General features: G+C 65.5%; 49 protein-coding genes and 2 riboswitches. Of the genes, 28 read left to right on the plus strand and 21 right to left on the minus strand.

Annotated elements, in window-relative coordinates:
• Positions 1-88: 88 nt before the first annotated feature.
• From ACYPYD_RS02995 to ACYPYD_RS03025, 7 genes are all read right to left on the minus strand, one after another.
• Positions 89-736 carry a retropepsin-like aspartic protease family protein gene (locus ACYPYD_RS02995; RefSeq protein ID WP_155986207.1) on the minus strand — a complete coding sequence of 216 codons (648 nt, stop codon included), beginning with the start codon at positions 734-736 and terminating at the stop codon, positions 89-91.
• Positions 737-858: 122 nt separating this feature from the next.
• A complete protein-coding gene (locus ACYPYD_RS03000) occupies positions 859-1503 on the minus strand; it encodes a retropepsin-like aspartic protease family protein (protein ID WP_211150013.1) in 645 nt (214 codons plus the stop codon).
• Positions 1500-2675: a CCA tRNA nucleotidyltransferase gene (locus ACYPYD_RS03005; protein ID WP_459662020.1), complete on the minus strand. Its 1176-nt coding sequence runs from the start codon at positions 2673-2675 to the stop codon at positions 1500-1502. The genes ACYPYD_RS03000 and ACYPYD_RS03005 overlap by 4 nt, the downstream gene beginning before the upstream one ends.
• On the minus strand, positions 2668-3288 hold the full coding sequence (locus ACYPYD_RS03010) for a CoA pyrophosphatase (protein WP_459662023.1): 621 nt from the start codon (positions 3286-3288) through the stop codon (positions 2668-2670). The genes ACYPYD_RS03005 and ACYPYD_RS03010 overlap by 8 nt, the downstream gene beginning before the upstream one ends.
• Positions 3285-3830 carry a DUF1285 domain-containing protein gene (locus ACYPYD_RS03015; protein WP_459662024.1) on the minus strand — a complete coding sequence of 182 codons (546 nt, stop codon included), beginning with the start codon at positions 3828-3830 and terminating at the stop codon, positions 3285-3287. The genes ACYPYD_RS03010 and ACYPYD_RS03015 overlap by 4 nt, the downstream gene beginning before the upstream one ends.
• 84 nt (positions 3831-3914) lie before the next feature.
• The gene (locus tag ACYPYD_RS03020) at positions 3915-4445 is read right to left on the minus strand and encodes a GNAT family N-acetyltransferase (protein ID WP_008829449.1); all 531 of its coding nucleotides are present in this window, start codon (positions 4443-4445) and stop codon (positions 3915-3917) included.
• Positions 4446-4497: 52 nt separating this feature from the next.
• Complete coding sequence (locus ACYPYD_RS03025) at positions 4498-5664, minus strand: PQQ-dependent sugar dehydrogenase (protein ID WP_459662025.1); 1167 nt, start codon at positions 5662-5664, stop codon at positions 4498-4500.
• A gap of 10 nt (positions 5665-5674) precedes the next feature.
• On the opposite strand from ACYPYD_RS03025, the gene ACYPYD_RS03030 reads away from it, so the two are divergent.
• On the plus strand, positions 5675-6307 hold the full coding sequence (locus tag ACYPYD_RS03030; RefSeq protein ID WP_051586761.1) for a ribonuclease HII: 633 nt from the start codon (positions 5675-5677) through the stop codon (positions 6305-6307).
• On the opposite strand, the gene ACYPYD_RS03035 is transcribed toward ACYPYD_RS03030, so the two are convergent.
• Entirely contained in the window at positions 6304-6462 is a 159-nt protein-coding gene (locus ACYPYD_RS03035; RefSeq protein WP_459662026.1) for a hypothetical protein, read from the minus strand. The genes ACYPYD_RS03030 and ACYPYD_RS03035 overlap by 4 nt on opposite strands.
• Positions 6463-6806: 344 nt before the next feature.
• Between ACYPYD_RS03035 and ACYPYD_RS03040 the strand changes: the two genes are divergently transcribed.
• From ACYPYD_RS03040 to ACYPYD_RS03055, 4 genes are all read left to right on the plus strand, one after another.
• Positions 6807-7940, plus strand: a complete 1134-nt coding sequence (locus ACYPYD_RS03040) for a DNA methyltransferase (protein ID WP_459662028.1) — start codon at positions 6807-6809, stop codon at positions 7938-7940.
• A 36-nt stretch (positions 7941-7976) separates the two neighbouring features.
• Positions 7977-8219, plus strand: coding sequence for a hypothetical protein (locus tag ACYPYD_RS03045; RefSeq protein WP_459662029.1), 243 nt, complete (start codon positions 7977-7979; stop codon positions 8217-8219).
• Positions 8220-8259: 40 nt separating this feature from the next.
• The gene (gene folP / locus ACYPYD_RS03050) at positions 8260-9372 is read left to right on the plus strand and encodes a dihydropteroate synthase (RefSeq protein ID WP_459662030.1); all 1113 of its coding nucleotides are present in this window, start codon (positions 8260-8262) and stop codon (positions 9370-9372) included.
• Positions 9373-9596: 224 nt separating this feature from the next.
• A complete protein-coding gene (locus ACYPYD_RS03055) occupies positions 9597-9953 on the plus strand; it encodes a hypothetical protein (protein WP_008829444.1) in 357 nt (118 codons plus the stop codon).
• Positions 9954-10035: 82 nt separating this feature from the next.
• Here ACYPYD_RS03055 and ACYPYD_RS03060 read toward each other — a convergent pair whose 3' ends face one another.
• Positions 10036-10491 carry a nuclear transport factor 2 family protein gene (locus ACYPYD_RS03060; RefSeq protein ID WP_459662053.1) on the minus strand — a complete coding sequence of 152 codons (456 nt, stop codon included), beginning with the start codon at positions 10489-10491 and terminating at the stop codon, positions 10036-10038.
• A 50-nt stretch (positions 10492-10541) separates the two neighbouring features.
• Positions 10542-11960 (minus strand): sigma-54-dependent transcriptional regulator, encoded by a 1419-nt coding sequence (locus ACYPYD_RS03065; protein ID WP_459662031.1) that lies wholly within the window; start codon positions 11958-11960, stop codon positions 10542-10544.
• A gap of 211 nt (positions 11961-12171) precedes the next feature.
• Between ACYPYD_RS03065 and ACYPYD_RS03070 the strand changes: the two genes are divergently transcribed.
• The 12 genes from ACYPYD_RS03070 to ACYPYD_RS03125 all read left to right on the plus strand — a co-directional run bounded on the left by ACYPYD_RS03070 (position 12172) and on the right by ACYPYD_RS03125 (position 24086).
• The gene (locus tag ACYPYD_RS03070) at positions 12172-12297 is read left to right on the plus strand and encodes an aa3-type cytochrome c oxidase subunit IV (RefSeq protein ID WP_081798950.1); all 126 of its coding nucleotides are present in this window, start codon (positions 12172-12174) and stop codon (positions 12295-12297) included.
• Positions 12298-12310: 13 nt separating this feature from the next.
• Entirely contained in the window at positions 12311-13453 is a 1143-nt protein-coding gene (locus ACYPYD_RS03075) for an NAD(P) transhydrogenase subunit alpha (protein ID WP_036524664.1), read from the plus strand.
• Between the two features lies 1 nt (position 13454).
• A complete protein-coding gene (locus tag ACYPYD_RS03080) occupies positions 13455-13739 on the plus strand; it encodes an NAD(P) transhydrogenase subunit alpha part 2 (protein WP_008829440.1) in 285 nt (94 codons plus the stop codon).
• Entirely contained in the window at positions 13739-15166 is a 1428-nt protein-coding gene (locus ACYPYD_RS03085) for an NAD(P)(+) transhydrogenase (Re/Si-specific) subunit beta (protein WP_036524666.1), read from the plus strand. Before ACYPYD_RS03080 ends, ACYPYD_RS03085 begins: the two co-directional genes overlap by 1 nt.
• A 1083-nt stretch (positions 15167-16249) precedes the next feature.
• Positions 16250-16567: a hypothetical protein gene (locus tag ACYPYD_RS03090; RefSeq protein WP_459662032.1), complete on the plus strand. Its 318-nt coding sequence runs from the start codon at positions 16250-16252 to the stop codon at positions 16565-16567.
• Positions 16568-16596: 29 nt separating this feature from the next.
• Entirely contained in the window at positions 16597-17757 is a 1161-nt protein-coding gene (locus ACYPYD_RS03095) for a deoxyguanosinetriphosphate triphosphohydrolase (protein ID WP_459662033.1), read from the plus strand.
• Between the two features lie 12 nt (positions 17758-17769).
• Positions 17770-18513 carry an NAD(P)H-binding protein gene (locus tag ACYPYD_RS03100; protein WP_459662034.1) on the plus strand — a complete coding sequence of 248 codons (744 nt, stop codon included), beginning with the start codon at positions 17770-17772 and terminating at the stop codon, positions 18511-18513.
• A gap of 106 nt (positions 18514-18619) precedes the next feature.
• Positions 18620-18720, plus strand: a riboswitch (glycine riboswitch).
• A 1-nt stretch (position 18721) separates the two neighbouring features.
• Positions 18722-18842, plus strand: a riboswitch (glycine riboswitch).
• Positions 18843-18876: 34 nt separating this feature from the next.
• A complete protein-coding gene (gcvT, locus tag ACYPYD_RS03105; protein WP_459662035.1) occupies positions 18877-20031 on the plus strand; it encodes a glycine cleavage system aminomethyltransferase GcvT in 1155 nt (384 codons plus the stop codon).
• 11 nt (positions 20032-20042) lie between these two features.
• Positions 20043-20414 carry a glycine cleavage system protein GcvH gene (gcvH, locus tag ACYPYD_RS03110; RefSeq protein WP_036524698.1) on the plus strand — a complete coding sequence of 124 codons (372 nt, stop codon included), beginning with the start codon at positions 20043-20045 and terminating at the stop codon, positions 20412-20414.
• A gap of 158 nt (positions 20415-20572) precedes the next feature.
• Complete coding sequence (gene gcvPA / locus ACYPYD_RS03115; protein ID WP_459662037.1) at positions 20573-21943, plus strand: aminomethyl-transferring glycine dehydrogenase subunit GcvPA; 1371 nt, start codon at positions 20573-20575, stop codon at positions 21941-21943.
• On the plus strand, positions 21940-23538 hold the full coding sequence (gene gcvPB / locus ACYPYD_RS03120) for an aminomethyl-transferring glycine dehydrogenase subunit GcvPB (protein ID WP_459662038.1): 1599 nt from the start codon (positions 21940-21942) through the stop codon (positions 23536-23538). The genes gcvPA and gcvPB overlap by 4 nt, the downstream gene beginning before the upstream one ends.
• A 65-nt stretch (positions 23539-23603) precedes the next feature.
• Positions 23604-24086, plus strand: coding sequence for a DUF1453 domain-containing protein (locus ACYPYD_RS03125; protein ID WP_459662039.1), 483 nt, complete (start codon positions 23604-23606; stop codon positions 24084-24086).
• 5 nt (positions 24087-24091) lie between these two features.
• Here ACYPYD_RS03125 and ACYPYD_RS03130 read toward each other — a convergent pair whose 3' ends face one another.
• The 3 genes from ACYPYD_RS03130 to ACYPYD_RS03140 form a co-directional block, all read right to left on the minus strand.
• On the minus strand, positions 24092-24223 hold the full coding sequence (locus tag ACYPYD_RS03130; protein WP_459662040.1) for an entericidin A/B family lipoprotein: 132 nt from the start codon (positions 24221-24223) through the stop codon (positions 24092-24094).
• A gap of 120 nt (positions 24224-24343) precedes the next feature.
• Positions 24344-24475 carry an entericidin A/B family lipoprotein gene (locus ACYPYD_RS03135; RefSeq protein ID WP_008833469.1) on the minus strand — a complete coding sequence of 44 codons (132 nt, stop codon included), beginning with the start codon at positions 24473-24475 and terminating at the stop codon, positions 24344-24346.
• Between the two features lie 70 nt (positions 24476-24545).
• Positions 24546-25457, minus strand: a complete 912-nt coding sequence (locus ACYPYD_RS03140) for a DMT family transporter (RefSeq protein WP_459662054.1) — start codon at positions 25455-25457, stop codon at positions 24546-24548.
• Positions 25458-25540: 83 nt separating this feature from the next.
• Between ACYPYD_RS03140 and ACYPYD_RS03145 the strand changes: the two genes are divergently transcribed.
• The 3 genes from ACYPYD_RS03145 (at position 25541) to ACYPYD_RS03155 (ending at position 27120) form a co-directional block, all read left to right on the plus strand.
• Positions 25541-25747: a hypothetical protein gene (locus ACYPYD_RS03145; protein ID WP_008833471.1), complete on the plus strand. Its 207-nt coding sequence runs from the start codon at positions 25541-25543 to the stop codon at positions 25745-25747.
• A gap of 127 nt (positions 25748-25874) precedes the next feature.
• Entirely contained in the window at positions 25875-26483 is a 609-nt protein-coding gene (locus ACYPYD_RS03150) for a YceI family protein (protein ID WP_008833472.1), read from the plus strand.
• Between the two features lie 196 nt (positions 26484-26679).
• Positions 26680-27120, plus strand: a complete 441-nt coding sequence (locus ACYPYD_RS03155; protein WP_459662041.1) for a hypothetical protein — start codon at positions 26680-26682, stop codon at positions 27118-27120.
• A 64-nt stretch (positions 27121-27184) separates the two neighbouring features.
• Here the strand turns inward: ACYPYD_RS03155 and ACYPYD_RS03160 are convergent, their stop codons facing one another.
• A complete protein-coding gene (locus ACYPYD_RS03160) occupies positions 27185-28693 on the minus strand; it encodes a CpaF family protein (protein ID WP_459662042.1) in 1509 nt (502 codons plus the stop codon).
• Positions 28694-28806: 113 nt separating this feature from the next.
• Here ACYPYD_RS03160 and ACYPYD_RS03165 point away from each other — a divergent pair, with 113 nt between their 5' ends.
• Entirely contained in the window at positions 28807-29085 is a 279-nt protein-coding gene (locus ACYPYD_RS03165) for an HNH endonuclease (RefSeq protein ID WP_036524722.1), read from the plus strand.
• A gap of 63 nt (positions 29086-29148) precedes the next feature.
• Here ACYPYD_RS03165 and ilvC read toward each other — a convergent pair whose 3' ends face one another.
• The 4 genes from ilvC to miaA all read right to left on the minus strand — a co-directional run bounded on the left by ilvC (position 29149) and on the right by miaA (position 33679).
• Positions 29149-30168, minus strand: coding sequence for a ketol-acid reductoisomerase (gene ilvC / locus ACYPYD_RS03170; protein WP_008833476.1), 1020 nt, complete (start codon positions 30166-30168; stop codon positions 29149-29151).
• An 81-nt stretch (positions 30169-30249) separates the two neighbouring features.
• On the minus strand, positions 30250-30768 hold the full coding sequence (gene ilvN, locus ACYPYD_RS03175; protein WP_036524725.1) for an acetolactate synthase small subunit: 519 nt from the start codon (positions 30766-30768) through the stop codon (positions 30250-30252).
• 16 nt (positions 30769-30784) lie between these two features.
• Positions 30785-32527 (minus strand): biosynthetic-type acetolactate synthase large subunit, encoded by a 1743-nt coding sequence (gene ilvB, locus ACYPYD_RS03180; protein ID WP_459662043.1) that lies wholly within the window; start codon positions 32525-32527, stop codon positions 30785-30787.
• Between the two features lie 171 nt (positions 32528-32698).
• Positions 32699-33679: a tRNA (adenosine(37)-N6)-dimethylallyltransferase MiaA gene (gene miaA, locus ACYPYD_RS03185; protein ID WP_459662044.1), complete on the minus strand. Its 981-nt coding sequence runs from the start codon at positions 33677-33679 to the stop codon at positions 32699-32701.
• A 61-nt stretch (positions 33680-33740) separates the two neighbouring features.
• On the opposite strand from miaA, the gene serB reads away from it, so the two are divergent.
• A complete protein-coding gene (gene serB / locus ACYPYD_RS03190; protein WP_459662045.1) occupies positions 33741-34565 on the plus strand; it encodes a phosphoserine phosphatase SerB in 825 nt (274 codons plus the stop codon).
• 115 nt (positions 34566-34680) lie between these two features.
• On the opposite strand, the gene ACYPYD_RS03195 is transcribed toward serB, so the two are convergent.
• Together ACYPYD_RS03195 and ACYPYD_RS03200 are read right to left on the minus strand one after the other, a co-directional pair.
• Entirely contained in the window at positions 34681-35142 is a 462-nt protein-coding gene (locus tag ACYPYD_RS03195; RefSeq protein WP_459662046.1) for a GreA/GreB family elongation factor, read from the minus strand.
• A complete protein-coding gene (locus ACYPYD_RS03200) occupies positions 35139-37022 on the minus strand; it encodes an ABC-F family ATP-binding cassette domain-containing protein (protein ID WP_459662047.1) in 1884 nt (627 codons plus the stop codon). Before ACYPYD_RS03200 ends, ACYPYD_RS03195 begins: the two co-directional genes overlap by 4 nt.
• A 393-nt stretch (positions 37023-37415) precedes the next feature.
• On the opposite strand from ACYPYD_RS03200, the gene ACYPYD_RS03205 reads away from it, so the two are divergent.
• The 5 genes from ACYPYD_RS03205 to ACYPYD_RS03225 all read left to right on the plus strand — a co-directional run bounded on the left by ACYPYD_RS03205 (position 37416) and on the right by ACYPYD_RS03225 (position 41668).
• A complete protein-coding gene (locus tag ACYPYD_RS03205) occupies positions 37416-37727 on the plus strand; it encodes an FtsB family cell division protein (protein WP_036524742.1) in 312 nt (103 codons plus the stop codon).
• A gap of 174 nt (positions 37728-37901) precedes the next feature.
• Positions 37902-38969 carry a pyruvate dehydrogenase (acetyl-transferring) E1 component subunit alpha gene (gene pdhA / locus ACYPYD_RS03210; protein WP_459662048.1) on the plus strand — a complete coding sequence of 356 codons (1068 nt, stop codon included), beginning with the start codon at positions 37902-37904 and terminating at the stop codon, positions 38967-38969.
• 1 nt (position 38970) lies between these two features.
• Positions 38971-40347 (plus strand): pyruvate dehydrogenase complex E1 component subunit beta, encoded by a 1377-nt coding sequence (locus ACYPYD_RS03215; RefSeq protein WP_036524747.1) that lies wholly within the window; start codon positions 38971-38973, stop codon positions 40345-40347.
• A 110-nt stretch (positions 40348-40457) separates the two neighbouring features.
• Positions 40458-41147, plus strand: a complete 690-nt coding sequence (locus ACYPYD_RS03220) for a hypothetical protein (RefSeq protein ID WP_459662049.1) — start codon at positions 40458-40460, stop codon at positions 41145-41147.
• Between the two features lie 68 nt (positions 41148-41215).
• Positions 41216-41668 (plus strand): EF-hand domain-containing protein, encoded by a 453-nt coding sequence (locus tag ACYPYD_RS03225; RefSeq protein WP_008833487.1) that lies wholly within the window; start codon positions 41216-41218, stop codon positions 41666-41668.
• A 107-nt stretch (positions 41669-41775) separates the two neighbouring features.
• Here ACYPYD_RS03225 and trmFO read toward each other — a convergent pair whose 3' ends face one another.
• A complete protein-coding gene (trmFO, locus tag ACYPYD_RS03230) occupies positions 41776-43119 on the minus strand; it encodes a methylenetetrahydrofolate--tRNA-(uracil(54)-C(5))-methyltransferase (FADH(2)-oxidizing) TrmFO (protein ID WP_459662051.1) in 1344 nt (447 codons plus the stop codon).
• An 81-nt stretch (positions 43120-43200) separates the two neighbouring features.
• On the opposite strand from trmFO, the gene ACYPYD_RS03235 reads away from it, so the two are divergent.
• A complete protein-coding gene (locus ACYPYD_RS03235) occupies positions 43201-43851 on the plus strand; it encodes a hypothetical protein (RefSeq protein ID WP_459662052.1) in 651 nt (216 codons plus the stop codon).
• Positions 43852-44529: the final 678 nt, after the last annotated feature.

Raw genomic sequence — 44529 nt, forward strand, 5'->3', positions numbered from 1 at the left:
GACAAGCTCAGCCTGAGCGGGATTCATAGCCCAATCTATCAAAGCCGCTCAGGCTGAGCTTGTCGAAGCCCCGGGAGGCGTGCGCAAATCAGTTCTGCTGCACATCCTGTGGATGATGCGGCACCAGGATCAGCGTCTTGCCCTCGACGCGCCAGCTGGCGAGCCGCGACAGCAGGTTCATGCCGATGACATTGGCGTCACCGAGCCCCGGCGCCACCACCGCGTCGATCTCGCGCGCGACGACGCTGCCCATGCGCAGTTCGTCGATTACCGCCAGCTGGGCCTCCACTGTTCCGTTAGCCGTGCGCATCAGCACCGACCGGTTGAGCGGATTGGCCTTGAGCCCCGCCTCCTGCGCCGTAGCGGGCGAGATCGCCGTCAGCGTCGCGCCGGTATCGACGAGGAAATCGCGCTTCACGCCGTTGACCGTGGCGCTGATCCAGAAGTGCCCGTCCGGCTGCATCGGCACCCGCGTCTCGCCGCCCGCGACGCTCTGACGCTCGATGCCGAACTGAGGCAGGGCGAAATCGGTGCCGGTGGTCAGGCGCGTGACTTGCGCGATCGTCAACAGCATCGCGGCGAGCAGGCCAAGGTTACCCACTCCCCGCAGCAAACCGCCGAGGAGTGGTAGCGGCCGACGCAGCATTCCGCCGATCACGCTCGCGACGATGCCCGCGAAGGCAAGCGCCAGCAACGGCTGCCCGGCAAGGAAGTTCAGGATGTCGGCAAGGTCCATGGTCGATGGGTCTATCATACTGCAGCTTTCGCGGCGCTGACTGCGTCGTCCGGGCCCAGTGCGTCTTTAGGCGAGGGCGGGCGGCAAGCAAGGCGCGCGAGGCGACGTAAGTTGGGCCCGGATCAGGTCCGGGGCGATGGGGTTTTCGGCGTCAGAATGAGGCGGTTGCCCTCAACCCGCCAGGCTGCCAGCTGCGAAAGTAAGTTCATGCCGATGACGTTGGTATCGACCTCGGTGTCGGGGCCGATGGCGACAGTCAGGGCATTCGCCTCGATCCCGCCGAAGCGCAGCGAATCCGCCGTGCCGCGCCGAGCGACGATCGAGCCGTTGGCGGTCTCCAGGATCATGCCGCGATCCTCCGGATCGGGCTGGATGCCGACCCTTTGCGCTACACGCTGCGAGACGCCCGTATACGTAGCCCCGGTGTCGATCAGGAATTCGACCGGCTCGCCGTTCAGTTGCGCCTCGACCCAGAAATGCCCGTCTGCGCGCATGGCGACGACGGTTTCCTTGCCGACGATCTCTGCCGGGCGGGTGGCGTCGAGCCAGAGCGCCGCCTCTGACCGGCCGTTGTGGCCAGCCAGTTCCGCTACCGTGAGCAGCAGCGCGGCGATCAGGCCGAGGTAGGCGCAGTTGCGCATAATCCGCCCCAGCCGGGGGTTCCCCGCGGCAATCATACCGGCAGCGACCGCGAGCAGGATCGCCGCGATCGTCAGCGACAGCAGCGGCTGCCCGATCAGGAAGCCGGTCAGCTCGTCGAGATTCACGCCAGCGGTTCCTCCGCCAGAACCTCGTCGAGCAGGACATCGACGCGCTCGCCTTGTGGGAAGCCTTCGGCGATCCAGCGGTCTTCGACCCGGCGTAGAATACGCGCCACATCAGGCCCTGCGCCTACCCCGCGTGCGACGATCTGTCCGCCCTTGAGCGGCATCGCCGGTATTTCCCAGCCTGCGAGTGTCGAGACGTCCGCGCCTGCGATCAGCAGTCGATCCAGCGCGCGGTCCCGTCCGAGACGATAGGCGAGCGCACGCGGCTCTCCGGGCGATCCCTCACGCGCGGCGGCGAGGGCGAGGCGCTTCTTCTGTGCTGCGGAAAGGCGGAATCGCGCGGCGACCTGCTCGGCCAGTGTGGGTTGCGGCGGCAGCAGCGCTGCCAGTCGGCGGATCGCCTCGGGCGCGATGCCTTGCATGCGCTCGGCCGCGACGAGCACGGCGAGGGCGTCCGGATCGGCCTCCGGCAAGATGACCTCGAGTACACCGAGTTCGCGCATCCGCTGTACCGTCGGCGCCGGATCGGGAAGGCCGAGCAGGTTCATCGTCTCCATGCCCACCCGCTCGCGCGAGAGGCCCTTGAGCGTCGCAGCCAGTTCCGAGCAGGCGGCTTCCGCTTCGGTATCCGCAGGCGAGGAGCCGAAGCGGGCCTGGAAGCGGAAGTAGCGCAGGATGCGCAAGTGATCCTCGCGGATGCGCTGGCGGGCATCGCCGATGAAGCGCACGTGGCGGGCAGAGAGGTCGGCGAGGCCGTCGAACCAGTCGTGGATTTCGCCGCCGTGCGGATCGGCGTAAAGTGCGTTGATCGTGAAGTCGCGCCGAGCCGCATCCTTGCGCCAGTCTTCGGCGAAAGCCACGGTGGCGCGGCGGCCATCGGTCGAGACATCGTGGCGCAGCGTGGTGATCTCGACCGGGCCGTGGGGGAGCACGGCGGTCACCGTGCCGTGTTCGATGCCGGTGGGGACGTTGCGGATGCCGGCGGCATCGAGGCGCTCGATCACCGCCTCTGGCAGAAGCACCGTGGCCATGTCGATGTCCTTGACCGGCAGGTCCAGCAGCGTGTCGCGCACGGCGCCCCCGACGTAGCGGGCATTGCCCTCGCCCAGCGCGGCGACGAGACCGAGGAGGTCTTCGCGGTGCATCCACGGCGCATTCAGGGTCTCAGGCATTCGAGGATCTTTCGAGCCAGTTCAGGCGACCGGCAAGGTTGTGGAGGATAGCCCCGGTGACACCCCAGATGACGTGGTCCTGGCGGGTGTCGTTCCAGACGATCTCGATGAAACTGTGGCGACGCCCCTCGAACTCTACATTGCGGGTCGCCTGGTTGGCGGGATCGAGCACGAAATCGATCGGAACCTCGAACCACTGCGCGACTTCGGCGGGGTTGGGCCTGATTTCGAGATCGGGGGGGACGATCCCGACGACCGGCGTGATCTCGTAGCCGCTGCCGGTGCGGTAGATGTCGCTGGTACCGATGACGCGGACGTCGCCGGTGCGGATGCCGAGTTCCTCGTTCGCTTCACGAAGGGCTGCCTCGACGGCATCTTCGCCGGGGTCGATGCGGCCGCCGGGAAAGGCGATCTGGCCCGGGTGCGCGCGCATGTTCGAAGGCCGATGGAGCAGCAGTATACCGGGACGCTCGCGCTCGGTTATGGCGATAAGCACGGCGGCGGGGGTGAACCGCGCAATGTCGTGGATGCGCGGATCGCTCCACAGGCGCGGCGGCGCGTCGGCGTGGCCCGCCTCGAGGCGGCGAGAAACCTTATCGTACAATGCGCTCATGCGGGGACCAGCGCGAAGCGGGCGCCGTTGCTCGTTACCGACAGATCGTCGTTTTCCAGCGCGATCTCCGCCAGTTGCGCATAAGTGCTGCGATTGAGCCTCGCACGGGTGCCATGGCGGACCGCGACGTACAGCGCGGGTGTCTCGGTATCGCCCTCCGCCGTGATCGGGTGGTCCGGCCCTGCAATAACGAGGTCGTCGGTGTTCAGGCGGAAGGCGAGGGTGCTGCCCTCGCGCTTGACGTCGATGGCGATGAACGCCGCATCCTCGACCTCGATGGAGAGCTTCTGGACCGGCGTGACCAGCCAGTGCTGCCCGTCTGCGTCACAAGTCAGCAGCGAGGCGAAGGCGCGGACCATCGCCGGGCGGCGAACCTCGCCGTCCTGATGAAACCAGCGGCCGTCGGCGGCGATGCGCATCTCGCTGTCGCCGGTCTCGGCGGGCGACCACTGATCGACCGGCGGGAGTTTGCGCGCGGCGACCAGCCTGGCCACCTCGTCCAGGCTCAGCGCGGCAAGTTCGGGGGGAGGTTCATAAGGCATCGTCTCGCGATGCCAGATAGGGCCTCGCGCGCCAAGGTCCAGTGTGGCTCGTGGTGCCGCAAGCTCAACTGCGACCCTGCGCGTTCAGCGGAGCCAAGGACCGAGCATGCCGCGCTCGGGCAGAACGGCGATGTTGGCGCAGCGCACCAGCAGACGGCGCCGTTCGAACGGTCCGGGCAGTTCCCAGCCCTCGGTGCCCTCGTTGGAAAAGCCCCAGAAGCGGCCGTAATACTCGGGATCGCCGATCATGACCTGCGGCAGCGGCGCGCGGTCGTCGATGCTGGCCATGCTGGTCGACATCAAAGCCTGACCATATCCCATGCCCTGATGGCCGGGCATCACCGCGACCGGGCCGACCATGATCATCGGGAAGGGACGCCCTTCGGGCGTGTTGAGCGCGACCGGCCAGCACTGGATCGTGCCGACCAGCATCTCGGAGGCGTCGAGCGCGGCAAAGCTGAGCGCCGGCAGCCAGTCCGTGCCTTCACGTACTTTGTAGGCCGTACGCTTGTGGCGCTCCGGCTCGAACGCGGCGTCGAGCAGCGCTTCGACGAGCGCGGGATCGACATTGTCGAGCGGAATGATCGTGGCGGCTTCGGAATGGATCTGGGTCATGGCGCGCGCGCGATAGGTGGCGCGCTGCGGTTTGTCGATTCAATTCGGGTTTTCACCCCGCCGGGGTGAGCCTCAGCAGGTGGCCGCTTTCGGGGCCTTCGCCATCCTCCAGCAGCCAGATCGCGCCGTCCGGGGCCTGCCGGATTTCGCGGATACGGTTGTCCATTGGATAGCGGGCCTCCTCGGTTGCCTTGGTGCCGTCGATCGAAACCCGCACGAGGCCGGTGGCGACCAGACCCGTGATGATCGCCTGCCCCTTCCATCCGGGGAAGAGGTCTCCGCTATAGAAGATGAAGTCGCCCGGCGCGATCACGGGATTCCAGCTGATTGCAGGCTGCGCGAGATCGGGGCGCGTCGAATTGCGCGGGATCGGGCGGCCGTCGTAATGATCGCCGTCGGAGACCAGAGGCCAGCCATAATTGGCGCCCGGTTTGACGAGGTTCAACTCGTCGCCGCCGGCGGGGCCATGCTCCAGGTCCCACAGCCGGCCCTGCGCATCGAAAGCCAAGCCGAGAATGTTGCGGTGGCCGTAGGACCAGATCTGGTTGGTCGGCGTGGGTTTGTCGGCCCAGGGATTGCCTGGAGCCGGCGTGCCGTCCGGCAGCAGGCGCAAGACCTTGCCGAGGTTGGTGCCGAGATCCTGTGCGGGCGTGAATTTCTGCCGCTCTCCGGACGCCACGAACAGGTACTTGCCGTCGGGCGAGAAGCGCAGCCGGTGCGAGTAGTGACCGCGCCCGGCAACCTTGGGCGTCTGGCGCCAGATTACCTTGAGGTTCTGCAGCGCACATTGGGTTGCCGTACTACAGACGAGGTCGGCCTTGCCTACTGCCGCGCCGCGCGTGTCGCCCGGTCCGGCTTCAGCCCAGCTAAGGTACACGATGCGGTGGTCCAGCGTGGTTCCCGTCTGGCCCGGCGCAAACACGAAGTCGCCGAGGCCGCCCTGGCCGCCGTAATCGACCTTGGGAACGCCCTTCACTTCACTGATGCGACCGTCCGGCGTGCGCAAACGGATCGTACCCTTCTTTTCGGTCACGACCAGCGTTCCGGTGCCTTCGTCGAAGGCCATGGCCCAGGGTTCGTCGAACTGCGCGAGCGTTTCCACCTTGAAGGGCGTGCCGGCTTCGGAGGCAGGCGCCTTTTCCCCGGTGGCGGCATTGCCGCAGCTTGCGAGTGTCAGCGCCAGCGGCGATAGGGCGAAAAGGAGACGTCTTGCGAACATGCCGAGCCCAATGCTTGCACCTTTCACGAGTTCCCCAAAGGAGACTTCGGCAATTAAACGTTACGTGATCGGTGTCGACGAGGCCGGTCGCGGCCCGCTTGCAGGGCCGGTTGTTGCAGGCGCGGTCATGCTCTGCAAGCCGCGTCCCTCCGGACTGGACGATTCCAAGAAGCTCTCCGCGATGCGTCGCTCCGAACTGGAGGCAACCATCAAGCGCCGGTGCCGCTGGGCGGTCGGCGTGGTCGATGTGGAGGATATCGATCGCCTCAACATCTTCGGCGCGACTATGCTGGCGATGACGCGCGCGGTGGCGGCGCTATGTGCTACGCTGGGCGAGGAGCCGCACGAGGTGCTGGTGGACGGCAACATGACGCCGCATGGTCGCCGCGAGGAATGGCGCTGGAATGCCCGCGCGATCGTCGGCGGGGATGCGATCGAGCCTTGTATCTCGGCGGCATCGATCATCGCCAAGGAGCACCGGGACCGCCTGATGCGCGATCTTGCGCTGGTGCATCCGCATTACGGGTGGGAGCGCAATGCCGGTTACGGCACGCCGCAGCATCTTGCTGCACTGCGAGAGCATGGGCCCACCCCGCATCACCGGCGCAGCTTCGCTCCAGTGGCTCAACTCACGCTGCTTTAGGCTGCGAGCGCGAGGTCTTCGGACTTCGGTGCCTCGATCCTGGCCTTCGGAACGGCGGCGTCCTGCGCGGGCTTCTCGGCCAGACCGGCGACGTAGCGCTCGGCAAGGAGCACGTCGCGGCGATACGAGAAGTAGAGTGAGATAAGCGAAAACATCTGACGACCTTTATGGATATGTGCTTGCTGCGCTGCAGCATCGAGGGTCATTTGGGCTTCACGGCCGATTGCTGCAAATGCAACGTATTGGATGGGTGTTGCATAAAACTGCACTATCAATTCCGGGGTGTGACAAAAAGTTATCCACGAGTCGCGTGAGTCACACCCACTACATCTTGAGTCATGGCGATTCGCGGCGACTCAAGATGTAGTGCCGGATTCGTTTTGTTCCGCTTGGCTGAACGCGTGAATCACAAGGATTCACCACGAGTCGCGGCTTGACGGCGAGTCCCGGATGAATCACTTAGGGGGTCATATCCACAGTTTATCTCATCGGAGCAGTCATGGGTCAGATCTTGGTCAAGGAACGCATTCGGGCACGGGCGCCTGCGCCCACCCCGAAGGAGCTGCTTCCGCTCGGCCGCATCCTGACCGGGGACTGCATCGAGGCGATGCGTACCATTCCCGACGCTTCGGTGGACATGGTCTTCGCCGATCCGCCGTACAACCTGCAGCTCGGCGGCGACCTCGCACGCCCGGACGGCAGCCACGTCGACGCGGTGACGAACGACTGGGACAAGTTCTCCAGCTTCGCGACCTACGACCAGTTCACCCGCGACTGGCTGACCGAGGCGCGCCGCGTGCTCAAGCCCGAGGGTTCGTTGTGGGTGATCGGTTCGTATCACAACATCTTCCGCCTCGGTGCGATCATGCAGGACATGGGGTTCTGGATTCTCAACGACATCGTGTGGCGCAAGGCGAACCCGATGCCCAACTTCAAGGGCACCCGCTTCACCAACGCGCACGAGACGCTGATCTGGGCGAGCATGGGCGAGAAGTCGAAGTACACCTTCAACTACCGCGCGATGAAGACGCTCAATGACGAATTGCAGATGCGTTCGGACTGGGTGCTGCCGATCTGCAACGGCGCCGAGCGTCTGAAGAAGGGCGGCCGCAAGGTCCACCCGACCCAGAAGCCGGAAGCGCTGCTTTACCGTGTGATGCTGGCGACGACCAACAAGGGCGACGTCGTGCTCGACCCGTTCTTCGGCACCGGCACCACCGGCGCCGTCGCCAAGCGCCTCGGCCGCGAGTGGATCGGCTGCGAGCGCGAGAGCGACTACCGCGAAGCCGCGCTGGAGCGCATCGAGATGGCGCTGCCGCTCGACGAGAGCGCGCTCAAGACCATGCAGTCCAAGCGCACCGCGCCCAAGGTGGCGTTCGGCACGCTGATCGAGACGGGCTGGATACAGCCGGGCACGCAGCTGTTCGACAAGAAGCGCCGCCACGTTGCATCCGTGCGTGCGGACGGCTCGCTGCTGGCGGGCGATCTCAACGGTTCGATCCACGGTGTCGGCAAGGATCTGCAGGGCGCGCCTTCGTGCAACGGCTGGACCTATTGGCACCTGGAGCACGAAGGCCAGATCAAGCCGATCGACGCGATCCGCCAACTGTACCTTCTCGCGACGGAGCCGTGAGGTGCGCAGCGCCCGGGTTGATGCCATCTACCCAGTATGACCGAGAACGTCGAAAATCTGCTACTCGAGCACTTGAAGAAAATTCAAGCCGAACAATCGGCCGCGCGTGAGCGCGACCGGGAGATCATGACACGTCTCGGTTCGCTGGAATCGATGATTGCGCGCATCGGCCGTGATAACGCTCATACTTATGAGGAGCAGATCAAGGACCGGCGCGGGCTCGACGCCTTGAAAGAGCGTGTCGAGCGTTTGGAAAGGGGCCTCGAACTCGGGAACTGAGTTGGTTCCTTATCGTCGTGACCCGAGCTAAGGCGCTGTCATGACCCGCAAACTCTATATCCGCCCGATCGCCCTCGCCGACAGCCCGCAGAGCGAGGAGGGCGAGGCCGTGCGTCTCGGCGGGGCGATGGTCTGGGCGAGCCGCTTCGCGCTGATCCTGCGGGAAGGCGGCAAAGTTATCGCGCGCGAGCGGGTGTCCGCCTCGCAGATGCCCGCTGCGTTGGCCGCGCTCCCCGCCGACCTCGGCGCCATGGCAGAGGCGCAGTGGGCGAATTTACGCAAGGTGCATGCCCCGATCCAGTGCGGCGCGCGGACGATCCGGCTGGAACAGCCGCAAGTCATGGGCATCCTCAACATGACGCCCGACAGCTTTTCCGACGGCGGCAGGTTTCTCGACAATCTCGAAGTCGCCGCCGCCCATGCCTCGGCCATGCTGGAGGCGGGCGCGGCGATCGTCGATCTTGGCGGAGAATCCACCCGTCCCGGAGCGGCGGCCGTATGGGAGGGCGACGAACTCAAGCGGGTCGTGCCGATGGTCGAGCGGCTCGCCGCGATGGGCGCGGCGATCAGCGTCGATACCCGCCGCCCCGCCGTGATGGAAGCGACGTTGACGGCGGGCGCACACATCATCAACGACGTCTCCGCGCTCCGCTACGATCCGCGCAGCCTGCAACTGGCGGCCGAGTCCGGCGCTCCGGTGGTGCTGATGCATGCGCCGGGCAAGGCCGAGGACCTGCATTCGGGTGCCGATTTCGACGACGTCGTGCTCGACGTGTTCGACTGGCTGGAGGCGCGGCGCGATGCCTGCGTGGCGGCGGGAATCCCGGCTGACAGGATCATCATCGACCCGGGGTTCGGCTTCGGGCTGACGCTGGGGCAAAACCTGACGCTGTTCAACGCGCTGCCGCTGTTCCATGCGCTCGGCCAGCCGCTGCTGGTGGGCGTCAGCCGCAAACGGATGATCGGGGCGCTCTCTAACGAGGCGCCCGCGCACCAGCGGCTCGGCGGCTCGGTGGCGCTTGCGGTGAAGGCCATGGATGCCGGTGCACACATCCTGCGGGTCCATGACGTGCCGGAAACGGTACAGGCCGCGCGCGTGTGGAGGGGGCTGCGCGATGCCGCGCTGACCGACTTCTCACAATTGCCGCAATAGCCGTTACAAATCTGGACGAGGCATGAACCGCAGGTTTCTGCCGGATGAACGGCAGGTCCGAGTTCTGTGACCCTGTCATCACAACGCGGTGCTGCACTGCAAAACGTCCCGCTGAACGCTCGTTTCGTCCTTTCGCCTGACGAAAATTGCATTCGTGACCGTTTGTCCTTCCGACAGTGAGGCAATTCCGCCTCGCACTGGAAAGCGACAAAGGGGATTCACCCATGAAGCAGACCATCATCATCCGCGCCGCTGCCGTGGCGCTCGCCATCGTTCCCGCTACCGCCATGGCCGTCGTGCCGGCAATGTACGAGGAGCGGGTCGCCCGCGTCGAGGAGAACCGCATCATCCAGACGCCGATCGGCGGCATCGAGGGCAAGCACTGGTTCAACTACCGCGCGAACGTGAACGAGAGCCAGAAGGAGCTGGCCACCGATCTGCGCAAGGCCAGCGACATCGAGGATCAGCGCGACGCCTGGGAGGAATATGGCAGCGAACTGCGGCACGAACGCGGCACTTACGCCAAGGCCATGGCGAAGCGCGGTTACCGTATCCCCTCGGTCATGATCGAGGGTCTCTGAGCCTTTTTGAACAGTCCCCCCGGACAACGAACCGGGGTCGCGCTTCTGGCGCGGCCCCGGTTTTCATAGGTGTTCCAATCCATCATGCGACTTCTACGCGCAGCCGTTCGATGCGGGTGGTGCGCAGTTTCCAGCCCTCGTCGTTTCGCACGTAGGTTTCATGGTAACGTCCCCAGCCGGTCAGCCGGGTAAAAGGGCCGCCCGGCGGCAGGAACAGCCGGTCGGTGAAAGCCCATATCCCGCTGGCGGCGGTCTCGCTTTCAACGGTGATGTCGGGGTCATGGCCCTGATGCACGGTGACCATGTGCGGGCCGCCCGTTTCACGAGCGTCGGGCCAGTTCAAGCGGCCTTCCATCACCTTGTTCATGGCGGGGAAGTGGTCGATGCCGCTGGCCGGGTCGGTGCAGCACCCGCGATAGTCGAGCACACAGTCCTCCGCGAGGATCGAGCGGACGAGCGCTGAATTGCGATCGTCCACGCCGCGAAAATACCGGGCCTTCACTTGCCTGATGGCCTCGATCGCGGCGAGGCGTTCCATCGTATCCACGTCCACCTCTCCCACGTTCCTATGCGGGAAGCCTGGACAGATCAGGCGGCGTTGTCGATGCCCAGCTCGGACAGCTTGCGGTAAAGGGTGGAGCGCCCGATGCCGAGACGCCTTGCCACTTCGGTCATGCGGCCACGGTAAAGGCCTATGGCAAGGCGGATGACGTCGGCCTCTATCTCATCGAGCGGGCGCAGGTTGCCGTCGGCGGTGTAGAGCATGACGCCGGAGCTTTCCGGCATCTGGGGGGGTGTGGATAACCCTGTGCCCAATATGTTGAGAAGTTGCGGAAAATCTTCCGAAGTCAGCGCATCGCCGTCGCAGAACACGGCTGCGCGGAACAGCACTGCCTGCAACTGGCGCACGTTGCCCGGCCAGTCGTAGGCGGCGAGCAACGAGAGCGCGCCGTCGGCGATGCCCAGTTCGCGAAGCCCCGGCTGCTCGCCGATGCGGGCGAGGAAGAAGCGGGTGAGGGCGGGAATATCGCCCGTCCGCTCGCGAAGCGGCGGCAGAAGGACCTTGGTGGGCGACAGCGCCGTCAGCAGTTCGGGCATGAAGTGGCCCTGGTCGGAAAGGTCCGCCAATGGGAGGTTGCTCGCGGCGATCAGGCGCACGTCCACCCGGAACGAGTGGCGGGCACCGATCGGGCGACAGTCGCCTTTCTTCACCGCTTCGAGCAGGCGTTCCTGTACCGATTCGGGCAGCCGGTCGATCTCGTCGAGGGCGAGGGTGGCGCCGTCGCAGTGCTGCAGCGCGCCGATCTGGCGATCGAATGCGCCGGGGAAGGCGCCCTTTTCATGGCCGAACAGGACCGACTCGATGGAGTTGGCTGGTACGCCGCCGATATTGATGATCCGCAGCGGCATGCGCGAGCGCGGCGAGGCGGCGTGCATCGCGCGGATGAGCATTTCCTTGCCCGATCCGCTCTCGCCCTCGATCAGTACCGGAGAATGGCCGCGCGCGGCCTTGGCGGCGACGGCCAGCGCCTTGCGGAAGTTGGGCGCCGCGCCGATCATCGATTCGAAATCGGGGTTGGACGGCATCTTCTCGGTCAGCGGTGCAAGCTCGTCGCGCGGTGCCTCGCGCGTCGTCGCCGAGCGCAGGGCGTGCATCAGCCGGTCGGGCGCGACCGGCTTGACGAGGTAATCGGTCGCCCCCGCGCGCATCGCCTCCACCGCAAGCAGGGGCGAGGTGCTGGCGGTCAGCATCAGGATCGGGAGGGCCGGACGGCGGGCCTTAAGCTCGGAAATCAGCGCGCAGGCGTCGTCGCCGGGCACCCACTGGTCGAGGATAATTGCCGAAAGCTGCATGCCCTGCCGGGTGCCGAGCGTGGCGATCGCCGTCTCGGCATCGCGCACGATCAGGGTGCGCCACCCCTCGCGCGAGGCGAGTGCGGAGATCAGGCGGCTCTGGGCCGGCTCATCATCGATGAGCATGAGGAGGCGCTGGTCAAGGTCCGCCATGGTGGTGTCGCTTCGTGTCGCCTCTTCGCTTTCTGGAACTTGAACCTACGGCAAACGGGTAAAGAGCGGATTAAGGCTGCGGTTGGAACGCGCGGAACCGGATGTTCATGATCGGTTAGTGACGCCGTCATGGACCTTCTTCGCCCTTGAGCGGCAAGCCCGGCCCGGTTAGTGTCCGCGAGAAAGCAAACAGTTTTGGGGAAAAGAGACAATGGCTTCGGGTAACGACATCAAGGCCGCGACCGAGACCTACAACGGCTTCATCAAGGCCGCCACCTGGAGCACCGGGGTCATCATCGTCATTGCAGCGCTGGTCGTCGGTCTGATCGCCTCCTGAGCGGGCCGCGAGTTTGACCCTTCAGCGGCGGATCGCGGTCCTCGCCGAACGCGCGACCGGCGAAACCCGGGTTGCCGCCACGCCCGAGACCGTGCGCAAGCTCTCTGCCCTCGGCGCCCTCGTGGCGGTGGAGAGCGGGGCTGGACTGTCCGCCAGCATCTCCGACGCGGATTATCGCGCTGCCGGGGCCGAAGTAGGTCCCGTCGATTCGGTCTTGGCGGGAGCGGACATCGTTTTCGCGGTGCAGGGGCCCGATCCTGCGTTGCTCGGCAGCGTCGCGGCCGGGGCGTGGGTCGTCGCGATCCTCGATCCGTTCGGGCAGCGCGCACGCGTGGATGCCTATGCGGCAGCCGGGCTCGAAGGGCTGGCGATGGAACTGATGCCGCGTATCACGCGGGCGCAGTCGATGGACGTTCTCTCCAGCCAGTCGAACCTTGCCGGATACAAGGCGGTGCTGGCGGCGGCCGATGCCTATGGCCGGGCCTTCCCGATGATGATGACGGCGGCGGGCACGGTCAGCGCTGCCAGGTGCTTCGTCATGGGTGTCGGCGTCGCAGGGCTTCAGGCCATCGCGACCGCCCGCAGGCTGGGCGCGCAGGTCTCCGCCACCGACGTGCGTTCGGCCACGAAGGAGCAGATCCAGTCGCTTGGCGCCAAGCCGATCTTCGTCGAGAGCGTCGCCGGGATCGAGGGTGAGGGCTCCGGCGGCTATGCGGGCGAGATGAGCGAGGAGTACCAGCGCGCGCAGGCGGAACTCGTCTCCGCGCACATCGCCAAGCAGGACATCGTCATCACCACCGCGCTGATCCCTGGCCGCGCGGCACCGCGCCTCGTCACCGACGCGCAGGTCGCCTCGATGAAGCCGGGTAGCGTGATCTTCGACCTTGCCGCACCGCAAGGCGGCAATGTCGAGGGGACGGTGCCGGACCAGGTGGTCGAGCGCCACGGGGTGAAGATCATCGGCTATTCCAATACGCCTGCGCATCTGCCCGCGGATACTTCGGCGCTCTATGCGCGCAACCTGTTCAACTTCGTCTCCGCGTTCTGGGACAAGGAGCAGGGCGGCCCGGTGCTCGACGCGGAGATCGGTGACGCGGTGCGCCTCACGCGCGGTGGCCAAGTGGTTCACCCGAGGCTGCAGAGGCAGGACAGCTAGCATGGACTTCGTCTCTATCCTGTCGATCTTCGTGCTGGCCTGCTTCGTGGGCTATTACGTCGTGTGGTCCGTCACCCCGGCGCTGCATACGCCGCTTATGGCGGTGACCAACGCGATCTCCTCGGTGATCGTGGTCGGCGCGCTGGTGGCGAGCGCGGCTTCGGGCTCGCCGATCGGCAAGTGGCTGGGGCTGGGTGCGGTGGTGCTGGCCAGCGTCAACATCTTCGGTGGCTTCGCCGTCACCGAGCGGATGCTGGCGATGTACAAGAAGAAGGACCGCAAGTGATGGAGGCGCACTCCGTCAGTCCCTGGGTCGCGGTCGCCTACCTGATCGCCGGTGTCTGTTTCATCCTCGCTCTGCGCGGCCTTTCATCGCCGGCGACGAGCCGGAGGGGCAACCGCTACGGCATGGTCGGCATGGGCATCGCCGTGGTGACGACGCTGGTGACGCACGAGGTCGCCAGCCTGCCGGAAATTCTGGGCGCCATCGCCATCGGCGGCGGTGTCGGCTTCGTCATCGCCCGGCGCATCAAGATGACAGACATGCCGCAACTGGTGGCCGCATTCCACTCGCTGGTCGGGCTGGCTGCGGTGCTGGTGGCGGCCGCGGCGTTCCTCAACCCTGAGGCTTTCGGCATTCTCGGCGCCGACGGCAACATCCTGCCCGTCAGCCGGGTCGAAATGGCGCTGGGCGTGGCGATCGGCGCGATCACGTTTTCCGGGTCGGTCATCGCCTTCGCCAAGCTCAACGGCAGCATGAGCGGTTCGCCGATCCTGCTCCCCGCGCGCCATGTCATCAACCTGGGCACGCTGGGCGCGATCCTCGTATTGACGGCGCTGTTCGCGCATTCCGGCGCCGCCGGGCCGGGAGAGAACCCGCTGTTCTGGGTGATCGTCGGGCTAGCCTTCGCGATCGGTTTCCTGCTCATCATCCCGATCGGCGGGGCGGACATGCCGGTCGTCGTCTCGATGCTCAACAGCTATTCGGGCTGGGCGGCGGCGGCGATGGGCTTCACGTTGCATAACACCGCGATGATCGTGACGGGGGCGCTGGTCGGTTCCTCGGGCGCGATCCTGTCGTACATCATGTGCAAGGCGATGAACCGCAGCTTCCTCTCCGTCATCGCCGGAGGCTTCGGCGCGGAAGCGGGCGCGGGCGGCGGCGAAGCCAGGGAACAACGCCCGTGGAAGCGCGGCTCGGCAGAGGACGCGGCGTTTCTGATGAAGGAGGCGGAGAACGTCATCATCATCCCCGGCTACGGCATGGCCGTGGCGCAGGCGCAGCACGTGCTGCGCGAGATGGGAGACCAGCTCAAGAAGCATGGCGTGGGCGTGAAATACGCCATTCACCCCGTCGCAGGGCGCATGCCCGGACATATGAACGTGCTGCTGGCCGAAGCCAACGTCCCCTACGACGAGGTCTTCGAACTGGAGGACATCAACGGCGAGTTCGCCCAGGCCGACGTCGCCTTCATCATCGGCGCCAATGACGTGGTGAACCCGGCGGCCAAGACCGACAAGTCCTCGCCGATCTACGGCATGCCCGTGTTCGACGTCGATAGGGCCAAGACGATCTTCTTCATCAAGCGCTCGATGGGCGGGCAGGGCTATGCCGGCGTCGATAACGACGTGTTCTACATGGACCAGACGATGATGCTCCTCGCCGACGCCAAGAAGATGGTCGAGGACATCAACAAGGCGTTGGCGGATTGAGGTAGGGTGTCGTTACTTGGATGGCGCCTAGCGCCCCTTTGCGGTCATTGAGATTATAGCTAGCCTCCGCATATGGATGATATCGGACCCAAAGGCGGCCTTAGCACCGAGGGCAAATGGGGCTGCTTAGTAGGCGATAATGCTCGGTTTCCCGATTTTCCTTTTCTTGGTTTTTATCGATGCCATCGGTGATTGCGAGCCTTACACCGATTGCAAGAAGGGCTTTCTCACGCAGGTCTTGCTTCCTTCGGTCGCGATTACCTTTGGCGTATTTTTGCTGACACGGTGGGCAATAAGGGCTGCACGGGACAGCAGCACTTAACCCACTCTGACCCGCCGTTTTGCGCCTTTCCGTTCACGCCCCATTGCAGTCATCTCAAAGGCCTGCGACTAACGCGGCATGAACCTGACGTTTTTCGTTTTCCATGCTCAGATTACAGTCGCACAACTACCGCCTACTCCACTCACGCCCGTCGAAGTGGTTGGTCTCGGATATTGAATTTATGAAATGGGTGATGCGGTTAGTTCCAATTGGCGTTCTGGCTCTGCCACTGTGCTCTGTTGCCTTGGCAATTGCGGCTTTAAACGCCGATCTATCAGAGGTGGGCGCGGGACTTATAATACTTTCATTTCTGTCTTTCGTTCTGTCATTTCCATTGATGATTTACTGCTACATCAGAGCGATATGTCGCGTCTGCGGGGAAATATTTTGTGATTCATACTATATTATCATTCCAATACAGACCCGATGCGCAAATTGCGCATCGCCTCTAAAATCAAGTTTCTTGAGCAGCGGCGGGTAACCACCCCTTGCCGTCATTCCTGCGAAGGCGGCAACCCATCTCACGCCTCGTGTTGCAAAGGCATCAGTTGGGTCCCCGCCATCGCGGGGGTGACGGAATTAAGGCTGAGTCCTTCCGAATCCGCTGTCCATCCCATTCGCGGTTCCGATTCCGCACAAAGGAGAAATGCCGCCCCGCGCGCAGCTTCGACGGAATACGGGGACAGGGGTGGTAAACCCCTGCCTGTTCCCTTCTTTACATACTGTTCCCTGCGAACCCAACCCGGTGTAATCCCCGCCGCATGATCCGCCTCATCAAGACCGTCATCCTCATCGCCGTGTTGTGCGCCGCCACCTGGTTCGGCGCCCACTGGTACGCTGAATACCGCGTGCGTGCCGCCTTCGCCGAGGCCGGGCTGAGCGACCGGGCAGCCGCGTGCATGGGCGAGCGTCTCGTGCGTAAACTGTCGCTGCGCCAGATCCAGAGGCTCACCGCGCTGCAGAGCGCTGCGCATACGCCCGAAGGCATGGTGGAAGCCGCGCATGCGATTGACGATCCGCGCGTGGTCAAGGTGACAGCGACCTCGCTGCTCTTGTGCAGCACCGGTTTCTCCCGCTAGGGCTCACGGCGACAATCCCGGAGTTCCGCTTGACACTCGCTCCCTATGCTTCCGACCCGTCCCGTTCGCGCGGGCGCGAGTTTTCGATCGAGAACGGCATCGCCCGCGGCGCGCGCAGTCCCTACCAGCGCGACCGGGACCGGATCATCCATTCGATCGCGTTCCGGCGCCTGCGCTACAAGACGCAGGTGTTCGTGGCGCCCGACGGCGATCATTATCGCGTCCGCCTGACCCACAGCCTCGAGGTGGCGCAGATTGCCCGAGTGATCGCGCGCATCCTGGGCCTCGACGAGGATCTGACAGAGGCGCTGGCGCTGGCCCACGACATAGGCCATCCGCCTTTCGGTCATGCCGGAGAGGACGCGCTCGATGCAGCGCTCCACAAGGCGGGCGGGTTCGACCACAACGCCCATACCCTGCGCACGCTGATGCGGCTGGACAGCCCTTATTGCGAGCACGACGGCCTCAACCTGACGTGGGAGACGCTGGAAGGTCTCGCCAAGCACAACGGCCCGGTGCTGGAGCCGACCTGGGCGCTGGCCGAACTCGACGCGGCGTACAACCTCGACCTCGGCACCCATGCCTCGCTGGAGGCGCAGGTCGCGGCACTGTCTGACGACATCGCCTACGATAACCACGATATCGACGACGGCCTGCGCGCGGGCTTCCTCGATCTCGACGAACTGCTGGCGCACCCTTTCGTCGTCGATCACTGGAACGAGGTGGAGCGCCGCTATCCCGGCGTGCCGCTCGACCGCCAACTGGCCGAACTGATCCGCAGCCAGATCGGCGTCATGGTCAATGATCTCGTCGCGCAGACGCAGAAGAACCTTGTCGGCGTCGGCAGCATCGAGGAAGTGCGTAATGCGGGCAGGGCGCTGGTCGCCTTCTCGCCCGAGATGGCCGAGGGCGAACGCGCCTTCAAGCGCTTCATGTACGAGAAGCTCTACTACCACCCCGAGCAGTTGGAGACTGCGAAGCGGGCACGGGCGCTGCTGGCGGAACTCTATTCCGCCTACTCGCAGGAAACGGTGCTGATGGACGAAAGCTGGATCGACACGATGCCGCGTTACGAGCCCGCACGCAGCCGTCACATCGCCGACTACATCGCCGGCATGACCGACCGCTTCGCCATCGCCCGCCACGCGGAGATCTACGGCCGCACGCCCGAGGGCCTGAGCAATGTCTAGGTTCTGACGGCGATGCAGGGGGTGACACGCATCTGCCTGGTCGGCGCGACCGGGCTGGTCGGTTCTGCCGTGATGGCCGAGGCGGTGGGACGCGAGGAAGTGCGGATCGTCGGTGTCGGGCGGCGCGAGGCCGTGCTGCCGCCGGGCGCGCGCATGGAGATGCTGGTCGGCGAGCCGATCGACTGGCCCGGGCTCATCCGTGCGGCGCAGGCCGACGTGCTGGTCTGCGCGCTGGGCACCACGATCAAGGCGGCAGGCAGCCAGGAGCAATTCCGGGCAGTCGATCACGATCTGGTGCGTTTCACCGCAGAGGCGGGAATCGCGGCAGGGATCGGGCATATGATTCTCGTCTCCTCGGTCGAGGCGGACCGGGCCAGCCGCAACTTCTACCTTTCGGTGAAGGGCGAGACGGAGGAGGCGCTGGGGCGGCTCGGGTTCGGACGGCTCGACATACTGCGGCCCAGCCTGCTGCGCGGCACGCGCGAGGAAGCGCGGCCGCTGGAAGGCGCGTGGCAGGCTTTCGCACCGCTGGCGGATCACCTCGCGCTGCATGGGAAGCTGCGCCGCTTCCGCTCGATCCGCGCGCGCGACGTGGCGCGGGCGATCCTGACGCTGGGTTGGGAGCGGCCGCAAGGGTGCTTCGTGCACGAACATGACGCGTTGAAGCGGGCGGCCTCTTCTGCCCGGATTGAATCCGGGGCCGCTGCCCGAGAACGGCCCAACTCATATAACGCGTTGCCGACGGGGTTGGCCTGAAGAAAGCCACTGGCCCCGGATCAGGTCCGGGACGACGTTTTCCGACACATTCGCCAAACCTTGCGTTGACTTAGCCCGGCCCGTCACCCAAGGCTCAAGGCACTCGCTGACACGCGCGGGAGAGACCTTGGACCGATTCGTCGGGAAAGAGGCGCCGAAGGAGCAACCGCCCCGGAATCTCTCAGGCAAAAGGACCGCGCAGCGTCTACAGCGAGCCTCTGGAAAGTGCCCCGCCGTTATCGGTCGTGGCCGCCGACGGTGTAACTCGGTCCATCCCTTTGCGGATGACGCCGGGGAAGCTCTCAGGCTTCCGTGACAGAGGGGGCACCTGAAACGGTGTGCCATGTGTCGCGGAGTCGTGTCTTGAGCGAATACCCAGTTACCGATGAAGACGGCCTCGAGCCGATCGAGATCCTGACCCTGCCGCTCGATGCCTGGCATCGCGGGAAGGGCGGCCGCATGGTCGAGTTCGCCGGCTACCACATGCCCGTCCAGTACGAGGGCATCATGGCCGAGCACCTCTGGACCCGCGAGAACGCCGGCCTGTTCGACGTCAGCCACATGGGGCAGGTCTACGTCTCTTCGGACGACGGCATCACCCCCGCCGTGGAGGCCGCGCTCGAAGCCGCGCTGCCGATTGACCTCGCCACGCTGAAGATCGGCGCGCCGCGCTACTCGCTGCTGCTGGACGAAGAGGGCGGCATCCTCGATGACCTCATGGTCACGCGCTGGAAGACGGGCTTCTACCTCGTCGTCAACGGCGCCACCAAGTGGGACGACATCGGCACCTTGCGCGAACTGCTGCCCGATGACGTGACCATCAACCATCTGGAAGACAACGCGCTGCTCGCGTTGCAGGGGCCCAAGGCCTTCGCCGCGCTTGAGCGTCATGCCAAGGGCGAATATCCGCTCTCTGCGCTGACCTTCATGAAGGGCGGGCAGTTCACGCTCGGCGGCGTCGATGCCTGGATCAGCCGTTCGGGCTATACCGGCGAGGACGGTTTCGAGATCGCCATCCCCGGCGAATCTGCCGCCATGGTCGCCGACCTGCTCTGCGGTGAGCCCGAGGTGAAGCCGATCGGTCTCGGTGCGCGCGACAGCCTGCGTCTGGAAGCGGGCCTGCCACTTTACGGCCATGACCTTTCGCCCGAGACCAGCGTGATCGACGCCGACCTCAAGTTCGCCGTCAACAAGCGCCGCCGCACCGAAGGTGGATTCCCCGGTTCGGACCGCGTGCTGAAGGACTTCGCCGAGGGCACCGCGCGCAAGCGCATCGGTCTCGTCATCGAAGGCCGCATGGCTGCCCGTGAAGGTGCCAAGGTTTTCTCCGGTGATCAGGAAGTTGGCATTGTCACTTCGGGTGGGTTCTCACCCTCGCTACAGCAGCCGATTGCCATGGCTTACGTCGATACCGCCCTCACTGCCGAGGGCACCGCGCTTACCATCGAGATGCGGGGCAAGCAGTTGCCGGCCAAGGTCGCGGCGATGCCCTTCGTCCCCCACCGCTATCACCGCTGAGGAGCTTTCCCATGACCCGCTATTTCTCCGAAGACCATGAGTGGATCGAAGTCGAAGGTGACCTCGGCACCGTCGGCATCACCGACTACGCCCAGGGCCAGCTCGGTGACATCACCTTCGTCGAAGTTCCCGCCGAAGGCGCCAGCGTCAGCAAGGGCGATTCCGTGTCGGTGGTCGATTCGGTGAAGGCCGCCTCGGACGTCTACACCCCGGTTTCGGGCACGATCGCCGCCGTCAACGAAGCGCTCGCCGACCAGCCGGAACTGGTGAACACCGAAGCCGAAACCGGCGGCTGGCTGTTCCGCGTGACCCTCTCCGATGCCGCCGAACTCGGCGCGCTGATGGATGAGGCCGCGTACAAGAGCTACGTCGACAGCCTCTGATTTATTCCTCCCGAGCTTGTCTCGGGGAGGAGGACCGCCCGCGAAGCGGGTGGTGGAGGGGGCGAGCTACACGCACTCCCCCTCCGTCACCGACTGCGTCGGCGCCACCTCCCCGAGCAAGCTCGGGGAGGAATTAGAAAGACCCAGGAACCCGCCTCATGCGCTACCTTCCCCTGACCCCGGCCGACCGCGCCTCCATGCTGGAGACCATCGGCGCCGCCACGGTCGATGACCTGTTCGTCGATGTGCCCGCCGAGGCCCGCCTTTCCGGTCCCATCGAGGGCCTGCCCGCTCACGCCAGCGAAATGGCCGTCGAGCGCCACATGTCCGCGCTCGCGGCGAAGAACTTGAGCGCGGGGACCGCGCCGTTCTTCCTCGGCGCCGGTGCCTATCGCCACCACGTTCCCGCCTCGGTCGATCACCTGATCCAGCGCGGCGAGTTCCTGACCGCCTACACGCCGTACCAGCCGGAAATCGCGCAAGGCACGCTGCAGGTGCTGTTCGAGTTCCAGACCCAGGTGGCGCGCCTGTTCGGCACCGACATCGCCAATGCCTCGATGTACGACGGCTCGACCGCGTGCTGGGAAGCGATCCTGATGGCCGCGCGCATCACCCGCAAGGGCCGCAGCGTGCTGTCGGGCGGCCTGCACCCGCACTACGGCGAAGTCGTGCGGACGATGGCGAAGTTCACCAAGGATGACATCGTCAGCCTCGCGCCCGAACTGACCGCCGATCCCGATGACGCCGCCGTGATCGCGGCGATCGACGCGACGACCTCGTGCGTCGTCGTCCAGTACCCCGACGTCATGGGGCGCATCCCCGATCTCGCGGCGATTTCCGAGGCAGCGCATGCCGTGGGCGCACTGGTCATCGCCGTCGTCACCGAGCCGGTGGCGCTCGGCCTGATCGAAGCACCGGGTACGCTGGGCGCGGACATCGTCGTGGGCGAAGGCCAGTCGCTGGGCGTCGGCCTCCAGTTCGGCGGCCCGTACCTCGGCCTGTTTGGCTGCCGCGAGAAGTTCGTGCGCCAGATGCCGGGACGCCTCTGCGGCCAGACCGTCGACGCCGAGGGCAAGCGCGGCTTCGTGCTCACCCTCTCGACCCGCGAGCAGCATATCCGCCGCGAGAAGGCGACGAGCAATATCTGCACCAATTCAGGGCTTTGCGCGCTGGCCTTCAGCATCCACCTGACCTTGCTGGGTGGTGAAGGTCTGGCCCGTCTCGCCGCCGTGAACCATGCCCGCGCGCAGCAGACTTTCGAGCGTCTGGCCAAGGTTCCGGGCGTGTCGATCCTCAACAATGCCTACTTCAACGAGGCAACGGTGATCCTGCCGCGCGACGCCCGCGAAGTGGTGCGCGAACTGGCGGACCGTCAGGTGCTCGGCGGCGTGTCGCTGGGCCGCCTGTTCCCGGTGGCTGACGGCCTGCACAACGGTCTTCTGGTCGCCGTGACCGAAACCACCACTGACGAAGACATCGAGGCTTTCGCCACCGCGCTGGAAGCCGTTCTTGCAGGAGCGAGCGCATGAACGCCCCCAACGCATCTGGCTGGCGCCCCTCCATGGGTGAGGCTGGCGAAGCAAAATTCGCAACCTCGTCAGGTGATTACGGCCTGATGCTCGAAGAAGCTCTGAGCTTTGAACTGGGCAGCGCCGACAAGTGCGGCGTCGATATCGACGAGCCGAGCCGTGCCCCCGCTGCGGGCCTGAGCAAGTTCCTGCGTAAGTCCGCGCCCGCGCTGCCGGGGCTGACCGAGCCGGAGACCGTGCGCCACTACACCCGCCTGTCGCGCCAGAACTATGCGATCGACCTCGGGCCGTTCCCGCTCGGCTCATGCACGATGAAGCACAACCCGCGCCTGAACGAGAAGATGGCCCGCCTGCCGGGCTTCGCCGACGTGCACCCGATGCAGCCGCAGACGACGGTGCAGGGCGCCCTCGAAGTCATCGAGCAGCTGGCCGACTGGCTCATCACGCTGACCGGCATGGCCTCGGTGGCGATGAGCCCCAAGGCGGGCGCGCATGGCGAACTGTGCGGGTTGCTCTGCATCCGTGCCGCTTTGGACGCGCGCGGCGAGGCGCGTGACGTCGTGCTGGTGCCCGAGAGCGCCCACGGCACCAACCCCGCCACCGCCGCCTTCGCGGGGTTCAAGGTGGAATCGATCCCCGCGACCCCGGCGGGCCGCGTGGACGTGGCGGCGCTCAAGGCCAAGCTCGGCCCCAACGTCGCGGGCGTGATGATCACCAACCCCAACACTTGCGGCCTGTTCGAGCCCGACATGCGCGAGATCGCCGATGTGGTCCACGCGGCGGGCGGCTACGTCTACTGCGACGGCGCGAATTTCAACGCCATCGTCGGCAAGGTGCGCCCGGGCGACCTCGGCGTCGATGCCATGCACATCAACCTGCACAAGACCTTCTCCACCCCGCATGGCGGCGGTGGTCCGGGTGCCGGGCCGGTGGTGCTGTCCGAAGCGCTGGCGCCCTTCGCGCCACTGCCCTTCGTGACGCGCGGAGCAGATGGCTCGATCCACCTCGTCGAGGAGGAGAACGCCGCCGAGGGCCACGCGCAGGCGTTCGGCCGCATGGTCGCCTTCCACGGCCAGATGGGCATGTTCACCCGCGCGCTGACCTACATCCTCAGCCACGGCGCGGACGGTCTGCGCACGGTGGCCGAGGACGCGGTGCTCAACGCCAACTATGTGCTGCGTTCGTGCGAGGATTTGTTGCCCGCTCCGTTCGCCGACAGCGGCCCGTGCATGCACGAAGCGCTGTTCAGCGATGCCGGTCTGGCCGAGGGCTTCTCCACGCTCGACATCGCCAAAGGCCTGATCGACGAGGGTTTCCACCCGATGACGGTCTACTTCCCGCTGGTGGTCAAGGGCGCGATGCTGGTCGAGCCGACCGAGACCGAGAGCAAGGCGGGCCTCGATCGCTTCATCGCCTCGCTGCGCAGCCTCGCCGAGCGAGCAAAGGCGGGCGACGAAAGCCTGCACTCGGCGCCGCACTTCGCGCCGCGCAGGCGGCTTGACGAAACGCTCGCCGCGCGCAAGCCTGTGCTGGTATGGCAGGGTGAACCCGGTGTTCCCGGCACGCCCTCGCTGAGTGAAATCGGAGGAAGCTGACGCATATGGGGGAAGGTGGACGCGGCCTAGTCACGTATCTGCCGCTGGCGATCTTCGTGGGCATCATGGCGCTGCGCATGATGCGGATGAAGAAGGCCAGGCCGCTGCGCCTTCCCCTCTTGTGGATCATGCCGGTGATCGTGGTGCTGGCGGTATCGCTGGCGCTTGCGGGCATGCCGCCGAGCGGGCTGGGCTGGCTATGCCTGGCTACCGGCGTGATCGTCGGCGGCGCAATCGGCGCGCAGCGGGCGCGGCTGATGCACCTGCATATCGACGGTGAGGGCGAGAAGGCGCGCGTGATGATGCGCCAGTCGCCGCTGGCGATCCTGCTGATCGTTGCGGTTTTCCTCGCACGGCGGTTCCTGCTGCCCAGCGGGTTTCAGGGCGGCGGAATGCAGAACGCGGCACACCCCGGTCACCCGGTCGGCAACGCGCTATTGATGATGGACGCGACGCTGGGCTTTGCGCTCGGGATGATCGTGGCGCTGCGGCTCGTGCTGTGGCTGCGGGCGCGCGACATGGTGGCGAACCACGTCTTCGACGCCTGAGGCGCTCAGTTTATGGCGTTCGATCCCGCCTGACCGACCGACTCGATGTCGCGGCCCAGGCCCTTGACGGTTTTGCAGGCGGTGGCAGTGAAAAGTACGCCGCCAAGGATGATGGCGGCGAGAATCTTGCTGGTCATCGAACGCATGTTCCTTCGTTGTCTGCGGCGATTAGCGCAGGAAACGTGTCAGGAAAAGCGTTCGCGAGAAGGATGCAGGCAGGCTCCGGTCGGTGGCTTGGAACCTGCCTGCAGAGCACGTTACTTGATGGCGTCTTCGCCGGCCTTGCCGACCGACTCCACGTCGCGGCCTGCACCCTTGACGGTGTTGCAAGCGGCGGCGGAGAAAACGATGCCGCCCGCGACGAGGGCGAGTACGAGCTTCTTGACCATTTTGGTGTTCCTTTTTCCGGTGCGACGGGTGCTGCCACGCCGCGCATCGGGGTGAACACACATAGGCAGGTCAGGTTCCCTGAGCAGCCTCTTCCGTAACGCTTTCGTCGATGGCCGAGGTGGGCGAGACACGCCGTGCGAGGAAATGCTCGCGCGAGGTGATGATCAGGCCAGCCGCGACGATGATCGGCGCGCCCAGCCACATCGCCGCCGAGGGCACATGTCCCCAGATCGTCCAGCCGTAGAGTGTAGCCCAGATCAGCGCGGTGTAGTCCATCACCACCACCGTCGCGACTTGTCCCAGGCGCAGGGCCGAGGTGATGAGGAACTGCGCCAGTGTCCCCGCAAGCCCGATTGCAACGAGCAGCAGCCATTCGTAAGTCCCGTGCGCCGTGCCATAGAGCGGCAGCAGGATCGCCGCGAACAGCGAGCCGTAGAAGGCGAACCAGAAGACGCAGGCGATCGGTGCCTCGGTGCGCGAGAGGTCGCGGATCTGGAAGCTGACCACGGCGACGATCAATCCCGCACCGAGCCCCGCCGCCAGTCCGAGCGCGGGGACGGGCGCGCCGCCGGGCTGTGCGATGACCAGCACGCCGATGAAGCCCAGCACCACCGCCGTCCAGCGCCACGGGCCGACCTTTTCGCGAAGGACCAGCGCGGTTATGATCACAGCGAACAGCGGCGTCGTGAACCCGAGCGTCGTGCCGACCGGCAAGGGCAGCAGCGTAGCGGCGCCGATGTTGCAGCACAGACCGGCGGTGCCGCTCGTCGCGCGCATGGCGTGGCTGCTCATGCGGCGGGTGCGCAGGAGGCCGAGATTGCCGGTCGCCGCCAGCCAGCCGAGGATGATCGGCACCGCCATCGCCTGTCGCCAGAACACCAGTTCGGGCAGCGACACGCCCGCTTCGCCCGCCAGCTTCACCAGCATGAACATCGTCGAGAGCATCACCATCGCTGCCAGGCGCAGGACGATGGCCAGCATCGGGCGGTCTTTGCGAATGGTGATGGAAGGTGCGGTCACGAAAGGGCGCTTTAACTCCGCCGCGCGCGAGGGCAAGGCGGGGCATGGACGATTCTCTGCATTGGATGACCATTTGTGGCAGCCTCGCCGCGCTGGTCGCGGTGATTGCCTGGCTGGGCGATCACCGGCGGCATCGCCGCAAGAACATCGAGAGGGTGGGTTTCATGCCGTGGACGCCCATCTTCTTCTTCTCGCTGATGGTGGCGGTGCTGCTCCTGGGCCTGTCGGCGCGGGAGTGGCTGGGCGGTTGATATTAGGCCGACTTGTTCGACAAACCTGAACAAGTGGATCGATTTTATCGGGCTGGCCGTAAGGGATCGGCAATGGGATCAACGCGCAAGCATTGACCTTTCCCGCCTTTCCTTTCGGAGAATTCGAATGAACCGCTATCTTGCATCGGCTCTGGCCGCTGCGTCTCTCGTCGTTGCCGCCCCGATCGTGGCGCAGCAGGCCGATACCAATGCCGCTGCCGTGCAGGCGGGCAACTATGCGCTCGACAGTGCGCACACGCTGGTGCGCTTCACCGTCGATCACTTCGGCATTAGCGAGTTCTTCGGCACCCTGCCGGGCGCGTCAGGTACGCTGTCGCTTGATCCGAAGAACCTGGCCTCGGCGAAGCTGGATGTTTCGGTTCCGGTGGCTTCCGTCTCCACCACCAACAAGACGCTCGATGAGGAACTGGTCGGTGCCGAATGGTTCGACGCCGCCCAGTACCCGACGATGCGCTTCGTCTCGACCAAAGTGGTGAAGACCGGCGCCAGCACCGCCGACGTCACCGGCAATCTGACCCTGCACGGCGTGACCAAGCCGGTGACGCTCAAGGCGAGCTTCAAGGCGGCCAACGTCAATCCGATGAAGAAGGTCTATACGCTCGGCTTCAATGCCGTGGGCACGATCAAGCGCACCGAGTTCGGCGTCACCAAGTACGCGCCGCTGGTCAGTGACGAGACGCAGATCGCCATCACCGCAGCTTTCGAGAAGCAGTAACTCTGCGTGATCTCGTTTGATTGAACAGACCTCGTCATTCCCGCGAAGGTGGGAACCCATCTCCTGAGGCGTCCTGTTGAAAGGGCATCAGATGGGTCCCCGCCTTCGCGGGGATGACGAAGGAATACGACACGCTTGAGGCTACGCACTGACGGGCCGCTTTCCTACATCCGCGCAATCACGTTTAACGTGGTGGATGAACCAGCCTCCGCCGCGCGCTCTCAACCGCCCCCGCCATATCCGTGTCCCCGCCTTCGCACCCGTGCCCGTGCGTCCGCGCAAGGACGGGTGGACGCCCGCGCGGCAGGCGGCCTTTCTCGCTGCCTTGGCGCAGGGCGGCGGTGTCGAGGCAGCGGCGCTCCGCGTGGGACTGTCGCGCGAGAGTGCCTATCGTCTGCGTCGCAAGCCCGGCGCGGGCAGCTTTGCCGCCGCCTGGGACAAGGTGACAGGCAAGCCGCCGGAAAAACGAAAGGTCACACCCGAGGAGCGCGCGGTGCGGGCGCGCTTCGGATTGCTGAAAGTGCGGATATATCGCGGTCGTCACATTGCGACCGAACTAAAGCCTGATAATCGCGCGCTTTTGTCGCTGCTGGCGCAGATCGATCGGGCGGCGGACCCGGACCGACCGGGCGCCTAAGGTGACAGATGTTTCACTGCCTCGTTTGTGTAAACCCCGGGGTGATCCGCCGGGGTGCACTTCGTTACAGACAGGCTTCGAGATAGGCCTGGTCGAAGCCGAACTGGCGGGCCTTCTCCAGCGTGTAGGGGCGCAGGCCCGAGGGGCGGAATTCGCCGATGATCTTGCCGTCGTCGGTCTCGTCCAGATACTCGAACTTGAACAGTTCCTGGGTGACGATGACGTCGCCTTCCATGCCGATCACCTCGGTGATGTTGGTGGTGCGGCGCGAGCCGTCGCGCAGGCGCTTCACCTGCACGATGAGGTCGACGGACTCGGCGATCTGGCGGCTGATGGCTTCCTTGGGGATCTTGATGTCGCCCATCAGGATCATGTTCTCCATACGGCCCAGGCATTCGCGCGGGCTGTTGGCGTGGAGCGTGCACATCGAACCGTCGTGGCCGGTGTTCATGGCGGCGAGCAGGTCGAAGCACTCGGCGCCGCGAATTTCGCCCAGGATGATGCGGTCAGGACGCATACGCAGGGCGTTCTTGACGAGGTCGCCGATGGTGATTGCGCCCTGGCCTTCGAGGTTCGGCGGACGGGTTTCCAGCGGCAGCCAGTGGGGCTGCTGCAGGCGAAGTTCGGCCGCGTCCTCGATCGTCAGCACGCGCTCGCCCGGGTCGATCATCTTGGACAGGGCGTTGAGCATCGTCGTCTTGCCCGAACCCGTACCGCCCGAGATCACCACGTTCATGCGGCAGGCCCCGGCGATCTTGAGCGCGGTCGCCATCTTCTCGCTCATCGAGCCGAAGCCCTGGAGCATGTCGATGGTGATCGGCTTCTCGGAGAACTTACGGATCGAGATGGCAGTTCCGCGCAGCGACAGCGGCGGGACGATCACGTTGACGCGGCTGCCGTCCTTGAGGCGGGCGTCGGCCAGCGGGGTGGTCTGGTCGACGCGGCGGCCGACCTGGTTGACGATGCGCTGGGCGATCTGGAACAGGTGCTGCTCGTCGCGGAACTTGGTCGGCGCGAGCTGCAGCTTGCCCTTCTTTTCGATGTAGGTCTGGTTCGGGCCGTTGACCATGATATCGGAGATATCCGGGTCGTTGAGCAGTTCCTCCAGCGGCCCGAAGCCGAGCAGTTCGTCGATCAGCACCTTTTCCAGCGCGAACTGCTCGCGGCGGTTGAAGGTGATCTTCAGCTCGGCCAGCACTTCCATGATGATCGGGCGGAATTCCTCCGACAGCTCATCCTTGGTCAGTGTGGCGGCGGCTTCGGGATCGACGCGCTCCAGCAGGCGCGGCAGAACCTGCTCTTTGATCTTGTGGATCGAGGCTTCGAAGCCGTTCTGCTCGGACTCGGCATGGACCGCATTGGCGCGATCGGCGAGCCGCGACATGGCATCGTCGCGTGACGGGGCAAGCGAGTCGCCCGAGATGGAGGGAAACTGGTCGCCGGGAACGGGCGCCGAACCCGGAATGGCGGCGGCGACATCGCCTCCGCTCTTGAGCGGCTTCGCCACGCCGAAAGCCGGGCGCGCGCCCTGACCCATGCCACCGATGCCGTTGCGCCGACCGAATGCCGTCATGAAACCGTCAACCTCAAGCGCCGCCCTTGGAAGGGGGCGATCCATGCCTAATTCCAGGCACTGTTAAGGTTGAAACTTTGATAACTTACTAATGCGCTGCACCGGAGGGCGAAGTGGACGATGACGATCGCACCTGCTGGCTGTGCGCGCGGCCGCTGGGGCGCAAGGTGGAATGGCATCACCCGGTGCCGAAAAGCCGGGGAGGGCGCGAGACGGTGCCGCTTCATCCGATCTGTCACCGGACGATCCATGCAGCGCTGGGCAATGCGCAACTGGCGCGGATGAAGCCGGAAAGCGCGGAGCTTCTGAAGGTGGAAGAGATCGCGCGGTTCGTGCGCTGGGTGGCGGGAAAGCCGCCGGATTTCCATGCGCCGACGCGGCGGAAGCGGTGAGCCAAAGCAAAACGGGCGGGCGGCCTTTCGACCACCCGCCCGCCGCAAGGATTCGGATGAACCTTAGTTCTTGGTCTTGTCGACCAGGGCGTTGGCGCCGATCCAGGGCATCATGGCGCGCAGCTTGGCGCCGGTTTCCTCGATCGGGTGACGCTTGGCGGCAAGGCGCGAAGCCTTCAGCTCGGGCTGGCCGGCGCGGTTGTCGAGGACGAAGTCCTTCACGAAGCGGCCCGACTGGATGTCTTCCAGAACACGCTTCATTTCCTTCTTGGTCTCTTCGGTGATGATGCGCGGACCGGTCTTGATGTCGCCGTATTCGGCGGTGTTCGAGATCGAGTAGCGCATGTTGGCGATGCCGCCTTCATACATCAGGTCAACGATCAGCTTCAACTCGTGGAGGCACTCGAAGTAGGCCATCTCGGGAGCGTAGCCGGCTTCCACCAGCGTCTCGAAGCCGGCCTGGACCAGCGCGGTGGCGCCGCCGCAGAGCACGGCCTGCTCACCGAACAGGTCGGTTTCGCATTCCTCGCGGAAGTTGGTCTCGATGATGCCCGAACGGCCGCCACCGACGCCCGAAGCATAGGCGAGGGCGATGTCCTGCGCGTTGCCGGTGGTGTCCTGGTGGATCGCGATGAGGCAGGGCACGCCGCCGCCGCGCTGGTATTCGCTGCGCACGGTGTGGCCCGGGCCCTTCGGCGCGATCAGGAACACGTCGATGTCGGTGCGCGGCTCGATCAGGCCGAAGTGCACGTTGAGGCCGTGCGCGAAGGCAAGCGCGGCGCCGGGCTTCAGGTTCTCATGGATGTCGGCGGCGTAGATGGCGGCCTGATGCTCGTCGGGAGCGAGGATCATGATGACGTCGGCCCATGCGGCGGCGTCCTTGTTCGACATGACCTTGAAGCCGGCGGCTTCGGCCTTCTTGGCGGTGGCCGAACCGTCACGCAGGGCGATGGCGACGTTCTTGACGCCCGAATCGCGCAGGTTCTGGGCATGGGCGTGGCCCTGGCTGCCGTAACCCAGGATCGCGATGTTCTTCTCGGCGATCAGGTTGATGTCGCAATCGGCGTCGTAATAGACCTTCATCGTTCTTCCTTCCGTCATCCCGGCAGACCGGGACGGTTATTGTCCAAGCGCCGCCCGGCCGGGCTGACGCAATTTTGAAATTCAGGCTTCTTCAGGCCCACGGGCCATGGCAACGATGCCGGTGCGGCCGACCTCGACGAGGCCGAGGTCGCGCATCAGCGCCACGAAGCTGTCGATCTTGTCCGGGGCGCCGGTCATCTCGAAGATGAAGCTCTCGGTCGTGGTATCGACCGGGCGAGCGCGGAACACGTCGGCGATGCGCAGCGCCTCGACGCGCTTTTCGCCCACGCCCGCCACCTTAACCAGCGCCAGCTCACGCGCGACGTGGGGGCCGACTTCGGTGAGATCGACGACCTTGTGAACCGGCACCAGACGCTCGAGCTGCGCGTGGATCTGGTCGATCTGGCTGCGCGGGCCGTGCGTCACGATCGTGATCCGGCTCACCGAATGGTTGTCGGTGATGTCGGCCACGGTGAGGCTGTCGATGTTGTAGCCGCGTGCGGTGAACAGGCCTGCGATCTTGGCGAGAATACCCGCCTCGTTGTCGACCGTCACGGTCAGGACGTGCCGTTCCTCGGCTTCATGCTGGATGTGCATCATGGTTCGTCTCTTGTCCTCAGACCAGCGCTTTGGCTTCGTCGTCCATCGTGCCGGCAACGCTGTCGCCGTAGAGGATCATGTCGGTGTGCGCCGCGCCCGAGGGGATCATCGGGAAGCAGTTGGTTTCCTTGTGGACCAGGCAATCGACGATCACCGGACCGGGATGGTCGATCATCGCCTGGATGCCCGCGTCGAGTTCGCTTTCGTTCTCGATGCGGATGCCCTTCCAGCCGTAAGCCTCGGCCAGCTTCACGAAGTCGGGCAGGCTGTCCGAATAGGAGTTCGAATAGCGGCTCTCGTACGTCAGTTCCTGCCACTGGCGGACCATGCCCATCCACTCGTTATTGAGGATGAAGACCTTGACCGGCAGGCGGTACTGGGTGGCGGTGCCCAGCTCCTGGATGTTCATCTGGATCGAGGCGTCGCCCGCGATGTCGATGACGAGGCTGTCGGGGTTGCCGCACTGCGCGCCGATCGCTGCGGGCAGGCCGTAGCCCATGGTGCCCAGACCGCCCGAAGTCAGCCACTTGTTGGGCTTAAAGAAGGGGAAGTACTGTGCCGCCCACATCTGGTGCTGGCCGACTTCGGTGGAGATAACCGGGTCCTTCGACTTGGTCAGCTCGTACAGTCGCTCGACCGCCAGCTGCGGCATGATCGCCTGCGCGTTCGAGGGGTAAGCGAGGCTCTTGCGTTCCCGCCAGCCGTCGACGCGGGCCTTCCACGCGGTCAGGTCCTGAGCCTTGCGGGTGCCCCACTCGGTGAGGATCTGTTCGAGCACCACGGCGCAGTCGCCGATGATCGGCAGGTCCACCGGCACGACCTTGTTGATTGATGCGCGGTCGATGTCGATGTGAATCTTCTCGGAATTCGGCGCGAAGGCGTCGAGGCGGCCGGTCACGCGGTCGTCGAAGCGAGCGCCGACGCACAGGATGAGGTCAGCCTGGTTCATCGCCATGTTGGCCTCGAACGTGCCGTGCATGCCCAGCATGCCCAGCCAGTCGGCGTGGTCGGCCGGGAACGCGCCGAGGCCCATCAGCGTGGAGGTGACGGGCGCGCCGGTCTTCGCCTGCAGCTCGCGCAGCAGCGCGGTGGCGTGCGGACCGGCGTTGATGACGCCGCCGCCGGTGTAGAACACCGGAGCCTTGGCATTGGCCAGCATCTCGACCGCGCGGGCGATCTCTTCCGAGGTGCCCTTGGTGCGCGGGTTGTAGCGCTGCTTGCGCTGGATCGGGCCGTCGTTCCACGTTGCCATGGCGATCTGGACATCCTTGGGGATGTCGATCAGCACCGGGCCGGGGCGGCCGGTGGTGGCGATCTGGAACGCCTCGTCGATCACCGCGGCAAGGTCGTTCGGGTCCTTCACCAGATAGTTGTGCTTGGTGCAGTGGCGCGAGATGCCAACGGTGTCGGCTTCCTGGAATGCATCCGATCCGATCAGCCCGGTGGGAACCTGGCCGGTGATGACCACAAGCGGGATCGAATCCAGGAACGCGTCGGCAATGCCTGTGATCGCGTTGGTCGCGCCGGGGCCGGAGGTGACCAGCACGACGCCGGGCTTGCCGGTCGAACGCGCATAACCTTCGGCGGCGTGCGCCGCACCGGCCTCGTGGCGGACGAGGATGTGGCGAAGTCGTTCGTCACCGAAGAGAGCGTCGTAGATCGGTAGCACGGCGCCGCCGGGATAGCCGAATACGAACTCGACCCCCTGCTTGACCAGGCTTTCGACCAGGATGCTCGCGCCGCTGCGCTCTTCACTCACAATACATTCCTTCATTAATTCGTTCGGGCGGGAGCACCGGCAATTCCGGCTGCCTCCCTAATGAATCCGACCCGGCACGTCGGCTTGGGCGTACCGGGTCGTCTCCTCTCCTCCCCGCATAACTTCCATCAGCGAGGTAGGATCGGCCTCTAGGCATGTGGATATGTCAGGTCAACCCGGAAAGCGCAATAAAATATCATTTATGGCATTTGAGTTGTAATTTTCACATTGCAGGCGATGCCAATCCGCAGGGGGCTGGTGCCTCAGCCACGTAAATTGGCGCTTGGCGTAGTTGCGCGTTGCCTGCGATCCGCGTTCGATGGCGGTTTGCAGCGGCCATTTGCCCTTGATGACGCCCGCGAGTTCCGGGACGCCGATGGCGCGCATCACCGCGAGGGCGGGGTCGAGATCGCGGGCGAGGAGCGCCTGTACTTCCGTCAGGGCACCGCGCTCGACCATGCGCTCGAACCGCAGGTCGCAGCGCGCATAAAGCCACTGGCGCTCGGGCAGCAGGATCGCAGGGTGAAGTGCGACCGCGTGGCCGATGCCGCCTTCGGTCTGCGTCTGCCAGTGCGTGAGGCCATGGCCGGTGGAGCGCACGACCTCCAGCGCGCGCGCCACGCGCGTGGTGTCTGCCGGGGAGAGGCGGGCGGCGCGCTCGGGGTCTTCGACGAGGAGGGCAGCGTAGGCTTCGGCGACGGGCAGGGCGCGCACTTCCTCGCGGATGTAGGGATCGATCGCGGGAATCGGCGCGATGCCGTCGAGCAGGGTGCGCATATAAAGGCCGGTACCGCCGACGAGGATCGGCACCGCGCCCTCGGCATGGACCTGCGCGATGGTCGCGGCTGCCGCGCGCGCCCAGTCGGCGGCGGAGCAGCTTTGCGCGCCGTCCCAGGCACCGAACAGGCGGTGCTCGATGCCGCCCATGTCGTCTTCGGTCGGACGCGCGCTCAGGACCGTCAGGTCGGCGTAGACTTGCGAGCTGTCGGCGTTGACCACCACCGCGCGGCGGCCCCGGCGTTCGAGTTCCTGTGCCAGGGCGACCGCACAATCGCTCTTGCCGCTGGCGGTCGGCCCTGCGATGAGCGCCAGCGGCGGCCGGTCTCCGGCTGAGATATCGTAGGACGCATCAAGGGAATTCGCAGTGCTCATTGCCCGGCTGATAGCAGAACCGGATCATCTTTCGACCAGTCTCGAAGCCGCGAAAGCGCAAATGGCTGAAGGCGGCGTGCGGATCGCGGATGCGACGATGCTCGATTTCTGCGGGCAGACGATGCAGATCGACTCGCCCGACGATGATGCCGAAGTCCTGCGCGCCGCGCTCGACGCGCATTTCGGCACGACCGACGGCCTCGTCACCGCCGATGAACCGGTGGTGCCCAAGGTGTTCATCTCCGACATGGATTCGACCATGATCGGGCAGGAATGCATCGACGAACTCGGCGATTTCGCAGGGTTGAAGGAGCGCATCGCCGACATCACAGAGCGCGCCATGCAGGGCGAACTCGACTTCGAGCAGGCCCTGCGCGAGCGTGTCGGGCTGCTGAAGGGGCTCTCCACCAGCGCCATCGACGAATGCCTCGCCACGCGAATCCGGCCGATGCCGGGTGCGAAAGTGCTGGTCGAGACGCTGAAGAAGCTGGGCTGCCGCACCGTGCTGGTGACCGGCGGCTTCCATCACTTCGCCGACCCCGTGGCGGAGATGCTGGGCTTCGAGCATGTTGTCGGCAACCGGCTTGAAGTTGCGGACGGCAAGCTGACCGGCGGCCTCGTCGGCGGGATCGTCGATTCGTCGGTGAAGAAGGCGACGCTGCTGGCCGAACTGGAAGCGCTCGGAAACGTGGGGGGCGAGGGTGTCACCAGTCTCGCGACCGGCGACGGTGCGAATGATATTCCGATGTTGGAGGCGGCGACTTACGGCATCGCCTATCACGCCAAGCCCAAGGCACGCGCGGCCTCGAACGGCTGGATCGATCGCGGCGACCTGACCAGCGTGCTGCGTTTGCTTGGCATCCCCGAGAAGGACTGGGTGCGCTGACCGGGTGCTAAGGCCGAGGGGGCTTCGACAGGCCCAGCCTGAGCGGTTTCAGGGTAGTGCTTTAAAACCCGCTCAGGCTGAACTTGTCGAAGCCCCCTCGGTATACTCTGCCTGCTCAGGCTGCGCTGACTTCCAGCACTTCAATCGCCTCTTCCCGGCCGTTGAAGTCCACGAAATCGCCTACTTCCGCGCCCAGCAGTGCCTTGGCGAGCGGGGCGACGAATGCCAGCCGGTCGTGCGCCGGATCGGCCTCGTCATGGCCGACGATGACGATCTCCCGCGCCTTGCCCCCCAGCATGAAGCGCACGCGGCTTCCGAAGCGGACGATGCCGCCCTCCGGCACCGGCTGCACTTGAGCCGTGTCGAGGCGGGCCTGCCAGTAGCGCAGGTCCCGCTTGGCGGAGTTGAGGGCGGTCTCCTCGGTCAGCGCGGTAACGTGCGCCTCCAGCTCCGCGATCTTCTCTGCGATCAGTTCACGGCCTCGCGCGGTGACGAGGTTGGGCCCGGGCGGGATCGGCACCTCGAACTTGGGTTCCAGATGCTCCTCATCCCCGTCGCGCCGGAAGGCGACGCTCATTTCCCGCGGCCCATCAGGGTTTCGAGTTCCTCGTGGACCTCCAGCCATTCGGTCTCGGCCAGTTCGAGGGCTTCCGCCGCCGTGCCGTGCAGCTTGCCCAGCGCGCCGACCGCGAGGCCCTTGAGATCGCCCTTCGCCGAGGCCGGATCGGCCAGCGCGTCGAGCAGGCTGTCGACGTGAGCCTGCGCGCGCTTCATGCGCGTCTCGGCCGCCGTCACCTTCTTGCGCAGCGCCTTCAGTTCCTCGCGCGCGATGGCGCCGCTCTTCTTGACCGGCGCATCGCCGCCCTTGGCCGAGAGCGTCTCGACCTTGGGCTGGTTCCGACCGAGCACGAAGTCGATGTAGTCCTCCATCGACCCGTCGTAGTTCTCCGCCGTGCCGCCCTCTACCAGCACCAGCCGGTCGGCGGCCAGTTCGACCATGTGACGATCGTGGCTGACGAGGATCACCGCGCCCTCGAACGAATTGAGCGCCTGCACCAGCGCCTCGCGCGCATCGACGTCGAGGTGGTTGGTCGGCTCGTCGAGGATCAGCATGTGCGGCGCGTCGCGCGTCACCAGCGCCAGCGCCAGACGCGCGCGCTCGCCGCCCGAAAGCGTGCCGGTCACCGCCGTGGCGCGGTTGCCGGAGAAGCCGAAGCGGCCGAGCTGCCCGCGCACCGCGAGCGGCGGCTTGCCCTCCATCGCGCGGGTCATCAGTTCCAGCGGGGTGGAATCGCCGGGTAGTTCCTCGACCTGATACTGCGTGAAGTAGCCGATGCGGATCTTGGGCGAGAAGGTGATCCCGCCTTCCATCGGCTCCAGCTGGCGTGCAAGCAGGCGCGCCAGCGTGGTCTTGCCGTTGCCGTTGCGGCCCAGCAGCGCGATGCGGTCCTCGGGATCGATGCGCAAGTTGAGGCGGCGCAGGATCGGCTTGTCCTCGACGTAGCCCACGGCGGCGAGGTCCAGCGTGATGAGCGGTGGGCGCAGTTCGTCGGGGCTGGGGAAGTCGAAGCTGAGCGAGGCGTCCTCCGCCATCGCCGCGATCGGCTGCATCTTCGCCAACATCTTGGCGCGCGACTGCGCCTGCTTCGCGGTAGAGGCACGCGCCGAGTTGCGCGCGACGTAATCGGCCAGCTTCTTCTTCTGCGCTTCCTGATTGGCGCGCGCGGCCGCGGCCTGGGCGGCGCGTTCGGCGCGGATGCGCTCAAAGCTGTCGTAGTCGCCAGGATAGAGCGTCAGCTTGCCCTGCTGCAGGTGCAGGATGTGGTCGACCACGGTGTTGAGCAGGTCGCGCTCGTGGCTGATGACCAGCAGCGTCTTGGGGTAGCTCTTGAGGAAGTTCTCCAGCCACAGCGTCGCTTCAAGGTCGAGGTGGTTCGACGGTTCGTCGAGCAGCATGACGTCGGGCTCGGAGAACAGCAGCGAGGCGAGCGCGACGCGCATCTTCCAACCACCCGAGAAACTGTCGAGGGGCCGTGCCTGCATCTCCTCGTCGAAGCCGAGGCCGACGAGGATGCGCGCCGCGCGGGCAGGGGCGGTGTAGGCGTCGATCGCGATCAGCCGCTCGTGCACGTCGCCGAGGCGGTTGGGATCGGTGCACGTCTCGGCCTCGGCCAGAAGTGCGGTGCGCTCGGTGTCGGCTTCTACCACTGCCTCGAATGGGGTTCGGGTGCCGTTGGGTGCCTCCTGCGCAATGTAGCCGAGACGCGCACGGCGCGGCATCTCGACCGAGCCGCCGTCGGGATCGAGTTCGCCGATGATGGTCTTCACCAGCGTGGACTTGCCCGCGCCGTTGCGGCCGATCAGGCCTATCTTGCCGTTCTGTGGCAGCGTGGCCGACGCGCCGTCGATGATGGTGCGGCCGCCGAGGCGCACGGTGATATCGCGAATGCTCAACATGGGGCGAGCGCCTAGCAGGGTCGGAGAGAAAGCGGAACAAGATCAACACAAGGAATCTGAGGCCATCGCCCCAGACCCCCATACCGTCGTCGTTGTCCGTGCAGCCTTGTCAGCCAAGATGACGCCGAAGGCTATTTTGTCTTCCACTTCACCGTCGAGCGTAAGGATGCGTCGCGCGTGACCTCGACGGTATACGGGGTGCAGGGGTGGTAAACCCCTGCGCCGTTAGGCGCTCTTAATGTCGTCTAGTTAACACTTGACGCCTTGCGAAACTTATCAACACGAAAACTTTGCCCGCATGTTTCCAGCACTTCTCCTCCACCTGTCGCAAACCGCAGGAATCCTTTAGAGTTTGGGCTTGCAACCCCGAATCACATGTGATTCAAGCGACATATGCGGACCGTGCGACAGGACACCAACATAGCCAGAGAACGTCTCGTGAAGGGCCTTGCCCTCGCGCTGCTGTTGCTCATGGGTCTCTGGTGCGTCGCCGGACCCAGCGGCTTGCTTGCCTGGGGTGAGAACCAGCGCCTGCTCGATCAGCGCGAGAAGCAACTTGTCGATCTCAAGGTCGATCGCGATCATCTCAAGAACCGCGTCGCGCTGCTCGATCCCAGGAAGATGGATCCCGACCTCGCGGGCGAACTGGTCCGCAGCAACCTGAACGTCGCGCGTCCCGACGAAATGGTGATGCAACTCCCCTGAGGTCTCGCGCGTTGCCTCTCGTTGGAGAGATGTCGCAATGCCGTTTTTTGCAAACCTCGTTGCAAAAAAGTCCACGTTTGGAGCCCGTTTTCGAGCCTGCGCGCTTTCGCTTTGGCTGCGTCCTTCCTATACCGCCCTCACTGAAACGATCGCACCAACGATGGGGAGCACCCGTTGCCCAAAGCAAAGACCCCGGTAGTAGAAACCGCTGCCGTAGAAGAGGATTTCGCGCTCCACAGCCTCCAGGAAGCCCTGGACGCGGACAAGCGCTACAAGCCTTCCAAGGAAGAGCTCCTGCATTTCTATGAGCAGATGCTGCTCATCCGCCGCTTCGAGGAAAAGGCCGGCCAGCTTTACGGCCTCGGCCTGATCGGCGGCTTCTGCCACCTCTACATCGGCCAAGAAGCTGTCGCCGTGGGCCTGCAGTCCGCGCTCGACAACGACAAGGACTCGGTGATCACCGGCTACCGCGATCATGGCCACATGCTCGCCTACGGCATCGATCCCAAGGTTATCATGGCCGAACTGACCGGCCGCGAAGCCGGTATCTCGAAGGGCAAGGGCGGCTCGATGCACATGTTCTCCGTGGAGCATCGCTTCTACGGCGGCCACGGCATCGTCGGCGCGCAGGTCTCGCTTGGCGCGGGTCTGGCGTTCGCGCACAAATACCGTGAAGACGGCGGTGTCGCGATGGCCTACTTCGGCGACGGCGCGGCCAACCAGGGCCAGGTCTACGAGAGCTTCAACATGGCGGCTCTCTGGAAGCTGCCGATCATCTTCGTGATCGAGAACAACGGCTACGCCATGGGCACCGCCGTGAAGCGCGGCTCGGCCGAGACGCACTTCCACCGCCGCGGCACTGCGTTCCGCATCCCCGGCATGTCGGTGGACGGCATGGACGTTCTCGAAGTCCGCAAGTCGGCCGAGATCGCGCTGGAATACGTGCGCGCGGGCAATGGTCCGGTTCTCATGGAACTGAACACGTACCGCTATCGCGGTCACTCGATGTCGGACCCTGCGAAGTACCGCAGCCGCGAGGAAGTCCAGGGCGTGCGCGAAAAGCGCGACCCGATCGACCATGCCAAGACCGAACTGCTGGCCATGGGCGTGACCGAGGAAAGCCTCAAGGAAGTCGACAAGCGCATCCGCGCGCAGGTCGCCCAGTCCGCCGACTTCGCCGAGAACTCGCCGGAGCCCAGCGCCCCCGAACTGTATACCGACGTCCTGGTGGAGAGCTACTGAGATGGCGATCGAACTGAAGATGCCCGCTCTCTCCCCGACGATGGAAGAGGGCAAGCTGGCCAAGTGGCTTGTCAAGGAAGGCGACGAGGTTTCCTCGGGCACCATCCTTGCTGAAATCGAAACCGACAAGGCGACGATGGAATTCGAATCCATCGACGAAGGCACCGTCGGCAAGATCCTCGTCGCCGAAGGCACCGAGGGCGTGAAGGTCGGCACCGTGATCGCGATGCTGGCAGGCGAGGGCGAGGACGCCTCCGCCGTCGAAGCGCCCAAGGCTGCCGAAAAGGTCGAAGAGGCTCCGAAGTCGGAAGAGAAGAAGCCTGCAGAGAGCGGCACCGCCAATCTCGCCAGCGACCTCAAGACCGCACGCGACCCGCAGCTGCCGCATGGCACTAACATGAAGACCTCGACCGTACGCGACGCTCTGCGCGACGCCATGGCCGAGGAAATGCGCCGCGACAGCCGCGTCTTCGTGATGGGCGAGGAAGTCGCCGAGTACCAGGGCGCCTACAAGGTGACTCAGGGCCTGCTCGAAGAGTTCGGTCCCACCCGCGTCATCGACACGCCGATCACCGAGTACGGCTTCGCCGGCATCGGCACCGGCGCGGCGATGGGCGGTCTGCGTCCGGTCATCGAGTTCATGACGTTCAACTTCGCCATGCAGGCGATCGACCACATCATCAACTCGGCCGCCAAGACCAACTACATGTCCGGCGGCCAGATGCGCTGCCCGATCGTGTTCCGTGGTCCCAACGGCGCGGCCTCGCGCGTGGGCGCCCAGCACTCGCAGAACTACGGTCCGTGGTACGCCAACGTCCCCGGCCTCGTGGTCATTGCGCCGTACGATGCTTCGGACGCCAAGGGCCTGCTCAAGGCGGCCATCCGTTCGGAAGACCCGGTCGTGTTCCTCGAGAACGAGCTGGTCTACGGCCGTTCCTTCGAACTGCCCGAACTGGACGACCACGTCCTGCCGATCGGCAAGGCGCGGATCATGCGCGAAGGCAAGGATGTGACGATCGTGTCCTACTCGATCGGCGTCGGCCTCGCTCTCGAAGCGGCCGAGCGTCTGGCCGAAGAGGGCATCGACGCCGAAGTCATCGATCTTCGCACCCTGCGCCCGCTCGACAAGGAAACGGTGCTCGCCAGCCTTGCCAAGACCAACCGCATGGTTGTGGCCGAGGAAGGCTTCCCGGTCTGCTCGATCGCCTCGGAAATCATCGCGATCTGCATGGAAGACGGCTTCGACAACCTCGACGCGCCGGTCGTGCGCGTGTGCAACGAGGACGTGCCGCTGCCTTACGCCGCGAACCTCGAAAAGCTGGCGATCATCGACGCCGACCGCATCGTGGCGGCGGTGAAGAAGGTCACCTACAGGTAATCTCTTCGCCCACGGGCTTTGAGATGATGCGCGGGCGGCGGTGCTTCGGCACCGTCGCCCGTGTCGCGTTTGGGGTTTCGCCTCGCTCCGGCACCGACTAGGGAAACCGGGTGACCGACTCCCCAACTCCCACGATTTCCGCCTCCAACGAGGACATCCTCATCCAGTCGCTGCCCACCGTGTCGCGCCTGGCGCTGGTCTATGCGCCGAAGTCCGCGCGTGAGCAGACGCTGGCGCTGCTGGCGCTCGATGCGCGCCTTGCCCATCTGCTGCGGCATTCGCGCGAACCGATGATGGCGCAGCTCCGTCTGGCATGGTGGCGCGAATCCCTCGGCCAGTCCGCCGAGCAGTGGCCCAATGGCGAGCCGCTGCTGGCGCTGCTGAAAAGCTGGAACGGCCATCACGGCGGTCTCGCCGCGCTCGTCGATGGCTGGGAAGCCATGACCGGCGCCGCGCCGCTTTCCGCCGAAGCGCTCGAGACCATGGCGCAGGGCAGGGGCGAGGCCTTCGCCGCGCTGGCCGACGCTCTCGGCCGGAGCCAGGAGCGCGAGGCCGCGCTGAAGCTGGGCCGCGCCTGGGCGCTCAACGATCTGGCGATGCGGCTCGGCCATGCCAGCGAGCGGGATACCGCGCGCGAACTCGCACAGGCGAGCAGCGGCGTTCGGGTCTCCCGCGCGTTGCGGCCGCTGATGGTGCTGCATGGCCTAGCCGCCCGCCGTCTCGCCAAGGGTGACGAATCCGGCGCGACTTCGCCCGCTGCGATGCTCAAGGCCATGCGGCTCGGGCTGCTGGGCTTCTGATTGCAGCGTTGTAATTTCCGCTCGCGCGCCGGGTGGTTCTAGGATCGCGGGGTGATGGATACCGCGCAATGAATCGCTTTCTGCTTGGCGGCCTCGCCGTTTTCGTACTCCTGGGCATCGGCCTGTTCTGGTGGCAGGGACACGCCGAAGTCGAGGCCGCCGCCCCGCCAGCGGCGCCGATGGCGACGGAGCCTGCCCCGTTACCCAGCGCCGATGTGGGCGACATGGTCGGCCCCGAACTTCCCGAGGCGACCGAACTCAGCCGTGAGCAACGCCGCTTCGGACGCTACGATCGCGACCGTGACGGACGGATTTCCCGCAACGAGATGCTTTCGACGCGTTCTGACATTTTCCGTAAGCTCGACAAGGACGGCAACAACCTGCTGACCTTCGAGGAATGGGCGGTGGCCACGGTCGACAAGTTCGACGGGGCGGACGGGGACCGCGACGGCTATCTCACGCCCGCCGAATTCCGCAAGACGGCGCCGCCGCCCAAGCCGAAGGCGAAATGTTCGTGTTGATTTTTGCGGTCGGGTGGTGCCCACCCCGCTGGGACTAACTCGCTACGCTCGCAAGTCTCGCTGCCCCTCCCGTCAACGGGAGGGGGCAGGGGTGGGCCGCACCAGCGTCAGACCGCGATGCGCTCCAACCACGGCACGATTTCGGCCTTGGCGCGTTCGGTGTAGGCTTCCTTGCGCTGCTTCTTCTTCACGTCGTGCAGCGGCGGGAACAGGCCGAAGTTGACGTTCATCGGCTGATAGGTCTCGGCCTCGGCATCGCCGGTGATGTGCGAGAGCAGGGCGCCCATCGCGGTCGTGCGCGGCGGGGCCTGCCATTCGCGGCCCGCCAGCTCAGCCGAGGCCATCAGACCCGCCATCAGGCCGACCGCGGCGCTCTCTACATAGCCCTCGCAGCCGGTGATCTGCCCGGCGAAGCGCACGTTCGGCGTGGTCTTCAGGCGCAGGGTGCGGTCCAGCAGCACCGGCGAATTGAGGAAGGTGTTGCGATGCAGGCCGCCGAGACGCGCGAACTCGGCGTTCTCCAGCCCCGGGATCGTGCGGAACAGGCGCACCTGCTCGGCGTGCTTCAGCTTGGTCTGGAAGCCGACCATGTTCCAGATCGTGCCGAGGTTGTTGTCCTGCCGCAGTTGCACCACGGCGTATGCCCAGCGGCCGTTGGGGTGTTCCGGGGTCGCCCAGTGCGGGTTGTCGAGGCCGACCGGCTTCATGGGGCCGAATCGCAGCGTATCGATGCCGCGTTCGGCCATGACCTCGATGGGCATGCAGCCATCGAAGTAGGGGGTGTTTTCCTCCCACTCCTTGAACGCGGTCTTCTCGCCCGCGACCAGACCCGCGTGGAACGCCAGGTACTGGTCCTTGGTCATCGGGCAGTTGATGTAGTCCTTGGTCTCGCCCTTGTCCCAGCGCGAGGCCATCCAGCACACGTCCATGTCGATGGTGTCGCGGTAGACGATGGGGGCGATGGCGTCGAAGAACGCGAGGCTGTCGGCGCCGGTCGCCTTGCCGATCGAGCCAGCCAGCGCCTCGGCGGTCAGTGGGCCGGTGGCGACGATGACGGGGGCGTCGGCGGGCAGGGCGTCGATGCGTTCGCGCACGATCTCGACGTTGGGCAGAGCGGCAAGGCGCGCCTCGACTTCGGCGGAGAAGATCTCGCGGTCCACGGCCAGCGCCGATCCGGCGGGCACTTCGGCCTTGGCGGCGGCGCTCATGATGAGCGAATCGCACTGGCGCATCTCGTGGTGCAGCAGACCGACGGCGTTCTTCTCGTGATCGTCCGAGCGGAACGAATTGGAGCAGACCAGTTCGGCGAGGCCGTCGCCCTGATGGGCCGGGCTGCGTTCTCCGGTCCCGCGCATTTCCGAGAGGCGCACCTTGAAGCCCCGGCGGCCGAGTTGCCATGCCGCTTCGCTTCCGGCGAGGCCGCCGCCGATGATGTGGATCTGATGGGTCATCTGCGCCGCCTAGACCCTATCGCAGCGATGGAAAAGCCCTGCGGCATCTGCCATGGCAATGCGGCAACCCCAGGAGGATGAATGCCGCACCGCGCCTTGATCGAACGCCGTCCCTGGCTGCTGGCTAGCATCGTGCTTGCCGTCGCGTGGGTCTGGCTGCGCGGGAGCACCTTGCCGGGGCTTTACCTGATCGTGCTCAAGGGCGCGCCGCTGGCCTTGCTGGCGGTCTATGCGGTGCTGCGGCATCGGGGGAACGACACCCGCTCGCTGGCGGGGATGCTGGGACTGGAGGCGGTCGGCTCGGCGCTGTGGTACGACGTGCCGGTGATCGGGCTGAACGCGATCCTGATCGCCTTCCTGATCGGGCTGTCGCTGTTCCTGATGCACCGCCGCGCGGTGATCGACAACGGGCGCAAGGTGGCGGCGCTGGCGCTGACGCTGGGGACGCCGCTGCTTTGCGTCTTCGCGGCGGACCAGGCGGGCGTCGGTGTGCCTCTGTTTCTGGGCCTCGCGCTTGGCGGCATGGCGGCTTCGGCGTGGATCAGCACGTTTGCGCGCTCGCGCGTAGGTCTGGGCGCGGCGCTGATCGCGGCGGGCGTGGTGCTGGAGATCGCGGCCTCGGGCGGCAGCGCGCTGCTGGCGATGGTGGCCTGGCCGCTGTTCTATATCGGCAACCTGGTGCTGGCGACCGGCGTGACCGGCGAACTGCGGATGCGTGAGGAGCGGTTCTGAGCGGCGGCAACAGGAGAAGTTGGGGCGGCGGGTTTACGCCGTCATCCCTGCTCCCTGAATGATGATGTCACTTTGACGGGGGTGTGCGTGCAGTTAGCGCACGCGGAAACGCCCGCTGGCGAGTGCGGGCCATTACGCCGGGGAAATCAACGCGAATACCGAGAACATCGGGTCGGCGTCGGGAGCGTCCAAGCTGGGACGCAGGGTTTTGTTTTCCGTGAAGCTCTGGGGAGCGGCCGGGTAACTCACGGTGCAGCCCGGCTCGACCTGTATTCCATCGGACTTGTCCCATGTGGCCGTCGTTAGGGTTCGCGTCGTTATCGGCCGAAGGCTATCCGGGATGGCCGTCCCAAGTCCTGCCATGTGTCGCAGGATCGTATGGACGGCGTTTCCGGTAGCGCAGAGACAGTCCGGGTCTTCGATGGACGCGTGGTTTGCGTGATCACGGCTTGAAACCGCATCCCGGCCCACGACGCCGACCCGATACACCTCTCCGGCGTGATCATCGCCGGATCGGATGCTGGGCCATATAACCTATTTGGTGATAAATGTCAAGATCGAAGGAGCCCGCCCGTCATCCCGGCGAAGGCCGGGATCGCTGGCCGTAAAAGCCCACCTCTCGCGAGAACGTCCTGACGCGCGCTATCGCCTCAAGAACTGCCAGCGATCCCGGCCTTC

This window comes from Novosphingobium sp. 11B (genome assembly GCF_054589055.1).

Coding starts and splice junctions, on each gene's coding strand:
- ACYPYD_RS02995 (WP_155986207.1), bottom strand. CDS start 736: ATGGACCTTGCCGACATCCTGAACTTCCTTGCCGGGCAGCCGTTGCTG.
- ACYPYD_RS03005 (WP_459662020.1), bottom strand. CDS start 2,675: ATGCCTGAGACCCTGAATGCGCCGTGGATGCACCGCGAAGACCTCCTC.
- ACYPYD_RS03010 (WP_459662023.1), bottom strand. CDS start 3,288: ATGAGCGCATTGTACGATAAGGTTTCTCGCCGCCTCGAGGCGGGCCAC.
- ACYPYD_RS03015 (WP_459662024.1), bottom strand. CDS start 3,830: ATGCCTTATGAACCTCCCCCCGAACTTGCCGCGCTGAGCCTGGACGAG.
- ACYPYD_RS03020 (WP_008829449.1), bottom strand. CDS start 4,445: ATGACCCAGATCCATTCCGAAGCCGCCACGATCATTCCGCTCGACAAT.
- ACYPYD_RS03025 (WP_459662025.1), bottom strand. CDS start 5,664: ATGTTCGCAAGACGTCTCCTTTTCGCCCTATCGCCGCTGGCGCTGACA.
- ACYPYD_RS03030 (WP_051586761.1), top strand. CDS start 5,675: ATGCTTGCACCTTTCACGAGTTCCCCAAAGGAGACTTCGGCAATTAAA.
- ACYPYD_RS03035 (WP_459662026.1), bottom strand. CDS start 6,462: ATGTTTTCGCTTATCTCACTCTACTTCTCGTATCGCCGCGACGTGCTC.
- ACYPYD_RS03040 (WP_459662028.1), top strand. CDS start 6,807: ATGGGTCAGATCTTGGTCAAGGAACGCATTCGGGCACGGGCGCCTGCG.
- ACYPYD_RS03045 (WP_459662029.1), top strand. CDS start 7,977: ATGACCGAGAACGTCGAAAATCTGCTACTCGAGCACTTGAAGAAAATT.
- folP (WP_459662030.1), top strand. CDS start 8,260: ATGACCCGCAAACTCTATATCCGCCCGATCGCCCTCGCCGACAGCCCG.
- ACYPYD_RS03055 (WP_008829444.1), top strand. CDS start 9,597: ATGAAGCAGACCATCATCATCCGCGCCGCTGCCGTGGCGCTCGCCATC.
- ACYPYD_RS03060 (WP_459662053.1), bottom strand. CDS start 10,491: ATGGAACGCCTCGCCGCGATCGAGGCCATCAGGCAAGTGAAGGCCCGG.
- ACYPYD_RS03065 (WP_459662031.1), bottom strand. CDS start 11,960: ATGGCGGACCTTGACCAGCGCCTCCTCATGCTCATCGATGATGAGCCG.
- ACYPYD_RS03070 (WP_081798950.1), top strand. CDS start 12,172: ATGGCTTCGGGTAACGACATCAAGGCCGCGACCGAGACCTACAACGGC.
- ACYPYD_RS03080 (WP_008829440.1), top strand. CDS start 13,455: ATGGACTTCGTCTCTATCCTGTCGATCTTCGTGCTGGCCTGCTTCGTG.
- ACYPYD_RS03085 (WP_036524666.1), top strand. CDS start 13,739: ATGGAGGCGCACTCCGTCAGTCCCTGGGTCGCGGTCGCCTACCTGATC.
- ACYPYD_RS03090 (WP_459662032.1), top strand. CDS start 16,250: ATGATCCGCCTCATCAAGACCGTCATCCTCATCGCCGTGTTGTGCGCC.
- ACYPYD_RS03100 (WP_459662034.1), top strand. CDS start 17,770: ATGCAGGGGGTGACACGCATCTGCCTGGTCGGCGCGACCGGGCTGGTC.
- gcvH (WP_036524698.1), top strand. CDS start 20,043: ATGACCCGCTATTTCTCCGAAGACCATGAGTGGATCGAAGTCGAAGGT.
- gcvPA (WP_459662037.1), top strand. CDS start 20,573: ATGCGCTACCTTCCCCTGACCCCGGCCGACCGCGCCTCCATGCTGGAG.
- gcvPB (WP_459662038.1), top strand. CDS start 21,940: ATGAACGCCCCCAACGCATCTGGCTGGCGCCCCTCCATGGGTGAGGCT.
- ACYPYD_RS03125 (WP_459662039.1), top strand. CDS start 23,604: ATGGCGCTGCGCATGATGCGGATGAAGAAGGCCAGGCCGCTGCGCCTT.
- ACYPYD_RS03130 (WP_459662040.1), bottom strand. CDS start 24,223: ATGACCAGCAAGATTCTCGCCGCCATCATCCTTGGCGGCGTACTTTTC.
- ACYPYD_RS03135 (WP_008833469.1), bottom strand. CDS start 24,475: ATGGTCAAGAAGCTCGTACTCGCCCTCGTCGCGGGCGGCATCGTTTTC.
- ACYPYD_RS03140 (WP_459662054.1), bottom strand. CDS start 25,457: ATGCTGGCCATCGTCCTGCGCCTGGCAGCGATGGTGATGCTCTCGACG.
- ACYPYD_RS03145 (WP_008833471.1), top strand. CDS start 25,541: ATGGACGATTCTCTGCATTGGATGACCATTTGTGGCAGCCTCGCCGCG.
- ACYPYD_RS03150 (WP_008833472.1), top strand. CDS start 25,875: ATGAACCGCTATCTTGCATCGGCTCTGGCCGCTGCGTCTCTCGTCGTT.
- ACYPYD_RS03155 (WP_459662041.1), top strand. CDS start 26,680: ATGAACCAGCCTCCGCCGCGCGCTCTCAACCGCCCCCGCCATATCCGT.
- ACYPYD_RS03160 (WP_459662042.1), bottom strand. CDS start 28,693: ATGACGGCATTCGGTCGGCGCAACGGCATCGGTGGCATGGGTCAGGGC.
- ilvC (WP_008833476.1), bottom strand. CDS start 30,168: ATGAAGGTCTATTACGACGCCGATTGCGACATCAACCTGATCGCCGAG.
- ilvN (WP_036524725.1), bottom strand. CDS start 30,768: ATGATGCACATCCAGCATGAAGCCGAGGAACGGCACGTCCTGACCGTG.
- miaA (WP_459662044.1), bottom strand. CDS start 33,679: ATGAGCACTGCGAATTCCCTTGATGCGTCCTACGATATCTCAGCCGGA.
- serB (WP_459662045.1), top strand. CDS start 33,741: ATGGCTGAAGGCGGCGTGCGGATCGCGGATGCGACGATGCTCGATTTC.
- ACYPYD_RS03195 (WP_459662046.1), bottom strand. CDS start 35,142: ATGAGCGTCGCCTTCCGGCGCGACGGGGATGAGGAGCATCTGGAACCC.
- ACYPYD_RS03200 (WP_459662047.1), bottom strand. CDS start 37,022: ATGTTGAGCATTCGCGATATCACCGTGCGCCTCGGCGGCCGCACCATC.
- ACYPYD_RS03205 (WP_036524742.1), top strand. CDS start 37,416: ATGCGGACCGTGCGACAGGACACCAACATAGCCAGAGAACGTCTCGTG.
- ACYPYD_RS03215 (WP_036524747.1), top strand. CDS start 38,971: ATGGCGATCGAACTGAAGATGCCCGCTCTCTCCCCGACGATGGAAGAG.
- ACYPYD_RS03225 (WP_008833487.1), top strand. CDS start 41,216: ATGAATCGCTTTCTGCTTGGCGGCCTCGCCGTTTTCGTACTCCTGGGC.
- trmFO (WP_459662051.1), bottom strand. CDS start 43,119: ATGACCCATCAGATCCACATCATCGGCGGCGGCCTCGCCGGAAGCGAA.
- ACYPYD_RS03235 (WP_459662052.1), top strand. CDS start 43,201: ATGCCGCACCGCGCCTTGATCGAACGCCGTCCCTGGCTGCTGGCTAGC.